Below are 56865 nucleotides of genomic sequence, written 5' to 3'. Positions count from 1 at the left end.
ACAGCCCGCCACAGGCCCCGGCCCTTGCCCTTCACCGCGAGGCCGACCAGCATGAACGCGGCGTTGATCAAGGAGGTGGGTGCCGATGTCCGACACCGTCGTGGTCGGTCTCGACGTCGGAGGTACGTCCACCCGGGCGGCCGCCCTGAGCCTGGACGGGTGCCGGCTCGGCACCGGCCGGGCCGGCGGCGGCAACCCCACCAGCCACGGCGCCGAGCGGGCCGCCGGCGAACTCCTGGCCGCCCTGCGGGAGGCGCTCGCCGACGTCGACCCCACCCGGGTCCGGGCCGGCACCATCGGCCTGGCGGGGGCCGGCCGGCTGCTCGCCGATCCCGCCGGCCGGGACGCCTTCGACCGGGCCTGGCGCGACGCCGGCCTGCGCTGCCCGTACGACGTGCACGGCGACGCCCTGGTCGCGTACGCCTCGGGCACCGCGAGCCCCGAGGGCACCGTGGTCATCGCCGGCACCGGCGCGATCGCCGCACAGGTCCGCGAACTGCGGCTGGACCGGATCGCCGACGGTCACGGCTGGCTGCTCGGCGACGCCGGCTCCGGCTTCTGGCTGGGCCGGGAGGCGGTCCGCCGGCTGCTGTCCGACCTGGACCGGGGGCAGGCCCCGGGGCGGCTGGGGCGGGCGGTGCTCACCGATCTGCTCGGCCCCGCCGAGGTGGCGCCCCGGCCCCGGGACACCGGCGACGCGCTGGTCCAGGCGGTGACCCGACGCCCCCCGGTGGAGCTGGCCCGGCTCGCGCCCCTGGTGGTCACCGCCGCCGTCGACGGCGAGCCGGTCGCCCGCGGGCTGATCGACGAGGCCGCCGCCCACCTGGCGGAGAGCACCGCCCGGATCCGCCCGGCCGGCGACGCCTCCCCGATCGTGCTCGGCGGCGGGCTGCTGACCGGCGACACCCCGCTGGCGGCCGCGGTCCGGGCCGAGGTCGCCCGACGCTGGCCGGACGCGGTGCTGTGCTCGGCCGGCGACGGCGCGGCCGCGGCGGCGTGGCTCGCCGCCCGCGACCTGCCCGAGGTGACCGATCCGGTCGCCCTGCACGCCCGCCTGGTGCCACCGGCCCCCTGACCGCCCCCTGACCGGCCTCCTGCCCCTTGGCCGGCCTCCTGACCCGGCCCCGCCGCCTCTTCGCGCCGGCGGCTGTGGCGCGAGGCGAGGTGACGTGAGGTGACGTGAGGTGGGCGGCGGCGAGCGGGCGTGCGGTGACGTGAGGTGGGCGGCGGCGAGCGGGCGTGCGGTCGCTGTCGAGCTGCCCCGTCTGTGAGACCACCGCCCGAAGCCCACCGATCGGTGCCACCGGACCGAGCCGTCCGGCCACCCGTCGGAGCCAGCCAGCTTGAGCCGTCCGGCCTCGCGTGGTCCCACCGCTGGGGCAGCTCGACAGCGAGCGCGCCGAGCCGGTCCTTCACCTCGTCCCAGAGGTTGGCGGAGCGGAGCGCCCCGACCGTCGCCCTCCTGCCCGTCGGTCAGGGGCGGGAGGGCGACGGAGCGAGCCGCGCCAGCCGCCCGACCGGGTGATCAGTAACGGACGCGGCTACTTGAGCTGGCCGGCGGTCAGGCCCGACTGGATCTGCCGCTGGAAGAGGATGTACACGACCAGCACCGGCAGCGTGGCGATGGTCAGGCCCGCGAAGAGACCGCTGTAGTCACCCTGGTACCCCTGGCTGACCGCCAGCGCGGCGAGCCCTTGCGCAAGCACCCACTTGGAGTCGTCGCCCTGCATCAGCACCTGGGGCAGGATGAACTGGTTCCAGTGACTGAGAAAGTTGAAGATCGCGATGCTGACCAGACCCGGTCGCGCCATCGGCAGCATCACCCGGAAGAAGAGCCGGAAGTGACCGCACCCGTCCATGAGCGCCGCCTCCGCGACCGCGGTCGGCAGGGTCCGGAAGAAGGCGGTGAGGAAGAAGACGGTGAACGGCAACGAGTAGGCGGCGTACACCAGGATCAGCCCGGTCCAGGTGCCGAAGAGACCGGCGTTGCGCACCACGAAGAACAGCGGCACGAGGGCCAGGAAGACGGGGAACATCATCCCGCCGACGAAGAGGTAGTAGAGGAACTGCCGGCCCCGGAACTCGTAACGGGCGAAGACGTACGCCGCGGTGGCGCCCATCAGCATGGTCAGGGCGAGCGATCCGGTCACCACGATCGCGCTGTTCAGGAAGTACTGGCCGATGTGCGCCTCGGTCCAGGCCCGCGCCCAGTTCTCGAACCGCAGCGCGCCGGGCAGCCCCCACGGGTCGGAGAGGATCTCCCCGTCGCTCTTGAACGAGCTCAGGAACATCCAGAGCAGCGGCAGCGCGGTCAACGCGCCCCAGAGCAGCAGGAACCAGTGCGAGAAGATGTTGGCGACGCCGAAATCGCGGCGGAGCTTCCGGTCCCGCGGCGCCGGCCGGTCCGCCACGGCCGTGCCGTCGGGCGCGGTCCTGTCGAGGGTTGTCACGAGTACTCGATCCGATCACGCCGGGCGGCCCGCAGCGCCAGCACCGCCACCGAGAGGGTCAGGAACAACAGCACCACGCCGATCGCCGAGGCATAACCGAACTTGCTCTCGCTGCCGAACGCGGTTTCGTACATCCGCAGGCCGATGACGTCGGAGGAGAAGTTGGGGCCGCCGTTGGTCATCTGCTGGATCAGGATGAACCCGTCCAGGGCCGCGATCGCGAGGTAGATCCAGGCAACCTGCACGGTGTCCCAGAGCAGCGGGATGGTGATCTTGCGCAGGGTGGTCCACCGCGACGCCCCGTCGAGCATCACCGCCTCGTAGATGTCGCGCGGAATCGCCGACATCGCCGCGCCGAAGAGCACCACGTAGAAGCCGACGTTGCTCCAGATCATCACCGCCATTGCGCACCAGAAGGCGAACCGGGGGTCACCCAGCCAGGCCGGCGTGGGCAGGCCGACGGCACCGAGGGCACCGTTGAGCAGGCCGCTGTTGGGGTGGTAGACCTCTTTCCAGAGCAGGGCGATGATGACCACGGAGAGCACCTGCGGGAAGAAGTAGACCATCCGGTACACGGACGTGCCGCGTACGCCGGTCACCCCCGCCCGGCCCTTGCGGCCGCCCATGCTGAGCATCGTGGCGAAGAAGAGGCCGAGGCCGATGGTCACCACCGGCACCACCGCGAGCAGCCACGCGTTGTTCTTGAGGGCGTTCCACACCCGACCGTCGTCCAGCAGCCTCTTGAAGTTGGCCAGGCCGACGGAGTTGGCCTCGGCCGAGTAGCCGAGCCAGTCGGTGGTCGAGATCTGGAAGGCCTGCAGGTACGGCGAGAGCACGAAGATGCCGTAGAGCAGCAGCGGTGGCACCAGGAACGTGATGATCAGCGGGTACTTGCCATGTTTCACGAGAAAGGACCTACTCCCACAGCGGTGGACCGGTGGGGGCGGATCGGCCCCCACCGGCCGGATGTCACGCGGCCCGCTTGTACTTCTTGACCGAGCTGTCCTGGGCGATCGAGTCGGCGCCCTTCTGGCACAGGTCGAGGAACTCCGCCGGGCCGATCCGACCGCTGAAGAACTCGCCGCACGCGGCGTCGACGAGCTCACGCTCCAGCTTCCGGTAGTAGTTGTTGTAGACCCAGTTGAAGCCGTTGCTGCCGGAGGCCTCCAGCGCCTTGCTCACGGTGCTGAGGCCGAACGGCAGCTCGACGCCCTCGGTCGACCCGGCCACCACGGTCAGGCTGGAGACCTTCCTGGTGAAGTCCTGGGCACCCTTCTTCGACAGCATGACCCGGAAGTACTCCAGGCCGCCGGCGAGGTTCTTCGCCTTGGCCGGGACCATGAACGGCTCGCCGGCGGTGCCGCGGATCGCCTCGAACGGCAGCTTGTCGCCGCTGCCCAGGCTGGGCGTCGGCTGGATCGTCATGTTGAAGCCCTCGGGGGTGACCTTCTTCTGCTCGCTCTCCAGCCAGGAGCCGCAGGAGATGAAGGCGGCCTTGCCCTGGCACCACGCGGTCTGCGACTGCACGTGGTCGAGGCCCGGCGAGCCGGCGAGGATGTAGCCGTCCTTGACGATCTGGTGCCACGCGTCCGCCGCGGCCTTCATCGCGTCGGACTTCCACGCGTTGGGCTCCAGGTTGTCGATCGCCGTGGCGACGGACGCCCCGCCGAACTTGATGGCCGTGGCGATCAGCGGCCAGCTCATGTAACGGGGGTGCTTGCCCGCGTACGTCCACGGCGCGATGCCGGCCGCCTTGATCTTCTTGCACAGCGCGATGTGCTCGTCCCAGGTCTTGGCGTACTCCCAGCCCCGGTCCGCGAAGAGCTTCGTGGAGTGCCAGATGCCGTAGGCGGTGTAGGTGTAGTTCAGCACCATGAACTTGCCGTCGTACGAGCCGACCTCGACGGCGCCCGGCAGCAGGGTGTCCTTGACCGTCTTGCCGGGAACGTCGAGGCTCGGCGCGGCGAGCAGCTCGCCCAGGTCGGCGATGGCGTTCTGGGAGACCAGGCCGTTGAAGTCGATCTGGTCCTTGCCGGAGTTGTTGACCACGTCCGGCGGGGTGCCGTCGACGAAGCGCGGCTGGAGCGTCTTGCCGATCTCCTGAGTCGCCGAGTGCTTGATCTTCGCCTTCGGGTACTTCTCGGTGTACATGGCCTCGTGGGCCTTCGCGTACTCCTCGCCGAAGCCGCCGTTGAAGATCACCACCTCGAGGGGCGCGTCCTCCTTGACCCCGAGGGGGTTCTGCTCGCTCTTGGTGCCCTTGTAGGTGCCGGCGTCGCCCTTGTCGTCGCCACCACCTCCGGTGGCGCAGCCGGCGAGCAGGCCGGCGGCAGGGGTGGCCAGCAGGCCGGCGGCGGCGCTGCGCCGCAGGATGTCACGCCTGTTCATGGTCTCTCCTCGGATCGGGTCCGGGCGGGCGCCGGATGGGGGAAGGCGGGCCGCCGCACGAGGCACAGGGGGAAGTTGTCTTCAGTTTGTTAAGTGTTGCTGAAGAATTTCTACGGCAGTAACCGGCGGACTTCAAGACCGCAGACCGAACCGTTATCACCACCGGTCGGCTCGCGCCTGACATACCCTCGGGGCCATGCGCCGTCTGCGGCAACTCGCCGCACACACGCCGGCTGGTCGGGAACGCTACGTCGACCTGCTCCGGGCGCTCGCGATCGTCATGGTCGTGCTCGGCCACTGGGCGGTGGCCGCCATCGGTGAGGACCCTACCGGCCGACCGACGGCCCGCTCGGCGCTGCCGGACCTGCCCTGGGCGTACCCGCTGACCTGGGTGGCCCAGGTGATGCCGGTGTTCTTCCTGGTCGGCGGCTACGCCAACGCCGCCTCGCTGACGGCCCGCCGGGCGGCCGGCGGCGACGCCGTCTCCTGGCTGCTGGACCGGGGCGCGCGGCTGCTGCGCCCCACGACCGCGCTGCTGCTGGTGATCGCCGCCGGCTCCGCCGTCGCGTCGCTGGCCGGCGCCGAGGCGACGCTGGTGCGTACCGTCGCCTGGTTCGCCACCATCCCGCTGTGGTTCCTCGCGGCCTACCTCGTGGTGGTGCCGCTGACCCCGGCGATGTACGCCCTGCACCGGCGCTTCGGCCTGCTCGTCCCGCTCGCGCTGGCCGCGCTGGTCGCGGCGGGCGACCTGGGGCGCGCGCTGGGGCCGGCCGAGCTGGCGTTGCCGAACTACCTCTTCGGGTGGCTGGCCGTCCACCAGCTCGGCTTCGCCTGGCGCGACGCCCGCGCCGAGCCACCCGCCCGCCCCGACGCGCCCGTTCGCCCCGACGCGCCCGCCCGCCCCGACGCGCCCGTTCGGCGCGGCGTCCGGGCCCACCGGCTGCCGCTGTCGCGGCGGGCCGGCGGGACGGCGCTGCTCGGCGGGCTGGCCGCGACGGTGCTGCTGACCGTCGGGCCGTACCCGGTCGCCATGCTCAACGTGCCGGGCGAGCGGCTGGACAACGCCGCGCCGCCCAGCCTCGCGCTGCTGACCCTGACCACGGCCCAGCTCGGGCTGATCCTGCTGCTGCGCGACCCGGCGGAACGCTGGCTGCGCCGCTCCCGTCCCTGGCAGGCGGTGATCGCGGTGAACGCGGTCGTGCTCACCGTCTTCCTCTGGCACCTGACCGCCGCGATCCTGCTGGTCGGCGCGCTGGACGCGGCCGGGGAGCTGCCGACCCCGCCCGTGGGCTCGGCCGCCTGGCTGGCCTGGCGGGTGCCCTGGGTGCTGATGCTGGCCGTGGTGCTGGCCGTCCTGGTCGCCGTCTTCGGCCCCGTCGAGGCCCGCACCGGCCCGACCGGCCGTGGCCGGGACCGCCGGCGCGCCGACGGCGGCGGGGCGCCCACCCAGGGCCCCGAGCCGACCGGCCGGCCGCACGACGCCGGTCAGCGGCACGACGCCGGTCAGCCCGCCGGTCCGGGGTGGCGGGGCACCGCCCGCGCCGCGGTCACCGGCGCCGGTTTCGCCGCCGTGGTGTACGCCCTGGTCGTCAACGCCGAGACACCGAAGTCGGCCCCCGAGTCGCTGGGGGTGCCGGCCTCGGCGCTGGCGGCGTACCTGGCCGGGTCCGGCGCCCTGCGGCTGCTCAGGTCTGGGTGGGGAAGCCGAGGTTGACCCCGCCGTGGCGCGGGTCCAGCCAGCGGCTGGTCACCACCTTGCCCCGGGTGAAGAAACGCACCCCGTCCTCGCCGTGCGCGTGCAGGTCCCCGAAGAGCGAGGACTTCCAGCCGCCGAAGGAGTAGTACGCCATCGGCACCGGGATCGGCACGTTGATGCCGACCATGCCGACCTCCACCTCGTGCTGGTAGCGCCGCGCCGCGCCACCGTCGTTGGTGAAGATCGCCGTGCCGTTGCCGTACGGGTTGGCGTTGACCAGGTCCACCGCCTCGTCGTACGAGCCGACCCGCACGACGCTGAGCACCGGGCCGAAGATCTCGTCGGTGTAGATCGACATGTCCGGCGTGACCCGGTCGAACAGCGTCGGGCCCAGCCAGAACCCGTCGGCGTCGCCGTCGGGCTCGACGTCGCGGCCGTCCACCACCGGCACCGCGCCGGCGGCCACCCCGGCCGCGACGTACGAGCGGACCTTCTCGGCGTGTGCGGCGGTGACCAGCGGGCCCATGTCGCAGCCGCGCCGGCCGTCGCCGGTGCGCAACCGGGCCATCCGCTGGGCGATCCGGGCGACCAGGGCGTCGCCGACCGGCTCCACCACGACCAGCGCCGAGATCGCCATGCACCGCTCCCCCGCCGAACCGAACCCGGCGTTGACCGCCGCGTCGGCGGCCAGGTCCAGGTCGGCGTCCGGCAGCACCACCATGTGGTTCTTCGCGCCACCGAGGGCCTGCACCCGCTTGCCGGCGGCGCTGCCGCGCTGGTGGACGTACCGGGCGACCGGGGTGGACCCGACGAACGACACCGCCTTCACGCCGGGGTGGTCCAGCAGCGCGTCGACGGCCTCGGCGTCCCCGTTGACCACGTTCAGCACCCCGTCGGGCAGGCCGGCCTCGACGAACCACTCGGCCAGCAGCAGCGCCGCGCTCGGGTCCTTCTCGCTCGGCTTGAGCACCACCGCGTTGCCGCAGGCCACGGCCACCGGCACGAACCACAGCGGCACCATGACGGGGAAGTTGAACGGGGAGATCACGGCGACCACGCCGAGCGGCTGGCGCAGGCTGTACGAGTCGACCTCGGTGGAGACGTTCTCGCTGAACCCGCCGCGCAGCGCCGAGGGGATGCCGCAGGCGTACTCGATCACCTCCAGGCCGCGCTGCACCTCGCCGGCGGCGTCCGCGAGCACCTTGCCGTGCTCGGCGGTGATCACCTCCGCCAGCCGGCCGCGGCGGGCGTTGACCAGCTCGCGGAAGGCGAAGAGCACCGCCGTCCGCCGGGCCAACGACGCGTCCCGCCAGGCCCGGGCCGCGCGCTCGGCGGCCTCCACCGCGACCGCGACGTCCGCCGCCGAGGCCAGCGCCACCTGACCGGTACGCCGGCCGGTGGCCGGGTCGAAGACGTCCCCGTGCCGGGCCGACGTGCCGGCGAACCGCTTGCCGTCGACGAAGTGCGACACCGTGGCCAGCTCCGGGGCGGTCGCCCTGTCCATGCCGGGCCCGCCGTTCGCCGCGCTCATGCCTGGACCGCCGCCGCCGCACAGGAGCGGATGGCGTCGACCATGACGGCCAGGCCCTCCCGGGCCTCGTCCTCCGTCAGCGTCAGCGGCGGGCCCATCCGCAGCACGTTGCCGTACAGGCCGCCCTTGCCGACCAGCAGCCCGCCCGCCCTGCACGCCTCGAGGACGCGGACGGTCAGCGCCGGGTCCGGCTCTACGGTGCCCGGACGGACGAACTCGACGCCGAGCATCAGCCCCTTGCCGCGTACCTCGGCGACGCAGTCGAGACCGCCCACGGCGGCACGCAGGCCGTCGGCGAGGATCGCGCCGGTGCGGGCCGCGTTGGCCTGCAGATCGTGGTCGAGCAGGTAGTCCAGCACCGCGTTGCCGGCGGCGGTGGAGACGGGGTTCCCGCCGAACGTGCAGAAGCTGATCGCCGGCACGGACTCCAGCACCTCGGCCCGGCCCACGACGCCGGCCAGGGCGAACCCGTTGCCGATGCCCTTGGCGAAGGTGAGCAGGTCCGGGGTGACGCCGTGCGCCTGGTAGCCCCAGAAGTGCTCGCCGGTGCGCCCCCATCCGGTCTGCACCTCGTCGGAGACGAACAGGATGCCGCGCTCGTCGAGCACCTTCTTCCAGGCGGCGAAGAGCCCGTCCGGCGGGTGCACGAAACCGCCGACGCCCTGGATCGGCTCGGCGATCAGGCAGGCCACGTCGCCGGCGGTCTGGGTGGCGAGCACCTCGCGCAGGTCCTCCACCGCCGCGTCGACGCGCTGCGTCTCGTCGAGCCGGGCGAGCAGGCCGCGCAGCCGCTCCCCAGAGTGCAGCCAGGCCACCTGGAGCGGGTTGAGCGCGCTGGCCGACCAGCCGCGGTTGCCGGTCACGCCCATCGTCGCGTACGACCGGCCGTGGTAGCTGTTGCGCACCGCGAGGATCTGCGCCGAGCGGCGGTGGTTGGTGGCGAACAGCAGCGCCGCCTCGTTCGCCTCGGTGCCGGAGTTGGCGAAGAACACCCGCGCGTCCGGGATGCCGGAGAGCCGCGCGACCTTCTCGGCCAGCTCGACCTGCTGTCGGATGAGGTAGAGCGTGGAGCTGTGCACGATGCCGGTGCGGAGCTGCCGCTCGACCGCCTCCCGGATCTCCGGGATGTCGTAACCGACCATCGAGGTGAGCACGCCGCCGAAGAAGTCCAGGTAGGTGCGGCCCCGGGCGTCGGTGACCCGGCGGCCCGAACCGGAGACCAGCTCGATCGGCTCGTCGTAGTAGAGCGGCATCCAGGACGGGAGCACGGCCCGGTGCCGGGCCAGCAGATCGTCGGAGGTCATCGTCGCACCCTCTCAGCGGCGTTGGCGGTAACCCGCACGCTCTCATCACCGGGCGGCAGGGACAACTGTCACTGTGTAGCGCAGCGGCGGTCCCCGCCTGACAGCGCGTCAACCCGGATGCTGCGGTTTCCGGGGCCGAGAACCGGTCGCCACCCGGTTTTCGGTGGCCGGCGTGGGCTCACGCGACTCATTCCGCATCCGGCGAGCCGCTCCAGATTGGCAACGCCGTTCCTACCGGCTCCGGCACCCGGCCGCCGGTAGGATCCGGCGGTGCGAATCGGGGAGGTGGCGCTGCCCACCGGTGCGGCGGGCACCGGCGCCGGGGAGATCACGGCCGGCGTACGGGCCTGGGTGGACTCGGCGCCGCTGCGCGCCCTGGTCGGGCACTTCGGCGGGGACTGGCCGGGCGGGGACCTGGCGGCCGTGCTGGCCGGCCTCGACGAGTTCTCCGCCCGGCACTGGGACTTCCGGGGCGGGCGGGAACGCCCCGACGCCCGGGAACCCGCCTTCGACCCGGCCACCGTCGGCCTGGTGCTCGGCGCCGCCGCCGCACTCGGCCTGGTCCACCCGGTGCCGCCGGCCCGGCCCGAGTACGCCCACCTGGTGGTGCTGGGCGGGCTGTCGAACGCCTGCCAGCGCCGGGTCGCGTACGCGGCGCACCTGCTGCGCGCCGGCACCCGGGTCGCCGGCGAGGTGGCCGTGCTGGGCAGCTTCCGCCCGCTGTCCGAGGTGGAGCGCGCGGGGCTGGCGGCGGCCGGCGTCCCGCCCTGCGACACCGAGGTGGAGGCCCTGGACGCGGCGGTGCGGCGCGAGTTCGGGATGGCCGCCCCGGCCGAGGAGGACGGTCACGACGGGGGCCATCCGCACCACTCCTGGTCGTCGCGGACCTACCGGCCCGCGGGCGGCCCGCCGGTCCGGGTGCTCGCCGCCCCGTCCACCGATCCCGCGCGGCGGCGGGCGCACACCGCCGACACCCAGCGGTTCTGGGCGGAGCACGTCAACCTGCGCACCGGCGACCCGGTGCTCATGGTGACCGCACCGATCTACGTGCCGTTCCAGCACTGCGACGCGCTGCGCACCCTCGCCGTGCCGTACGGCTGCGGGATCGAGACCGTCGGCGTCGACCCGACCCTGCCCGACCTGGCCGGGTTGCCCGAGCCCACCCTCACCCCGGGCCGCTACCTCCAGGAGATCCGCTCGGCGATCCGGTCGATGCGCGCCCTGCACGCCGCCCTCGTCGCGGCCTGACCGACCGCCGGGTGCCGCGACGGGAAAACCAGGCGCCGGGTGCCGGGACGTGCGCTCCGCGCCTCGGCGGTCAGCCGGCGGCGGTGTCCCGGACGGCCTGGGCGAAGACCTCGGAGCGGTGCTCGAAGTTGCGGAACCGCCCGTAGCTGGGCGCGGCCGGGGAGAGCAGCACCACCCCGTCGGCCGGGGTCAGCCCGCGGGCCAGCCGGACCGCGTCCACGAGGTCGTCGACCACCTCGGCGCGTACCTTCGGCAGCCCGGCGAGCGCCTCGACGATCCGGGCGCCGCTGTCCGGGATGCCGATCACGGTGATCTCGCGCTCCGCGAGGTGCTCGCGCAGCGGCGTGTAGTCCAGCCCCCGGTCGGCGCCGCCGACGATCACCGTCAACGGCCGCCCCTCGTACGCGTCGATCGCGTGCATCGCCGCGTACGGGCTGGTGGCCAGGGTGTCGTCGACGAAGGTGAGGCCGGACGGGTCGACGATCTCGGTGAGCCGGTGGGCCAGCCCCTGGAACTCCGCCACCGCCACGGCCAGGGTGTCCCTGCGGGCCACCACGTCGACGCCGAGCGCGTCGAGCACCGCGAGGGCGACGCAGAGGTTGCCCTCGTTGTGCCGGCCGACCAGCGGCAGCACCGCACGCGGGAACAGCGGCCGGTCGCCGAGGTGGAACCAGGGCGTGCCGTCGGGGCCGCCGGCCACGTGGGCGGTGTCGGGCAGGCCGGCGCGCACGGCCGCCCGGTCGCCCAGCTCGAGGGCGAGTCGCGGGTCGGCGCCGTTGACCACCACGGTGCGGGGCCCGTGCGCGAGGAGGTTGAGCTTGTCCCGGTAGTACTCGGCCTCGCCGCCGTGCGCGTCGAGGTGCTCGGGGAAGAGGGCGGTGACCACCGCCACCCGCGGCGAGTCGGTCAGGTCGCTGCACTGGTAGCTGGAGAGCTCCAGCACGTACAGCTCCGCCTCCGGCAGGTCCAGCGTCGGCACGCCGATGTTCCCGCCGAAGACGTTCGGCCGGTCCACGGCGGCGAGCAGGTGGCTGATCAGGCTGGAGGTGGTGCTCTTGCCCTTGCTGCCGGTGACGCCGACCGTGCGCTCGGCGTGGTCGGCCATCCACAGGGCCGTGCCCTGGGTGACGGTCACGCCACGCCGACGCAGCTCCACCAGCCACGGGTGGGTCTGCGGCACGCCGGGCGAGCGGACCACCACCTCGGCGGCGGCCAGCCGGGCGAAGCCGTCCTCGCCGGTGACCAGCGGCGCCGCCTCGGCCAGCGCTCCCTCCCAGGGCAGGCTGAGGAAGTTGGCGCTGTCGTCGACGGCGACCAGGTCGGCCGGGCCGTGCGCGGCGATCGCGGTCACGGCGGCCCGGCCCTCCCGACCGGCGCCCCAGACGGCGACGGTACGTCCGCGCAGGTCAGACAGGCGCACAGGCTCTCCTCAGGGGGTGTCGGCGGGCGAGGCAGGGGCGGTCCGGCGCAGCCGGACACGGCCGGACGAACCAGGGCCTAGTATGGCGTGTGCCCAACGAGCAGCTCCGGCGGATGGACGCCTTCACCTTCCCGTCCTACTCGATCGATCTCTCCACCGGGGAGGTCCTGTTCGACTACGCCCTCACCGGCCCCGGCGGCGAGCAGCGGTTCACCGAGGTGATCACCCTTCCGCTGCCCGACGCGCCGCCGTCGGACGAGACCGTGGCGGCCCTCGGCCGGGTCCTGGAGCTGCTGCACGTGGTCGCCGGGGTCAGCTACTACAAGGCCGCCGCACCGCCCCGCGTGGTGCTGCCGGCACCGCTGGGTGCGGCCGCCGCCGAGCTGGTCACCGCCCTCTACACCAAGGGCCTCGCGGAGTACGCGTACCGCAACCAGCTGCCGCACGTGCTGGAGCTGCGCCCGGAGGTGCCGGCCGGCACGGTCGCCCCGGCCCGGGTGTACGACGACTCCGACCGGCGTCCGCTCTCGGCGGTGGGCGGCGGAAAGGACTCGATCGTCAGCCTGGAGGCACTGCGTCGGGCCGGGTTCGACCCGGTGCCGTTCTCGGTCAACCCCAACCACGTGATCGTCTCGGTGAACGAGGCGTCCGGGCTCACCCCGCTCGCCGCCCGGCGGCGCATCGACCCGGTGCTGTTCGAGCTGAACGCCGCCGGGGCGCTCAACGGCCACATCCCGGTCACCGCGATCAACTCGCTGATCGCGGTCGCCACCGCGGTGCTGCACGGGCTGGGCCCGGTGGTGATGTCCAACGAGCGGTCGGCGTCGGACCCGAACCTGGTCTGGAACGGCCACGAGATCAACCACCAGTGGTCCAAGGGCGTGGAGGCGGAAGGGCTGCTGCGGGCGGCGCTGGCCGAGCACGCCGGGCTGACCGAGCCGTACTTCTCGCTGTTGCGCTCGCTGTCCGAGCTGCACATCGCCCGGCTGTTCGCCGAGATCGACCGCTACGACGACGTGGTGACCAGCTGCAACGCCGCGTTCAAGCTGCGCGACGCCAGCGCGCGCTGGTGCCGCGACTGCCCGAAGTGCCGGTTCGTCTTCCTGGCCATGGCGCCGTTCATGTCGCGCGAGCGGATCACCCACATCTTCGGCGGCGACCTGCTCGCCGACCCCGCGCAGGTGCCCGGCTACCGGGAGCTGCTGGGCGTGGACGGGCACAAGCCGTTCGAGTGCGTCGGCGAGGTGGAGGAGTCGGTGGTGGCGTTGAGCCTGCTCGCCGAGCAGGACGAGTGGCGCGACGCCCCGGTCGTCCGCGCCCTCGTCGACGCGGTCCCGGCCACGGCCTGGTCGGCCGCCGCCAACTCCGACGTCTTCACCCCGGGCGGCCCGAACCACGTCCCCCCGCCGTACGCCAAGGCCCTCACCGCCCTCACCTGACTCTCCGGCCCGGGCCACGCCCGTTGATCATGAAGTTGTTGCCACGACACGCCGGGCGGAGCGCAACAACTTCATGATCAACGGCGTGGTCGGCGGTGACCGTCAGGGGGTGCGGATGGCGTCCAGGGCCAGCAGGGCGACGTGGAGGGAGAGGCAGGCCTCGACCGAGTCGAGGTCGACGTCGAGCACGCGGCCGATCCGGGCCAGCCGCTCGTAGAACGCCGGCCGGGACAGGTGCGCCGCGGCGGCCGCCGCCGACTTGTTCCGGCCCTGCTCCAGGTACGCCCGCAGGGTGCCGAGCAGGTGCTCCCGGGGGTGCTGCGCGTCGTACGTCAGCAGGGCGCCCAGTTCCCGCTCGACGAAGGTCTGCACCCGGGGCTCGTCGCGCAGCAGGTGCAGCAGCCCGGCCAACCCGACGTGCGGCAACCGGAAGATCGGCAGGTCCCGCCGGTCCCGCCGGGCGGCGTCGGCGACCTGCCGGGCCTCGATCAGCGACCGGCGCGCCTCCCGCAGGCTGCCCACCCCGGAGCCGGCCGCGATCAGCACCGCGCCGCCCGACGGCGGCCGGACCGCGCCGTTGCCCGGGACGTCCCGGGGCGGGCCGCCGAGGCGTCCGGAGGCGGCGACACCGACCCGGTCGGTCGGCGCGGTGGTGTCGGGGCGGCCCCGGCGCAGCGCGGCGGCGAACGCGGCCAACGCCCGCTCCTCGACGGCCGGGTCGGGCAGGGCGAGCAGCACGCCGACGGCATGGTCGTCGACGGCGCTGGTCAGCCCGGTCAGCTTCGCCTCGTGCAGCGCCTGGCCGACGGCCTCGGCGAGGTCGCGCAGCCGCGCCGGACCCGACTCCGGGTCGCCCGTGCCCGGGTCGCCCGGGTGTCCGGCCTCGCCGGCCGGGCCGCCCTCCCCCGCCGGGTCGTCGGCCCGGTGCCGGACCACCACGCCGACGAGGTGCCGCCGCTCCAGCACCACGCCGAGCGCCCGGGCCCGCAGGGCCACCTCGTCGACCGGGCGGGAGTGGTCGAGCAGGGCGGTGAGCAGCGTCCGGTGGATCTGCCGTTCCAGTCCCTCGGCGTCGCGCCGGATCAGCCGGCCCAACGCCAGCGTCGAGGCGGCGCGTTCGACCAGGATGGTCAGCCGGGTGGGCGGTCCGGCCGGCGGGGCACCTTCGACGCCCACCCCGCCCTCGGCCGCCGGGTAGAGCACCCGCCGGCCGGCGGCCAGGTCGCCCCCGCCCGGCCACCGCAGCAGCAGCCGCCCCCAGTCGTGCCCCCGGGCGCCGACGGTGGTCACCAACCAGCCGCTGTCCGCGTCGTACGCGGTCCGCCCCGCCGGCCGGATCCGGCGGGAGTGCTGCTCCCAGCCGTCCAGCAGCAGCTCGGCGCTCTCCCCCGCCGGGTCGTACGCGAGCACCTGCCGGGAGAGGTTCTCCAGCACCACGGGGCAGCCGGACAGTTCGGCGGCCTGCCGGACCACCTCACCGGGGCCCGCGCCCTCCACCGACAGCTCGGTGAAGCGCTGGTGGATCTCCTCGGTCGCCCGCAGCTCGGTGAGCTGGGCGTCGACGATCAGCGCGTGCACCGCCTCGGTGATCCGCACGAACGGGGTGGCCCGCCGCAGCTCCACCAGCGGCAGCCCGCGCCGCTCCGCGACGGCCGCCATCACCCGGGGCACCCCGCTGACGTACCGGCGACCCAGCTCGACGACCAGGCCAGAGACCCCGACGTCGGCCAGGTCGCCGACGAAGGCGCGCAGCCCGGCGTCGTCGGCGGGCAGCCCGATGCCGGTGGTCAGCACCAGCTCGCCGCCGCCGAGCAGGGTGGCGATGTCGGGCACCTCCGCCACGTGTACCCAGCGCACCGGGCGGTCGAGGCCGGCGTCCCCGGCGACCAGGCGAGGAGCGCCGTGGCGGACGGGGTCCAGCGCGAGGACCGCACGGACGGTAGGGAACACGGGCGACACGCTACCGTCGGTGATGCCGATTCTCGACTGTCCGGCGGGGGCGGGTGACGGGGCGGCTCGCCGCCCTCACCACGGGTCGTCGCGGCCCAGCTCCCAGCAGGCCACGGCGGTGGCGGCGGCGACGTTGAGCGAGTCGACGCCGCGGCGCATCGGGATCACCACCCGCGCGTCGCTGGCGTCCATCGCCGCCCGGGTCAACCCCGCCCCCTCGGCGCCGAGCAGCAGGGCCGAGCGGGCCCGCTGCGCCGCGTCGAGCCGCTGGATCGGCACCGCGTCCGGGGCGGGGGTCATCGCCAGCACCGTGAAGCCGGCCGCGCGGACGTCGGCGAGCGCGTCGGGCCAGGGATCCAGCTTCGCGTACGGGATCGCGAAGACCTCCCCCATGCTGACCCGGACGCTGCGTCGGTAGAGCGGGTCGGCGCAGGTCGGGGAGAGCAGCACGGCGTCCACGCCGAGCGCGGCGACCGCCCTGAAGATGGCCCCCAGGTTCGTGTGGTTGTTGACGTCCTCGAGGATCACCACCCGGCGGGCGGCGGCGAGCACCTCGGCGGCGGCCGGCAGGGGCTTGCGCCGGAACGACGCCAGCACGCCCCGGTGCACGTGGAAGCCGGTGGCCCGTTGCAGCACGTCCGGGGTGGCCGCGTAGACGGGGGTGTCGCCGGTGTCCAGGTCGGCGAGCTGGTCGACCCGCTTGGCGTCCACCAGGTACGACCGCGCCGGGTAGCCGGCCCGCAGCGCCCGGCGCAGCACCAGTTCACCCTCGGCGATGAACAGGCCGTGGGGTGGCTCCCAGCGGGTGCGCAGCTCGACGTCGGTCAGCGCGCGGTAGTCGGCGATCCGCTCGTCGTCGGGGTCGGTGATCTGGTGGATGGGCACCGCACGATTCTGCCGGACGCCCGGACGACGACCGACGGAAGGAGCAGCAGGCCGGCGTCAGCCGGCCCGGTGGTACCGCAGCAGCACGGACCGGCCGTCGAAGGTCCGCGACTCGACGAGACGGAGGTTCAGCCGCCCGGTGACCGAGAAGACCGGCTTGCCGCCGCCGAGCACCACCGGGTGCACGAAGATCTGGTACTCGTCGATCAGGCCGAGTTCGGTCAGCGCAGCGGCGGCGTCGGCACCGCCGTTGAGCAGCAGGTCGCCACCCGGCTGCTCCTTGAGCGCGGTGACCTCCTTGCCGAGGTCGCCGCCGCCGACCACCTGGGCGCCGTGGTCGGCCTCGGCGAGCGTGCGCGAGACCACCACCTTCGGCGTCCGCCGCCAGATGGGCACGAAGGCGAGGTCGTGCGGGTGGTCGGAGATCGACTCCGCCTGCGGCCAGTAGGCGGCCATGAACTCCCAGGCCTTGCGGCCGTAGAGGAAGGCGCCGGCCCGGTCGCACTGCTCCAGCGAGTACGCGGACAGCTCCGGACCCATCTCCGGCCAGTCGAACTCGCCGTTCGGCCCTTCGATGAACCCGTCGAGCGACTGGTGCACCCCGTAGACGATCTTCCGCATGGCTGTTCCTCCTGGCGTCGGACGCCCGCCGTGGGCGTTCTCGCCAGGTGGTCGGAGCGGCGTCGCCGGACCCGACAGCTCCGGCCGAATTTCTCCAGGATTCTTTCGCCGGGTTGCCCGCCACCGCTAACGTGCCGCTCGTGCGCCCGATGATCATCGCCCTGGTCGGCATCGACGGGGCCGGGAAGACCACCCAGGCGAAGGCGCTGGCCGGCCGGCTCCGCGCGGCGGGAGTGCCGGCCACCTACTTCGAGAACGCCGGCGGCCGGCCGCTGTGGAACCGGCTCGCTCGCGCCCTGGGCCGCCGGGACGGCCCGCACCTGTTCGGCCGCACCGGCTACGCGGCGCTGGAGGCGACCGTACGCTGGCTCGCGATCGCCCGGGCGGTGCTGGTGTCCCGGCTGACGGGCCGGACGGCGGTGATGGACCGGTGGTCCTGCTGCCAGTACGTGGTGATGCGGGTCCGCCGCGACCGGGGCGGGCGGCTGGTCCGCCTGGCGTACGGGATCTTCCCGCCGCCGAGCCTGGTCTGCTTCCTGGCGGTCTCGCCCGAGCGGGCGCAGCAGCGGGTGCTGGCCCGGGGCATCGACACCGAGGAGCTGCCCTACCTGCGCGCCCTGGACGCCGGCTACCGGGAGCTGCCGGAGTTCGGCACCTTCACCGTCGTCGACGCGGACGGCGGGCCGGCCGAGGTCCGCGCCACCCTCGACCGGGTGGTGCGCACCGTCCTCGACCGGGCGGTGCGGGCGACCGGCGACCGCTCCGACCGACCGACCGTCGAAGCGGAGTGACCGTCCCCGTCGGGGCCGAATGACCGCCCGTCGATGCGGATTGACCGCGCGTCCCCGGTCGACTGGTGGGCGGCACCAGGCCGGCTCGGTCATCGGCATCATTGCGGCCGACAGTTGCGGTCGTGGCCCCTGTCGAGCTGCCCCACAGATGGGGCAGACGGCAACGGCGAAGCGTCATCGGAGCCGGCCGGCGCGCCGAAGTTATGCGCCCGCCGGGTGGTCTCATGGGTGGGGCAGCTCGACAGGGTGTTCCGGGTGCCTACCGAGGGAGACGGCAGCCGACGCCCCCACCGACGTGCGGGCCGCCGTCGTCCGCGGGCGCACGCGGCGGGTGTAAACCCGCGACGCACGTGGCGGGCGTCAACCCGCGACGCACGTGGCGGGCCTCAACCCGCGACGCACGTGGGTGGCATGGGGGGTCAGCCGCGGCCCTGGAGCCAGCGCCGCAGGTCGGAGAGGCGCTGCTCGTCGGGGGGCCGCCGCTCGCCGGTGGGCTGTCGTTCCTCGGCCGGGCGGCGCTCCACCGGGCGGCGCGGGTCGCCGACCAGCTCGCGGCTGGGGGCCGCGAAGGTCTTCTCCGGCTGCCCGTCGACGGCGGTGGCGATGACCCGGGCGACCGCGTCGATCACCTTGGCCTGCACCGCGGCGCCCACCGAGTCGGTCGGGTCGTCCGGGTTGGCGGCGATGCCGGCGACCGCCACCTGCGGGGTGAAGCCGACGAACGTCTCCGTGGCGTTCCGCTCCGAGCTTCCGGTCTTGCCGGCGACCGGGCGGCCGTCGAGGATCCGGTTCACCGAGGTGGCCGTGCCGCCGTTGCACTGCCCGAACGCGGACTGCTGGCCCACCGGGCAGCGGGCCGCGTCGGTGGCGGCCCGGGCCACGTCGGCGTCGAGCACCCGGCGGCAGGACGGGTCGCCGACCGGCACCCGCTCGCCGTCGGGGCTGGTCACCGAGACCACCGGCAGCGGCGTGCAGTACGTCCCCTCGGCGGCCACGGTGGCGTACGCGTTGGCCAGGTCGAGCGGCGTGGTGGCGGCCACGCCGAGGGTGAAGGAGCCCCAGTTGGCGGCGTCCTCCTCGGCGAAGGCGGCGTCGGCGTCGGCCCGGAAGGTGATGCCGAGGCGTTGCGCCATCTCCACCACCTTCTCCTGCCCGACCTGCTCGGCGAGCCAGACGAAGTACGTGTTCACCGAGCGGCCGAAGCCGTCCCACATCATCCGGTACCCGTCCATCCACTCGGGGTTGGCGTTGGCCGGGCACCACCGGCCCTCGCAGCTCCCCTCGCCCTCGGCCGCGTACCGGGTGGGCAGCCGGCTGGGCGCGTCGAAGCCGGTCGCGAGGGGCTTGCCGGCCTCCAGCGCGGCGAGCATGGTGAACAGCTTGAACGTCGAGCCGGCCTGGTATCCGTCGACGCTGTCGCCGCCGGAGATCAGCGGGTTGACGGTGTTCGGGTGGTTGGGCTGCCCGTCCGGGTTCGCGTCGAGGCTGTAGTGCCGGTTGACCGCCATGGCGAGGACCCGGCCGGTGCCCGGCTCGACGGCGGCGATGGGCAGGGCGCGCTTGTTGCCGTACCCGTAGACACTGGTGGCCTGCTTCTGCGCGGTGGCCTGGACCTGCGGGTCCAGCGAGGTCACCACGGTGTAGCCGCCCCGGCGCAGCGCCTGCTCGCGCTCCTCGACGCTCTCGCCGAACGCCGGCTGGGCGAGCCACCACTGCCGCAGGTAGTCGCAGAAGAAGCCCCAGTCGTCGTGGCCCTCGGCGACGGCGGTGCAGCCGTTGGGCTGCGCGGTGGGCTTAAGGGTCAGCTTCTCGGCCTTGGCCCGCGCCGCCTGGTCGGCGGTGATCGCCCCGGTCTCGACCATCGCGTCCAGCACGTAGCCGCGGCGCTCCAGCGCGGCGTCCGCGTCGCCGTCGATCGGGCTGTACGCCTCCGGCGACTGCACCAGGCCGGCGAGCAGGGCCGCCTCGCCGAGGGTCAGGTCCGCCGGGGCCTTGGCGAAGTAGCGCTGGCTGGCCGCCGCGATGCCGTACGCCCCGGAGCCGAAGTACGCGATGTTCAGGTAGCGGTTGAGGATCTCGTCCTTGCTCAGGCGCTGCTCCAACGCCGTGGCGTACCGGATCTCCTGGATCTTGCGCCCGACGGTCTGCTCGGTGGCCGCGGCGCGCTCCTCGGCCGTGCGGCCCGGATCGGTCTTGAGCACGTTGCGGACGTACTGCATGGTCAGCGTCGAGCCGCCCTGCGCGGTGCCACCGCCGGACACGTTCGCCACCAGCGCCCGGAGCAGGCCGCGCAGGTCGGCGCCGCTGTGGTCGTAGAACCGCCGGTCCTCGGCCGCGACGATCGCCTGCCGCATCACCGGGGCGATCTCGTCCAGCCCGACGTCCGTGCGGTTGACGTCGTAGAACGTGGTGATGAGCGTCTTGCCGTCGTTGGCGTAGAGGTAGGAGCGTTGTGGTGTGGCCGGGGTGCGCAGCGCCTCGGGCAGCGCGGCGTACGAACCCAGGGCCGCCTTGGCGCCCAACCCGAGCAGCAGGTTGCCCGGCAGCGCGGCGACCGCCAGGACGAGGCCGGCGAGCACGCCGGCGAGCAGCACGGTGAACAGCCGCGACAGCGGCGAGCGGGGTGGGGCCATGGTCCCCAGGATTGCCATGAAAGCCGCCAACCGACCACCCTCGCGGCCCTCCTGTCAGCAACTTCACCGCCCGCTGCCAGGGACTTCCCATCCCAGCGGCCCCGGCGTCCCCCGCCGCCCCACGCGTCCCGCCGGCCGGCGCCGCGCCGGGCCGGCCAGGGCGGCGGGCGAGGGGCTCAGCCGGTGGCCAGCGGGCCGTTCGGGCCCGGGCCGGTCGGCGCGGCGGTGGCGAGGCTGGCGCTGGCGGCGTCGCGCGCGATGTCCCGGGGCACCAGGCGCCCGGAGCGGTAGGCGATGCCGATGCCGGCGATCAGCACGAAGATCGCACCGAAGGTCTGCAACGAGCCGATCAACGCGCCGCCGAGGCCCAGCAGCGGGGCGGCGATCATCAGCATCGTGCCGTCGCCGATGCTGAACGCCCCGGACCGAGCCACCGACCACCCGGTCAGCAGCCAGCCCAGGGTGTAGCAGGTGGCGCCGACGAGCACGAGCCCGCGGGCGGTGGTGCCGAAGACCGGGGTCTGCTCCGCCAGGCCCGCGAAGGGCAGCATGAGCACCGTGCCGGCGATGGACACCAGCAGGCCGGCGACGGCGATCCGGCGGCTGCGCGTCGCGGCCAGCAGCCCGGTCAGCGCCAGCAGGGCGAGCAGCCCGAGCCACACCGACGCCACCCAGCCCACCAGGTAGAGCGGCCGGCCGTCGGCCGGGTACGGGTCGTTGCCCACCCCGCCGTCGCTGGCCATCGCCACGACGCCGTAGAGCACGGCGTACGCGGGGAGCAGCCACACCGCGGCCCGGGCGAACCGGCGCAGCGACCAGGCCCAGCTGGCGTTGGTGGCCGGCCCGGCCGGCGTCGGCTCCCCGACGAACGGCAGCACCCCGAACCCCCCGCCGGTACGCCGGCTGCCGAGCGGCCCGGTGGGGTCGTGCGCGCCCGGGACCGGGGCCGAGGACCACACCCGCTTCGCCGGATCCTTCATGCGTCACCTCGCTCGTCCGCGAGCGGTGCGGGACGCGCCGGGGCGCCCCGATGCCTGGTCACCACCCGTCCTAGAACCGATGGTGGCAGGCGCCGGAGCACCCCATGAGCACTTCTCGTATTTCTCCGGGCTCGTCGGCCCGCGCCACTCAGCCCCGTTCGCGCTGGTCGGCCGGGTCGTTCAGCAGGCTCGCCGGCGAGACCGGCTCCGGCGCCGGCAGCCCCTGCGGCTTGCCGCCGGTGGCCTGCGCCTCGGCGACGCGTACCTCGTCGTGGATCTGCTGGGCGGCGGCCGCCGCGGCCTGCGCCGCCGCGGCCGCCTCGCGCTCCACCTCGCTCGCGCCGTCGGCCGCCTCCGGCGCCGGCTCGTCGCCGACCATCCGGCTCAGCCCGCCGAGCGCGCCGCCCATCCCCTCGAGGGCCTTGGTCAGCTCGGCCGGGACGATCCAGACCTTGTTCGCGGTGCCGTTGGCGATCTGCGGCAGCGCCTGGAGGTACTGGTAGGCGAGCACCTTCTGGCTCGGGTTGGCCTGGTGGATCGCGTCGAACACCGTCCGGATCGCCTTGGCCTGGCCCTCGGCCTGGAGGATCCGCGCCTGCCGGTCACCGTCGGCGCGCAGCACCGCGGCCTGCTTCTCGCCCTCGGCGGTGAGGATCTGCGACTGCTTGTGCCCCTCGGCGTTCAGGATCGCCGCCCGGCGGTCCCGCTCGGCGCGCATCTGCTTCTCCATCGAGTCCCGGATGCTCGGCGGCGGCTCGATGGCCTTGATCTCCACCCGGGTGACCTTGATGCCCCACCGGCCGGTGGTCTCGTCCAGCACGCCGGAGAGGTGCCGGTTGATCTCCTCGCGGCTGGTCAGCGCCCGCTCCAGGTCCAGCGAGCCGATGACGTTGCGCAGCGTCGTGACGGTGAGCTGCTCGATGGCCTGGAGGAAGTTCGAGATCTCGTACGTGGCGCGGACCGAGTCGACGACCTTGAAGTAGAGCACCGTGTCGATCGAGACCACCAGGTTGTCGGAGGTGATCACCGGTTGCGGCGGGAAGCTGACCACCTGCTCACGCATGTCGACCTTGGTGCGGACCGCGTCGATGAACGGGACCAGGAGGTTCAGCCCCGGGTTCAGGGTGCGCTTGTACCGACCCAGCCGCTCGACCACGTCCTGGCGCTGCTGGGGCACGATCCGCACCGCCTTGGCCAGGGTGATCACCCCGATCAGCGCCACGGCCATCAACAGGACCGGGATCACGAGTTCCATGTACTCACCTTTTCGCTTCGGGTAGCTCGTCGGAGGGGGAAACGTCGTCCCGCCAGACCAGGGCGGTGGCGCCCCGGACCTGGATCACCTGCACCCGCTCACCGGGGGCGAAGACCTGGCTGGCGTCGTAGGACCGGGCCTGCCACAGCTCGCCGTCGATCTTGACCATGCCCTGCCCGACGTCGATCCGCTCCAGCACCAGCGCCGTGCTGCCCTCGATCGCCTCCACGCCGAACGGCTGCTCGCCGCTCTCCAGGGCGGAGCGTCGGTGCTTGCGCAGCGTCGGGCGTACGCCCAGCACCGTCAGCGCCGACACCCCGGCGAAGACGATCGCCTGCACGCCCACCGGCGCGCCGAGCGCCGCGGCGCCGGCGGCGGCGAAGGCCCCGGCCGCGAACATGATCAGGAACAGCGTCGTCGTGAAGATCTCGGCGACCGCCAGCACCACACCCAGCACGATCCACAGCACGGCGTCCACCCCACGATCGTGACACGACAATGCACGCGCGGCCCACCCGCGAAGATCAGTAAGCTCGGCGGCACGTCAGCGGCCCGCCCCACCGGGCCCGGAGGGAGGAGCCCCGTGTCCCTGCTGCCCGACACCGCCCGCCACGTCGACACTCTCGTCGCCGAGGCGCAGTCCGCCGGTCGGACGCCGTCCCTGGTGATCGGCGTGGTACGCGACGGCGCGCTGGCACACCTCGCCACCGCCGGCGAGCACCCGCGCCCGGACGGCGACCTGCAATACCGGCTCGGGTCGATCAGCAAGACCATGACCGCGACCCTGGTCATGCAGGAGCGCGACGCCGGCCGGCTGGCCCTGGACGACCCGCTGGAGAAGCATCTGCCCGGCACCGCCGTCGGCACGCTCACGCTGCGGCAACTGCTCGGCCACGCCAGCGGCCTGCAGCGCGAGCCGGAGGGGCCGTGGTGGGAACGCGCCGAGGGCGTCGACCTGGAGACCCTGGTGGCCGGGGTGACCGCCGAGAAGATCGCCTACCCCGCGCACCGGTCCTACCACTACTCCAACCTGGCGTACGGGCTGCTCGGCGGGGCGCTGGAGCGGATCACCGGCACGCCGTGGGCCGAACTGCTCCGCCAGCGCGTCCTGGCGCCGCTCGGCATGCGCCGGACGACGTACGCGGCGACCGAGCCGTTCGCCCGCGGCTACGTGGTACACCCGTGGCACGACACGCTGCGGGAGGAGCCGCGTACCGACACCGGGGCGATGGCCCCGGCCGGGCAGCTCTGGTCGACCGCCGAGGACCTGGCCCGGTGGGCGGCCTTCCTGGCCGACCCGGCGCCGGAGGTGCTGGCGGCGGAGACGCTGACCGAGATGTGCGCCCCCGTGGTGATCAGCGACCTGGACTCGTGGACCGGCGGGCACGGCCTGGGGCTGGAGCTCTACCGGCAGGGCGAGCGGGTGTACGTGGGGCACGGCGGCTCGATGCCCGGCTACGTGGCGGCCCTGACCGTGCACCGCCCGTCCCGCACGGCCGTGATCGGCTTCGCCAACTCGTACGGCTTCCGCACCGACGGGATCGGCGGGCTCGCGCAGCGGATCCTCACCGCCGTGCTGGACGCCGAGCCGGCGCTGCCGCGGCCCTGGCGGCCGAGTGCCGCCGCGCCGCCCGCCGGAACCGCCGAGATCGCCGGCCGCTGGTGGTGGATGGGGGTGCCCCTCGACCTGACCTGGGACGCCGCCACGGGTGGCCTGATGGCGCACGTGCGCGGGGAACGGATGAGCTGTTTCGCCCCGGAGGGACCGGACCGCTGGCGGGGCCGCTCCGGCCCGGAGAACGGCGAGATCCTCTCCGTGCTGCGCGACGAGGCGGGGCGGGCGGTGGCGCTGGACATCGCCACCTTCGTCTTCACCCGCACCCCCGACCAGGAGCCCTGACCCCGGCCCCGGCCGCAACCACGCTCAGGCGGGCTCGGTGACGAAGTCGATCAGGCGTTCCATCGCGTTGATCAGCGGGGTCTCCACGTCGGCGAAGCTGTCCACCCGGGACAGGATGTGCCGCCACATGTCGGCCGGCTCGGCGACCCCGAGCGCGGCGCAGACCCCCTCCTTCCACGGCTGCCCCGGCGGCACCACGGGCCACGCCCGGATGCCCAGCGCCGCCGGCTTGACCGCCTGCCACACGTCGACGTACGGGTGGCCGGTGACCAGCACGTGCGGCGAGGTCACCTTCGCCACGATCCGGCTCTCCTTGGAGCCGGGGACCAGGTGGTCGACCAGCACGCCGAGGCGGCGACCCGGGCCGGGGGCGAACGCGCGCACCTCGGCGTCGAGGGCGTCGATGCCGTCCAGCGGCTCCACCACCACGCCCTCGATCCGCAGGTCGTCGCCCCAGATGCGCTCGACCAGGGCCGCGTCGTGGATGCCCTCCACCCAGATCCGGCTGGCCTTGGCGACCTGGGCGCGGACCCCGTCCACGGCGATCGAGCCGGAGGCGGTGCGCCGGCGGGCCGCCGGGACGGGGGCGCGGCTCGGCCGGCGCAGCGTCACCGGCTCCCCGTCGAGCAGGAACGCCGCCGGCAGCAGCGGGAAGTTGCGCCGCCGGCCGTGCCGGTCCTCCAGCACCACCGCGCCGGCCTCGAAGCCGACCACCGCGCCGCAGAAGCCGGAGTCGGCGTCCTCGACCACGAGGTCCGGTTCGGCGTCCACCTCGGGGGTGACCTTCCGTCGCCGCCAGTCCCCCGCCAGCACGTCGTCCGCATACCGCCGCCCCATGAGAGATCACGCTAACCGCCCGCCTCCACGCCCGCACCCGACACGCCGCGACGCCCCCGGCACGCCGACCGTGCCGTCGTGGCGCCCGCACACGCCGCGCGGTTCGGCGTTCCGCCCACACCACCACATGATCGACAGGCGGGGGGCGGGCGGAGCGGCAGTCGAGACAGGGGCGGCGATGACCACGTACCCTTTCGGCATGTCCACCCCCGCAGCGGGCGCGGCCACTCTCGCGCCGCGCCGGTCCAGCCGGTTCGTTGCCTGGGTGCGCGCGTGGCGCGCCGGGCTGGTGCCCTTCGACGAGGTCGCCGACGCCATCACCGGCGACGAGGAGCACCTGGTCGCGGACGCGCCCGGCACCTGGACCGACGTCCCGCTGCCGCAGGCGCTACCCACCCTGGCGAAGCTCTCGCCGGACGAGATCCGCCTGGTGCTGCCCGCACCGGGCGATCCGCGCGGGCTGCCCGGCCCGGGCGACTTCGCCGGCGCGGCGCTGCTGGCCGGCGAGGCGGTCGTCGCGGGCAGCCTCGGTCTGATCCCGCACGTGCGCACGCACACGTCCGGCTCCGGCGACACCTTCGAGACGGTGCTCTGGCGGGTCTACCCGCTGCCGGCCAACGCTCCGGCCGCGTCGCTCGCGCTGCCCGGCGCGGCCGAGGCCGAGGCGGAACTGGCGGCGGCCCTGCACCACACCACCGCCGCGCTGACCCGGCTGGACGTCGCCCAGTGGCGACCCGAGCTGGCCGGGGCACTGGAGGAGCTGCGCCGACCCAACGGCGCCACCGACCTGCCGCCCGGGTTCGACCCGCGGGCCCGGCGGCTCTTCGCCCGGGCCGCCGTGCTCGACCGGGTGCTCGCCCTGGCCGGGCACGCCGCGCCCGGCGGCGCGATCAACAACTACGAGGCCCAGCAGCGCGACGCCGCGCTGCGCCCGCTGACCGCCGCCTGCCGACAGGCCCTGGTGGCCGCCTGCAACGCCCCGCTGCGCCCCTGACGGCGGGCGGGCGTACCGCCGCGGGCGGGGGGCCGGTGTCGGGCGCGCGGCGGCCGGGCCGCGCGGCGCCCGCGCGTCAGACCTCGTCGACCAGGTCGGCCACCGAGTTGACGATCCGCGACGGACGGTACGGGTAGCGCTCCGCCTCGGCGCGGCTGCTGATCCCGGTCAGCACCAGGATCGTCTCCAGGCCGGCTTCCAGCCCGCAGAGGATGTCGGTGTCCATCCGGTCGCCGATCATGGCTGTCGTCTCGGAGTGCGCGTTGATCGTGTTCAGCGCCGAGCGCATCATCATCGGGTTGGGCTTGCCGACGAAGTACGGCTCCACCCCCGTCGCCTTCGAGATCATCGCGGCGACCGAACCGGCGGCCGGCAGCGCGCCCTCCACCGACGGCCCGGTCACGTCGGGGTTCGTGCAGATGAACCGGGCCCCGTCGTTGATCAGCCGGACGGCCTTGGTGATCGCCTCGAAGCTGTAGGTACGGGTCTCCCCCAGCACCACGTAGTCCGGCGCGTAGTCGGTCAGCACGTAGCCCACCGCGTGCAGCGCCGTGGTCAGCCCGGCCTCCCCGATCACGTACGCGGTGCCGCTCGGCCGCTGGTCGGCCAGGAACTGGGCGGTGGCCAGCGCGGACGACCAGATGGCGTGCTCGGGCACGTCGAGGCCCATCCGGCTCAGCCGGGCCTGCAGGTCCCGCGGCGTGTAGATCGAGTTGTTCGTGAGCACCAGGAACGGCTTGCCCGAGGCGCGCAGCCGGGAGACGAACTCCGGCGCGCCGGGCACGGGCTGACCCTCGTGCACCAGCACGCCGTCCATGTCGGTCAGCCAGCTCTCCACCGGCTTGCGGTCCTGCATCGTCACTCGTTCCAGGGGTGTCGGGGGCGCCGGCGGAGCCGGCGCGGCGGTCAGGAGTCGGGATTCGGGGTCGGGTCGGCGGCCGTCACGAGTCGGGCCGCCGGAGTTGGGCTCGGCGGCGGTCAGGAGCCGGGCCGCCCCGGGGCCGGGGCGACGGGGCGGCGGGCGGGGACGCAGCACACCGTCGGGCAGGTGTCCCACATCGGCAGGTCACCGAGGCGGCGGCGCAGGGCCGCCCCGTCCGGCTCGGTCCGCTCCCGGACCAGCTCGCGGACCATCGCCACGAACCGCGGGTCCGTGCCCGGGGTGGCGGCCCGGACGAAGTCCAGGCCGAGCTGCCTGGCCGTCTGGCGCGCCTCGGTGTCCAGGTCCCACACCACCTCGAGGTGGTCGGAGACGAACCCGATCGGGCTGACCACCACGCCGGTGGTGCCGGCCTCGGCCAGCGTGCCCAGGTGGTCGTTCACGTCCGGCTCCAACCACGGCACGTGCGGCGGGCCGGAGCGGCTCTGCCAGACCAGGTCCCAGGGCAGGTCCGGGGCGGCCGCCGCGTGCACCAGCCGGGCCACCTCGGCGAGCTGCGCCTCGTACCGGCCGCCGTGGGGGCCTGCGGTGGCGGCCATCGAGTTCGGGATCGAGTGGGCGGTGAACACCAGCCGGGTGCTGTCCCGCTTCGCCGGGTCGAGCTGCGCCAGCGCCGCCCGTACCGCGTCGACGTGCGGCTCGACGAACCCGGGATGGTCCCAGAACTGGCGGATCTTGTCGATCAGCGGGGCGTCCGGGCCGACCGCCGCCCGGGCGGCGGCGATGTCGTCCTGGTACTGACGGCAGGAGGAGTAGCCGCCGAGGGCGCTGGTGACGAACGCCAGGGCGTGCCGGACGCCGTCGTCGCGCATCCGCGCCACGGTGTCGGCGAGCATCGGATCCCAGTTCCGGTTGCCCCAGTAGACGGGCAGGTCGACGCCGTGGGCGGCGAAGTCCTCCCGGATCGCCGCGAGCAGCTCGCGGCACTGCTGGTTGATCGGGGAAACGCCGCCGAAGTGCTGGTAGTGCTCGGCGACCTCCGCCAGCCGTTCCGGCGGCACGCCCCGCCCCCGGGTCACGTTCTGCAGGAACGGCATCACGTCCTCGGGCCGCTCCGGCCCGCCGAAGGACACCAGGACCACCGCGTCGTACGCCATGGTGCCATTCTTCCCCGTCGGCCGCGCCCGCCGGGCAAGGCCCCCTCGCCCCGGCGGTTAGGAAGGGCCCCCTGCTATGCAGAATGCGATTGCAGGGGGCCCTTCCTTACACCTCAGGCGCCGATGGCGTGGTAGCCGCCGTCGACGTGGACAATCTCGCCGGTGGTGGCCGGGAACCAGTCGGACAGCAGCGCCAGGCAGGCCCGGGCGGCCGGCTCCTGGTCGGTGAGGCTCCAGCCCAGCGGCGCGCGCTCGGTCCAGGCGTTTTCGAACTGCTCGAAGCCCGGGATCGACTTGGCGGCGATGGTGCGCAGCGGCCCGGCGGCGACCAGGTTGCTGCGGATGCCCTGCTTGCCCAGGTGCAGCGCCAGGTAGCGGGAGGCCGACTCCAGCCCGGCCTTGGCCACGCCCATCCAGTCGTAGACGGGCCACGCCTTGGTCGCGTCGAAGGTCAGGCCGACGACCGCGCCGCCGGCGGACATCAGCGGCAGCGCCGCCATGGCCAGCGACTTGTAGGAGTACGTGGAGACCTGCAGCGCGGTCGCCACGTCCTCCCACGGTGCGTCGAGAAAGCCGCCGCCGAGGCAGCTCTGCGGGGCGAAGCCGATCGAGTGCACCACCCCGTCGAGGCCGTCGACGTGCTCGCGCACCCGGTCGGCGAGCCCCGCGAGGTGCTCGGCGTTGGCCACGTCCAACTCGATCACCGGCGCCGGCTCGGGCAGCCGCTTGGCGATCCGCTCGACCAGGGACAGCCGGCCGTAGCCGGTGAGCACGACCTGCGCCCCGTTCTCCTGGGCGAGCTTCGCCACCGAGAAGGCGATCGAGGCGTCGGTGATGACGCCGGTGACGAGCAGCCGCTTACCGGCGAGCAGTCCGGACATGCAGGGATTCCTCCGTAGTTCTTCAGTGACCGCTGTCAGTGGCCCATGCCGAGGCCGCCGTCGACGGGGATGACGGCGCCGGAGATGTAGCCCGCGGCGTCCCCGGCCAGCCAGGTGACCGCGCCCGCGACCTCGTCCGGCTGCGCGAAGCGGCCGGCGGGGATGACCTTGCGGTACTCGGTCTTGCGGTCCTCGGGCAGCGCGGCGGTCATGTCGGTCTCGACGTAGCCGGGCGCGACCACGTTGGCGGTGATGTTGCGGCTGCCCAGCTCGCGGGTGATGGAGCGGGCCACGCCGACCAGTCCGGCCTTGCTCGCCGCGTAGTTGACCTGGCCGGGGCCGCCGTAGAGGCCGACCACCGAGGAGATGAAGATCATTCGGCCCCACTTCGCGCGGAGCATCTTGGTCGAGGCGCGCTTGGCGCACCGGAACGCGCCGGTCAGGTTGGTGTCCAGCACGCGGGTGAACTGCTCCTCCGACATGCGCATCAGCAGCGTGTCGTCGGTGATGCCGGCGTTGGCGACCAGCACCTCGACCGGCCCCAACTCGGCCTCGATGGCGGTGAAGGCCGCGTCGACCGAGTCGGAGTCGGTGACGTCGCAGCGCACCCCGAACAGCCCCTCGGGGGCGTCGCCGCTGCGGTGGGTCACCGCCACCCGGTCGCCCTGCTTGGCGAAGGCCTGCGCGATCGCCAGGCCGATCCCCCGGTTGCCGCCGGTCACCAGGACGGTACGGGCCACGGGTCCCCCCTCTGCTCAGTGATCTCCCGGTCGGTCGGAGCCTAGGCGTTACCGACAGGTAAGCGCTAACGGCGGGCACGTCAGACCGGGTCACGACGCACGGATCGCCCGTTCCCGGGCGCGTCGCGCCGGGGGCTGCCGGGAGCGGGTCCGCCCGGTGGACCCTTGTGGGCGGACGCCCGCGGACACTCGCCGCCCCACGCGCGAGGGCGGCGACGGCGGCGGCCCGAGCCGGGCGGGCGGTCGACCGGAGCCGATGGGCCGAGTGCGGCAACGGACGCCGGCCGGTGTACGATCATCGGCGTTTGCGGGCCGATCGCGGCCCGCGTTCCGGGCCCCGCCGACCACAGGAGGTGATCGCTGTGCGAGATAGCGATCCTCCCAGTCGTGGCCGGGCCGTCCGTCAGCCCCGCTGAGCCACGACTCAGCAGGTGAGCTGACCCAGCTCCGCTCCCCGCACCCGCCCGGTCCCCGGCCCCGCGCCGGGTGACCGCGCCGTGCCGCCCGCCACCCGGGCGGCCCGCCGGGAGCCGCCCCCCGGTCACGACTTCTGTGTGCGCGTCCTGATCCACCCCTGCGGTTCGCTTCCGCTCGCGGACCGTCCAGTCGCCACCCGGAGCCGTCCATGAGCCGCTACGTCGCCCCGCTGGGCTTCACCCTCGCCGCCGTCTGGGTGGCCGTCATCTTCGTCCTCGCCGGCCACTGACATTCGGGACGCCGGCGGTGGGCGTCGACCGCCCGCCGCCGGCGTCCCGGGTGTCAGAGCATGCGGGAGGACCACAGCAGGCTGAGCGCGCCGGCGCACAGCGCCAGCAGCAGGGCCACGCCCGCGTACCACTGGGTGACCTCGCGGGGCTCCGTCCGGAACCCGATCGAGCTGCCCATGTCCTGGTAGACCTGCTTCAACTCGGTCACCGAGGCCGCCTCGTAGAAGTAGCCCTCCGTGGCCTCGGCCAGATCGGCCAGGGCCAGCCGGTCCACCGGCACCCGCTGCAACTGCCCGCCGATGTCCACCTGCCCCGAGTCGGTGCCGAAGGCGATCGTGGAGACCGGCACGTTGGCCGCCTGCGCCGCCGAGGCCGCCTCCTCCACCGACCGCCCCGAGGTGCGGTAGCCGTCGGAGAGCAGCACGATGCGGGCCGGCGGGATCTCCGCCGCGCCGTCGGCCGGCACCGACCGGATCGCCTCCAGGCAGGTGAAGACCGCCTCCCCGGTCGCCGTCGCCTCGGCCAGCACCAGCCCGTCGATCGCGCTGGTCACCGCCTCCCGGTCCTTGGTCGGCGGCACCAGCACGTTCGCCGCCTTGGCGAACGAGACCAGCCCCAGGTTGTAGCTCTCCGGCAGCTCGCCGACGAACTGCTTGGCCGCCTCCTGCGCCGCCTCCAGCCGGTTCGGCGCCACGTCGTCGGCCTGCATGGACAGCGACACGTCGATGGCCAGCATCACGGTGGCCCGCTCCAGCGGCTCCCGGGTGTCGACCGCCGGCCGGGCCAACGCGGTCGCCAGCACCAGCAGGCAGAGCAGGAACGCGGTCGCCGGCACGTGCCGACGCCAGCCCAGCCCCTTTGGCGCCAGGGTGCGCAGCAGGTCCACGTTGGTGAACCGCATCGCGTACGCCCGGCGGTTGCGCTGCCGCCAGACGTAGAGCGCGGCGAGGGCCAGCACCGGCAGCACGGCCAGCAGCCACCACGGTTGCAGAAAACGGATCATCGTGTCGTCCCCCTGGTGCGGGCGTGCCGCTGCGCGGCCACGAAGCGCACCATGTCGAGCAGCCAGTCTCGGTCCGTACGCAGTCGCAGGTGGGCCGCGCCCGCGCCGCGCAGCGCGGCGGAGATCTCCGCCCGCTGGGCGGCAGCCGCCTCGGCGTAGCGGTGCCGCAGCAGCGGGTCGGCGGTCTGCACCTCGTGCAGCCCGCCGGTCTCCGGGTCGACCACCGGCAGCACCCCGACGTCGGGCAGCTCCAGCTCCCGGGGGTCGACCACCTCGATCGCCAGCAGGTCGTGCCGTATGCGCAGTTTGCGCAGCGGCCGGGCCCAGCGGTCGGTCGGGGCGAGGAAGTCGGAGATGACCACCGCCACCCCGCGCCGCCGGGGCGGCCGGTTGAGCATGTCGACCAGCGTGCCCAGGTCGCTGCGCCCCGGGCGGATCTCGGTGCCGGCGACCGCCCGCAGCAACGCCTGGGCCTCCTTGCGGCCGGAGCGGGCGGGCACCCGGGTGAACACGTCCGGACCGGGGACCGGCGGCGCGCTCCGCCACCGGCGCGCCGGGGCGCTCGTGCCGCCGCCGCTGCCGATCACGGCGCCGATCCGGTTGCCGCCGCGCACGGTCAGGTGGGTCAGCGCCGCCGCGGCCGCCACCACGACGTCGCGCTTGAGCCACCGGCCGGTGCCGAAGTCCAGGCTGGCCGAGAGGTCCACCGCCAGCCACGTCTCCAGTTCGCGGTCGGCCACCGTACGCCGGACGTGCGGCATCGTCGTGCGGGCGGTGACCGGCCAGTCCATCCGGCGTACGTCGTCGCCGGGGCGGTACTCGCGGGACTCCCCCGCCTCGCTGCCGGGGCCGGGCAGCAGGCCGGCGTAGTCGCCCTGGAGCAGGCCGTCGAGTTTGCGGGTGACCAGCAGTTGCAGCCGCGACAGGACGGCTTCGGTGCGGTCCGAGGGGATGTCGGCGGGCCGCCGGACGGGTGAGGTCACGGCCGCTGCCCGGGCCAACCGGCGCCCGGCGGCGCGGCGGTCGGCGTCGGTGTGGCCTGCTGACGGGGCGCGACCGAGGGCAGCGGAATGGTGGACATCACCCGGTGCACGACGTGGTCGGCGGGCACGTCGTCGGCGAGCGCGTCGTAGCTGAGCACCAGCCGGTGGCGCAGGATGTCCGGCGCGATGTCCTGCACGTCCTGCGGCAGGGCGTAGTCCCGGCCCCGCAGCAGCGCCAGCGCGCGGGTCGCCCGGACCAGGCCGAGCGAGGCGCGCGGGCTGGCGCCGTACTGGATGAGCTGGGCGACGTCCGGCATCCCGTGCTCCGCCGGGGCACGCGTGGCCAGCACCAGCCGGACCGCGTAGTCGACCAGGGCGTTGTGCACGAAGACCTGGTCCGCCTTGTGCTGGAGGGCGACCAGGTCGGCGGTGGTGAACACCGGCGCCGGCTCCGGCGGGGCGACGCCCATCCGGTAGACGATCTCCCGCTCCTCGGCGTCGGTCGGGTAGCCGACGAGGATCTTCATCAGGAAGCGGTCCCGCTGCGCCTCGGGCAGTGGATAGACCCCCTCCTGCTCGATCGGGTTCTGCGTCGCCATCACCAGGAACGGGTTGGGCACCCGGTGCGTCTCGCCGCCGATCGAGACCTGCCGTTCGCTCATCACCTCCAGCAGCGCCGACTGCACCTTGGCCGGCGCCCGGTTGATCTCGTCGGCGAGCAGGAAGTTGACGAAGACCGGGCCCAGCTCGACGTCGAACTTCTCGCTCGACTGCCGGTAGATGCGGGTGCCCATGATGTCGGCCGGCACCAGGTCCGGGGTGAACTGCACCCGGGCGAAGGAGCCGCCGACGACCCTGGCGAGCGTCTCCACGGCGAGCGTCTTGGCCACCCCCGGGACGCCCTCCAGCAGGCAGTGGCCCCGGGCGAGCAGCGCGACGAACATCCGCTCCACCATCCGGTCCTGCCCGACGATCACCCGCTTGATCTCGAACAGCGCCCGCTCCAGCAGGGTCGCGTCCTCGGCCGGCGTGGTCACCGGCGCGGGTGTCTGCGGGCCCGTCCCGTTGGGCGTCGGGGCGTCGGGCGTGGTCGGCTGGGCCACCGGTCCTCCACAGCATGATCGGTTGTCGTGCGGCGTGGTGCGTGTCAAGACTCGCATGCCCGGCTGAGTGCCGAGGTGGGGAGAACCCGATTATCGCCGCGCCGTCCCGAGTCGCCGGATCGCCGGCCCGCCACGCCGTCCCACGTCGCGGAATCGCCGTTCACGGGTGGACACGGACGGCCCCGGCGTGTGTACGATTCACCCCGTCGCCGGGCGGCTCCCCCCGTGGCCGCCCGGCGCTCACCTCTTCGGCCCGCCCGCCGCCCCTAGACTGGGCGGGATGAGCGACCACCTTCCCGCCGACGAGCCACTGATCTGCTCGTCCCGCGGCTGTCGTGCCCCCGCCCGGTGGGCGCTGCGGTGGAACAACCCCCGGCTGCACGACACCGACCGGCGCAAGACCTGGCTGGCCTGCGCCGAGCACCGCTCCTCCCTCGGCGACTTTCTGGACGCCCGCGGGTTCCTGCGGGAGGTCGCACCGGTGGTCGGATCGCCTACCCTCGAAGGGTGAGCGCGCACAACGGATTCCCTCGGTGAGCGGTGACGGATCCGCCGGCCCGCCGCCGGCACCGCCCCGCCCGCCGGCGGGCCCCCTGGAGCCGTGGCCGGACACCGTCCGCTGGCAGCCGATCTCACCCGACCTGATCTGGGTGGAGCTGCTCCGGCTCGCGATGGTGCTGGTCGTCGTCCTGCTCGGGCTGGGCGTCGGCTGGGCGTTCAGCGGGGCCTGGCCGTTCGGCGCGGCGGGCGGCGCGGTGCTGCTGCTGGGCGCCCTGCGGGTCGTGACCATCGTCCGGGCCGTACGGGCCTGGGGGTACGCCGAGCGGGAGGACGACCTGCTGGTCCGGCACGGCCTGCTGGTGCGGCGGCTCTCCATCGTGCCGTACTCGCGGATGCAGTTCGTGGACGTCAGCGCCGGACCGCTGGAGCGGGCGTTCAACCTGGCCACCGTCCAGTTGCACACGGCCGCGGCGGCCAGCGACGCCCGCGTGCCGGGGCTGCGCCCGGCGGAGGCGTCCCGGCTGCGCGACCGGCTCACCGCGCTCGGCGAGGACCGGGCGGAGGGGCTGTGAGCGACCCGGCCGGCCGCGCGACGGACCGGACCGAGCCGCCCCGGGTGGAGCCCGGCCTCCGGCCGGCGGCGATACCGCCCGTCGCGCAGGGCCCTGCCGCGGCACCCGGACCGGCGCCGTACGATCCGCACCCGCCCGCCGGCCCCGCGCCGGACACCCCGCACGGACCCGCGGACCCGCCGGCCGGGCCGGGCACGGCCCCGGACACCCCGCCCCCACCGCCCGGCCCGCCGGCGCCTCCCCCGGTCGCCGGAGCAGTGCCGGGTGACACGGCGCCGGAGCACGCCGAGCCCCGGCAGCGGCTGCACCCGCTCAGTCCCGCGCTGCACGGGGCCAAGTCGCTGGTCGTGGTGATCGCCGGCCTGTCCTGGTCGACCCTCTCCCGGGTCGGCTTCGGCTGGTTCGCCCTGATGGCGGTCGTGCTGGCCCTGGGCGCCACCGTGCTCGCGGTCGTCAGCTGGTACCACACCGGCTACCACGTGGTCGGCCGCGAACTTCGGGTGCACGAGGGGCTCCTCTGGCGGCGCACCCGGGCGATCCCGCTGGAGCGGCTCCAGGCCGTCGAGGTGGTCCGCCCGCTGCTCGCCCAGCTCACCGGCCTGGCCGAGCTGCGGCTGGAGGTGGTCGGCGGCGGCAAGACCGAGGCGCCGCTGGCCTACCTGAGCGTCGCCGAAGCGACCGCGCTGCGTCGGCGGCTGCTCGCCCTCGCCGGTCGGGCGGCCGGGGCGACGGCGGCGGCCGGGGTGACGGCGGCGACCGGGGCGGTCCCGGCCGAGGCGCCCGCGCCGCCCGGCCGGCCGCTGCACACCGTCGCGAACAAGGACCTGCTGGTCAGCCAGCTGCTGACCCCGCAGGCGTTCATGATCCCGTTCGGTGTGGCGTTCGTGCTGGCGCAGTTCCTCTCCGAGGACTCGTGGTCGTTCATCGCGGTGGCGAGCACCCTCACCGCCATGGCCGGCGTGCTGCTGCAACCGGTGCGCCGGGTGCTCGACGACTGGAACTTCCGGCTCGCCCGGGACGAGGGCACGCTACGGATCCGCAACGGGCTGCTGGAGACCCGCGCCCAGACGGTCCCGCTGGACCGGGTGCAGACCGTCGGGGCGACCTGGCCGCTGCTGTGGCGGGTCAAGGGGTGGCTGCGGCTGCGCCTGGAGGTGGCCGGCTACTCCGCCGGCGAGAGCGACGACCGCAACCGGCCGGACCGCCTGCTCCCCGTGGGCGACCTGCCGACCGGCGCGGCGATCGTGGCCGAGGTGCTGGCCGGGGTGTGCCTGACCACGCTGCCGTTGACCCCGCCGCCGGAGCGGGCCCGCTGGCTCAACCCGCTGAGCCGGGGCGTGCTCGGCGCCGGCCTCGACGCCCGGGTCTTCGCGGTCCGGTCCGGCCTGCTCACGCGGCAGGTGGCGCTCGTGCCGTACGCCCGGATCCAGAGCGTGCGGGTGGTGCAGGGGCCGGCGCAGCGGCGGCTGCGGCTGGCGACGGTGCACGCCGACACGGCCGGCGGCGCCGGCGCGGCCGCGCGGGACCGGGACCTGGCCGAGGCGTGGGCCCTGGCGGCGGAGCTGACGGCTCGGGCGCGCGCCGCCCGGCAGGCCGGCTGACCGCCTCCCGCATCGACGTTCAGCCGCCCGGCCGACCGCTGCACCGGCCGCCGCGCCGGTCCGTGGTCACCCGACCGGCCGACCACGCACGGGTCGCGGGCCGCCCCGCCACCCGCCGCGGGGTCGACGCTCAGCGCGTCGCCGGCACCGCCGGCGGCTCGGCGGAGGCGGGCGGTTCGGTCGGCTCGGGGTCGCCCTCCGCCACGGCCCGGCGGGCCCGGCGCGCCGCCCACCAGCGCTCCGCCAGGCCCACCACCAGGAAGGTCATCCCGACGTACGCCCAGCCGACCAGCACGTCGATGACGTAGTGCTCGCCGCTGTAGACCAGGGTGAAGGTCATCGCCAGCGGGTACGCCAACAGCAGCGGCCACCAGCGGCGGCGGGTCTGCCGGAGGAAGAACAGCACCACGAACAGGGCGAACGCGGTGTGCAGCGACGGCATGGCGGCCACCGGGTTGGAGGCGATCTGCCCGGCGTTGAGCAGGTTGCCTGCGCCGTGCATGCCGAACGCCTTCCAGCCCCGGGTGGAGATCCGGGCGACCTCCTCCAGCAGCCCGTTCTGCGCCGCCCACCAGGGCGGGGCCGCCGGGTAGAGGAAGTAGGTGACCAGGCCGGTGGCGCACAGGAAGCCCCAGCGACGCATGAACGCCGCCCAACGCCCCCGGTCGCGCAGCCAGAGCACCGCCGCGGCGGCCAGCGCCACCACGAAGTGGGAGAAGTAGACCCAGCTGACCAGGACATCCCACCAGTGCACCTCGGGCCGGTAGAGGTGCTGCTGGAGCCAGACCGTCGGCACCTCGCCACCGGTCGCCCAGCCGAACATGACCCGGTCGGCGACGATCAGCTCGTACGCGTGCGGGGTCGCGCCGTTGTCGGCGAAGCCGCGGGAGAGGTTGTAGACGGCGAGCAGCAGCACCACCGGCACCCAGTCCCGGGCGAAACGCAGATGGCTGCGCCACGGCCGGCTGCTGTTCCAGGCGACCGTCGCCGCCCAGATCCAGAGGAACGCGTACGCCGGGTCGGTCGGCAGGCCGATGCCGAGCCAGCCGGCGACGAAGGCGACCCCCCAGACGGTCATCGCGACCACGCGACGACGCCCGCCGTCGGGCGAGGCGGGCGGGCCGGTCCGGGCGGGGGGCTGGGGGTCGGTCGCGACAGACATCGCGGTCAAGGTTAACGGCGCGGACGGCATCGACCGACGCCGACCACCCGCCGCGCCGCCAGGGGCGCGGCGGGCGGTCGACCGGTGGTGGACGGCGCGCGAACCGCGGACCGGCGCTCCCCCCGGAACCCGTGAACCGTCGGCGCGGCACGGACGCCCGCCGGCCCCGGCCCGCCTCGTCTAGGCTTTGGCCATGCAGGAGCAGCCGGAGCCCGCCCTGACGCCGGGCCTGACCGCCCGGGTGGAGCTGACCGTCGCCGACACCGACACCGCCCAGGCGGTGGGCTCCGGGGACGTGCCGGTGCTGGGCACGCCCCGGGTGCTCGCCCTCGCCGAGGCGGCCACGGTGGCGGCCACCGCCCCCCGGATGCCCAGCGGGTCGACGACGGTCGGCACCCGCGTGGAGCTCGACCACCGCGCGGCCACCCCGGTGGGGCGGACGGTGGTGGCGCAGGCCCGGCTGGCCGCGGTCGAGGGGCGACGGCTGCACTTCGAGGTGAGCGTGCGCGACGGCGACGAGACGGTCGCCGAGGGCCGGGTGGAGCGGGTGCTGGTCGACCGGCAGCGCTTCGTGGAACGCGCGGCCCGGTCGTCGTGACCGGCCGCTTCGTACAGGTCGCGGACGGGGTGCACGTGCTGCGCGAGCCGCTGCTGCACGTCAACGTCACGCTGGTCGTCGGCGACGGGGCCGCGCTGCTGGTCGACACGCTCTCCACCGCCGGGCAGGCCGCCGAGCTGGCCGCCGCCGCCCGGGCGGTCACCACCCACCCGTGGACCGTGGTCAACACCCACCACCACTTCGACCACTGTTTCGGCAACGCCACCCTCGCCGCCGACCCACCCCGCCCGGTGTACGCGCACGAGGTGGCCGCCGAGGCGATGCGCGAGGAGGCGGACCGGCTACGCCGGGAGGCGTACGCGGAGATGCGCGACGAGCACCCCGCGCTGGCCGAGGAACTGGCCGGCACCGCGCTGCTGGCGCCGACGCACACCGTCCACGGCGAGACCGTCCTCGACGTGGGCGGCCGGCGGGTGGTGCTGCGCCACCCCGGTCGCGGGCACACCGCCGGTGACCTGGTGGTGCACGTGCCGGACGCCGACGTGCTGGTCGCCGGGGACTTGGTGGAGCAGAGCGGGCCGCCCGCCTTCGAGGAGTCCTACCCGTTGCAGTGGCCGGACACGGTGGCCGAGCTGCTCCGGATGACCACCCCGGCCACCGTCGTCGTGCCGGGGCACGGCGACCCGGTGGACGTCGCGTTCGTCCGCGCGCAGCACAAGCAGCTCGTCAAGCTGGCCTGGCTCATCCGCGCCGGGCACACCGGCGGCGCCCCGCCCGAGCGCGTCGCCGCCGAGGCGCCCTTCGGCGCCCGGCCCGCCCTGCACGCCGCCCGCCGCGGCTACGCCGAACTCGACGGCACCACCTGACCCCCTCCCCCGCACCCCGCCGATCTTGCAGTTGTCGCCCCGGCGAAAGCGGCATATCCCCCAGATCGCGGGCACAAAGTGCAAGATCGCGGGGAGAAGGGGGTGGGGTGGGTCAGCGGGCGAAGCGGTCGAGGACCTCGGCGCGGGTGGGCATGGCGGTCGCGCCGCCGGGCGACTCGCAGACCAGGGCGGCGACCCGCAGCGCGAAGGCCACCCGCTCGTGCCAGCCCGCCGGGGCGGCGGGCTCGCCGTCGACCAGCAGGTCCGCGACGAGCGCGCCCATCACCGCGTCACCTGCGCCGGTGGCGTCCACCGCCTCGACCTTCGGCGCGGGTACGCGTACCGGATCGGCGCCGGCCGCGGCGACCACCGCGCCGGCGGCGCCCAGGGTGACCACGGCGGTCCCGGCACCCAACTCCCGCAGGTACGCCGCCACCCCTTCCTCCGGCTCACCCGGATAGAGCAGCTTGGCGTCGGCGGCGCTCAGCTTGACCAGGTGGGCGCCGGCGGCGAACTCGGCCACCACCTCGCGCAGCCCGGCCAGCGCCGCGGGCCCGTCGAGCAACCGGTGCCGGACGTTGGGGTCGAAGACCCGCAGCCCGGAGGCCAGCGCCCAGGCCCGGCGCGCGGCGGCCAGCACCGGCGGCTGGAGCAGCACGATCGAGCCGCAGTAGAGCACGTCGGCGCCCGCGACCAGGTCGGCGTCCAGGTCGTCGGGGCCGAGCAGGCCGTAGGAGGGCGGCTGCCCGTAGAACCGGAAGTCGGGCTCCGGGCCGGCGAAGGTGGCCACCGCCAGCGCGGTCGGGGCGGGGACCGTGACCGCGCCGGCCAGCCCGACGCCGACGCCGCTCAGGAAGTCGCGGATCCGCCCGGCCAGGACGTCGTCGCCGAGCGACCCGACGAACTGCACCGCGCCGCCGAGCCGGGCGACGGCGACCGCCACGTTCAGCGGCCCACCGCCGACGGCCTGCCGGTAGACCGGCTCTCCGTCGCACTCGGTGTCGAGCAGGTCGACCAGTGCCTCGCCGAGCACCACCGCGTATCCCATCTCCGGCCTCCGTCCGTGCCCGCGCCCACCGCATTTCGTCGCACCAGGCTGGCACAGTCGGTGCCGTGACGAACGCGGAAGCCACCGTATTGGCCTGCTGGGCGGCGTGCGAGGCCAGGGACTGGGACACGTTCGGCGCGCTGCTCGCCGACGACGTGGTCCACCACCTGCCGCAGGCCCGGGAGCGCATCACCGGCCGCGCCGCGTTCGTGCGGGGGCGGGAGCCGGCGGGCGCGGGGCGGGAGCCGGCGCGCCCGCCGGGCGGGGCTGGGAGCCGGGTCAGCGGACCATGGAGCCGACCACGGGCTTGGTGAGCAGGGCGGACTGGTTGCGCTGGATGCCCGGGTCGAGGGTCTTGGCGACGAAGATCGCATGCCAGATGCAGAAGATCAGCACCGTCCACACCTTGCGGGAGTGGTCGGCCTCCTCCCGCTTGTGCTCCTCGAGCAGCCGCATCGCGTACGACAGGTCGATCAGCTCGCCCGCGCCGGAGTTGGACAGCACCCAGCGGGCCCACTCGTACATCTCGCCGCGCAGCCAGACCCGGGTGGGGGTCGGGAAGCCGAGCTTCTTGCGGTTGACGATGGCCGGCGGCACCACGCCCTGGAGGGCCTGGCGCATGGCGTACTTGGTGGCGTCGGAGCGGGGCGGCAGCTTGAGGTCGACCGGGATCCGCGACGCCACGTCGAAGACCTCACGGTCCAGGAACGGCACCCGCACCTCCAGCGAGTGGGCCATCGAGATCCGGTCGGCCTTGACGAGGATGTCGCCGCGCAGCCAGGTGTAGAGGTCGACGTACTGCATCTTGGTCACGTCGTCGAGCTCGGTGCACTCCGCGTAGATCGGCGCGGTGACGTCGGTGTAGCGGACGGAGGGGTCGTAGCGGCGCAGCAGGTGCTGCTTCTCCTCCTCGGTGAACATCCGGGCGTTGCCGTAGTAGCGCTCCTCGATCGGAGTGGTGCCGCGCTCCAGGAAGCTCTTGCCCTTGACGCCCTGCGGGATCGCCTTGGAGACGGCCCGCAGCCCCTTCTGCACCCCGCCGGGCAGCCCGTTGACCGAACTCAGCGACAGCGGCTCGCGGTAGATGGTGTACCCGCCGAAGAACTCGTCGGCGCCCTCGCCGGAGAGCACCACGGTGACGTGCTCGGCGGCCTTCTTGGCCACGAAGTAGAGGGGTACCAGCGCCGGGTCGGCCACCGGGTCGTCCAGGTGCCAGACGATCTTCGGCAGCGCATCGATCATGTCCTGCGGCCCGATCTTCGTCGGGATGGTGGTCACGTCGAGGTGCCGGGCCGAGTCCTGGGCGACGTCGATCTCCGAGTAGCCCGGGACGTCGTAGCCGACGGTGAAGGTGAGGATGTTCGGGTTGAACTCGCGGGCCAGGGCCACCACGGCGGTCGAGTCGATGCCGCTGGAGAGGAACGAGCCGACTGGCACGTCGGAGCGCATGTGCATCCGGACGCTCTCCCGCAGCGTCTCCCGGATCTCGTGGTAGAGCCGCTGCTCGTCGGCGACCGGGGTGGGCCGGAACACCGGCCTGTACCACCGCCGCACGTCGATCCGCCCGCCCGGGGTCCAGGTGAGGTACTCGCCCGAGCCGATCCGGTTGATCCCCTTGTGCAGGGTGCCCGGCTCGGGCACGTACTGCAGCGTCAGGTAGTGGCTGAGGTTCGCGGTGTCGATGCCGGCGTCGCCCTGGTAGCTGGAGTGCGCGAAGGGCAGCAGCGCCTTCTTCTCCGAGGCGAGGTAGAGGCCGTCGGCGGTCTCCAGGTAGTGCATCGGCTTGATGCCGAAGTAGTCCCGGCCGCCGAACGCGCGCCGCTCCTGCCGGTCCCAGATGACGAAGGCGAACATGCCCCGCAGCCGGGTGAGCACCTGCTCGCCCCAGTAGTGGTAGCCGGCGACGATCACCTCGCCGTCACCGGCGGTGGCGAACTGGGCGCCGAAGTTCCGGATCAGCTCCTCGCGCAGCTCGATGTAGTTGTAGATCTCGCCGTTGAACGTGAGCAGGTAGCGCCCGCCCGCGTAGGGCAGCGGCTCGTGGCTGGAGGCCACGTCGATGATCGCCAGCCGCTTGTGCGCGAACACCCCGTCCGCGTACCGGCCGGAGGCGTCGCCGACCACCTCGACACCGGTCTCGTCCGGTCCGCGGTGGTGCAGGCATTCCAACGCCCCGGCGATGTTGTCGCGGTGGGCGGCGGCGTCGCCGCGCGCGCTGAAGAAGGCCAGGAGTCCGCACATGGTGGTCATCTTTCCACGCGTCCCGGGCGGGCGTCGCGGCACCGCAGGCTCTCCCGCGCTCCAGGCGGGCATCCTGCGGCGGGCGGGCGGGCCGACGCGCAGGCCGGGCCGCCCGCGGGCGTGGGGCCCACCGGGACGGCCCGGCCGCCCGCGGGCGTGGGGCCTACCGGGACGGTCGGGCCGACCCGGCGCGGGGTACCGTCAGGACCAGCAACGACGCGGAGGGAGCGGGGCATGACCGAGGAACGCACCGACAACAAGCCGGCGGACGGCACCGAGTCGCACGACCCGGAGTTCCCGGAGGCGTTCCTGACGTTCATGCGGCGGGGCTGGCACGACACCACGCTGCCGGTCGGCCCGCGGCCGGAGGTGCCGAACTACGCCAAGCGCCGGGCCGCGCTCTCCGCGGCCTTCCCGGGCGAGACCCTGGTGATCCCGACCGGTGGCGAGAAGGTGCGCGCCAACGACACCACCTACCCGTTCCGGCCGGGCAGCGACTTCGCCTACCTGACGGGCGACCACGATCCGGACAGCGTGCTCGTGCTGCGGCCGAACGGATCCGGCCACGACGCCACGCTGTACATGCGTCCCCGGTCGTCCCGGCAGAACGACGAGTTCTTCCGCAGCCGGCACGGCGAGCTGTGGGTCGGTCGGCGGCACACGCTGACGGAGAAGTCGACCGAGCTGGGCCTGCCGACCGCCGACCTGACCGAGCTGGACGCGGCGCTGGCCGACCTGGCGCCGGGGCGTACCCGCGTGCTGCGCGGCTTCGACGCGCGGGTGGACGCGGCCGTGCGCCCTTACGACGGCCCCCGCGCGGAGGGTCAGCCGGCGCGCGACTGGGAGCTGGCGGTCACGATCGCGGAGCACAAGCTGGTCAAGGACGAGTGGGAGATCGCCCAGCTCCAGGACGCGATCGACGCCACCGTGCGGGGCTTCGAGGACGTGGCCCGGGTGCTGCCGGCGGACCGGGGCGTCTCCGAGCGCCTGCTGGAGGGGGTCTTCGCCCTGCGCGCCCGGCACGACGGCAACGACGTCGGCTACGGCTCGATCGTCGGGGCGGGCGAGCACGCGACGATCCTGCACTGGGTGCACAACAACGGCGCCACCCGCCCGGGTGAGCTGCTGCTGATGGACATGGGCGTGGAGAACCGCAACCTCTACACCGCCGACGTGACGCGGGTGCTGCCGGTCAACGGCCGGTTCACCCCGTTGCAGCGCCAGGTCTACGACGTCGTGCACACCGCGCAGCAGGCCGGCATCGACGTGATCAAGCCGGGGGTCAGGTTCCGCGACGTGCACCTGACCTGCATGCGGGCGCTCACCGAGGGCCTGGCCGACCTGGGCCTGCTCCCGGTGAGCGTGGACGAGGCGATGGACGAGAAGTCGACGATCTACCGCCGCTGGACGCTGCACGGTTTCGGCCACATGCTCGGCATCGACGTGCACGACTGCTCCGACGCCCGCAAGGAGAAGTACCGGGACGGCGTCCTGGGCGAGGGCTACGTGCTCACCGTCGAGCCGGGGCTCTACTTCCAGCCGGAGGACGAGCTGGTCCCCGAGGAGTTGCGCGGCATCGGCGTGCGGATCGAGGACGACATCCTGGTCACCGCCACCGGCGCGGTCAACCTCTCCGCCGGGCTGCCGCGCCGGGCCGACGAGGTGGAGACCTGGCTGGCCGAGCAGCGCGAGGCGGGGCCGCGCCTGCCGGGCTGATCCGAGGGTACGACCACACGACGGGCCCCGCCCGCCGGCATGCGACGTTTCGACGTCGCCGTTCCGGTGGGCGGGGCCCGTCGGCCTTTGCCCTGGTCAGAGCCCAATTCACCCGGCCACCCGGTTGCCCCCGTTCCCTGCCGGATCCGAGGCGAATGTGGGCTTTTTTCAGATACGTCCTTGTCGCGAGGATCCTTCTCATACGGTGGTCATCAGAGGCTGCAACCCATTTGTAGCTGGTCGCTCCGCTTCGGGCGGTGCGGCCCCCTTGGTAGCAGGAAAGGGCGGAAGGCTCTGATGTCCGATGACGTAACGACACCTGACGGTGGCCCGCCCGCGGGCACACCGACGCGGGGGCGGCGCAAGCTCTGGGTTGCCGCCGGCGTGGCCGGGCTGACCGGCGTCGTCGGCCTGGCGGCGCTGGGTGGCCTGGCCTCCAGGGACGACAAGTCCGGCGACACCGACCGGCTCTCCGACGCGCGGTCGACGGCACCCAGGCAGAACGTCAGCGACGCCGGCAAGGCCGACGAGGCCGGCGGCGCGAAGACCGGCCAGGGCGAGGACGACTGGTCCGGCCAGGGCGACCGGAAACAGGGCAACCGGAAGCACGACGACCGGGAGAAGGAGGTGCCCTGCGACACCGACAAGCTCATCCAGGCGATCACCGAAGCCAACAAGAACCACGGCGCGACGCTGAAGCTCGCCAAGCACTGCACCTACGAGCTGACCCGCAGCGAGCACGGCAACGGCCTGCCGGTGATCAAGCAACCGATCGTCCTCAAGGGCGACGACACCAAGATCGTCCGGGCGGCCGACACCGAGCGCTTCCGGATCCTGAACGTCGGCAGCAGTGGTCACCTGACGCTGAAGAACGTGGCCATCGAGGGCGGACAGACCGTCGCCCGCAAGATGGTCTCCCCGCCGGCAGCACCGCCCGTGGCGACGTTCGGGCTGTCTGGCTCGACCACTGCCGCTGCGGCCCCGGCCCGACCGGCCATGGCGGCACCCACGCCGTCGGCAGCCGCACCGGGGACGCCGGCCACTCTCGCCGAGCCGGCCACGGCGGAGGTGCAGCCCGACGGCACGGCGACGGCCGTGCCCGGGCTGGTCAGCGCCGACGGAGCGGGCCTCCTCGTCCAGCGAGGCGGCCATGCCGACCTCGAGTACAGCACGTTCGCGCAGAACCAGGCGGGCGGGAACGGCGGGGGGATCGCCAACTTCGGCACCACGAACGTCCGCCACACCTCGGTGGAGAACAACAGCGCCGACGGCTTCGGCGGCGGCATCTTCAACGTCGGGGTGCTGCGGGTCGAGGAGTCGAAGGTGACGCACAACAGCGCCGGGCTGGGGGGCGGTGGCATCGCCAATGGCACGGGTGCGAGCGGCAGCACGGCCGGCGGCGGCACCGTCTGGGTGTGGAAGAGCGCGATCGGCCACAACCGGACCGCCGGCCTCGGCGGGGGCGTCTTCGACAACGACGGCGAGACCACGATCACGCAGAGCCACATCACCGACAACGTCGGCCGCACGGACGTCGGTGGCGTGCTCGCCCTCCACGACAGCAGGCTGAGCCTGGAACACGTCGTGGTGGCAAACAACCACACCGAGGGCGAAGGCGGTGGCGTCGGGGTCGGCAGGGACTCCCACGCCGTGATCGAGTACAGCGTGATCAGGGAGAACGTCGCGGAGGGGTTCGGTGGCGGTGGCGTCTACACCGACGACTTCGGCACCACCACGCTGCGGGACACCGAGGTCGTGGCGAACCAGGCGGTCAGCCCGGGCGCGGTGGGCGGCGGCATCGTGAACGACTTCGGCACGACGAGACTGGTCGGGACGAAGGTGGCGCACAACGTCGCCACCGAGCCGCCGGGCGGCATCTGGACCAACAACAACCGCGTCTTCATCGACCGGCAGTCGGCCGTCACCGACAACCGGCCGACGAACTGCCAGGGCAGCCCGGTCATCCCGGACCGCTGCTTCGGCTGAACTCCGGACAGCACCACCACATAGAGAGGGCTCCTCCGCACCGCCCCGGCGGCCCGGAGGAGCCCTCGCCATCCGCCTGGGCTCTCTTGACCGTCCCGCGCCGATCCGAACGGTCTGCGTCGACTACGCACCGTAGCCAAGCCTACGGGCACCAGTGCGACCGATCGGCCCGCCCGGGTCGTCCACACCGCGCACGAGGGGCCCGTACCGAATGTGGGGTTCTTTCGGATATGCCTTCGAGGTGAGGAAGATTCTCATACTGTCGGTTCGGGAGCTACAACCGATTTGTAGCAGGGGACGCTCGCCTGTGGCGTCGCGACCCTGTCTGGTACTAGGAGAGGGCAGAGAGCTCCGATGTCCAACTACCTAACGAACAACGACTCCGAGCGGCCGGCGGCGCAGAAGCGTCGCCGCAAGCTCTGGCTCGCCAGCGGTGTGGCCGGGTTGACCGGCGTGGTCAGCATTGCCGCCGTGGGTGTGGCCACCGGCGCCGGCGCCGTCGGCGCGGACGCCCTGAATTGGTCCACCGCCCAGGTCACCAAGGACGGCGACCAGGGTCGCGAGGGCGACCAGGGCCGCGAAGGCGACCGGGACCGCGAGGGCAAGGAGGATCGGGACCGGCACGACAAGGACCGCGGGAGGGAGGTGCCCTGCGACTCCGACAGGCTGATCCAGGCGATCATTTTCGCCAACAACAACCACGGCGGCGAGTTCAAGCTCGCCAAGGACTGCACCTACAAACTGACCCGCTCGGACAACCACGGCAACGGCCTGCCCGTGATCAAGGAGAAGATCACGCTCAAGGGTCACAACACCAAGATCGAGCGGGACGCCACCGCCGAGCAGTTCCGGATCTTCAACGTCGGCAGCGGCGGCGACCTGACGCTCAAGGGCCTGACCCTCAAGAACGGCCAGACCGTCGAGCGCAAGAAGGAGCCGCGGATGACGCCGGAGGCGGTGTGGTCGCGGTACGCCAACTCCGTCGAGGCCGCCGCCGCGGCCCAGGCCGGCAAGCCGTACCTGGAGCTGCTCCAGGCCGCGCCCAAGGGCGCGGCGGCGGCGAACGCCGAGGCCGCCCCCGGCGCCGAGGCCGCCGCCGAGGAGAAGCAGAAGAAGAAGCAGACGCACGACGGGGCCGGCATCCTGGTGCAGCCAGGCGGTAAGGCCGACCTCGAGAAGACCCACGTCGTGGGCAACCAGTCGGGCGGCAACGGTGGCGGCATCGCCAACTACGGCAAGACCAACCTGCGCCACACGACCGTCGAGGACAACACCGCCTTCCTCTTCGGCGGTGGCATCTTCAACGCCGGCCTGCTCAGGGTCGAAGAGTCCAAGGTGACGCACAACCAGGCCATCATCGGCGGCGGCGGCATCGCCAACGGCGCCCCGGAGCTGCACAAGCACGACGACATCGACGGCGGCACCGTCTGGATCGACAAGAGCGAGATCAGCCGCAACGAGACGCTCGGCTTCGGCGGCGGCCTGCTCGACATCGAGGGCGACACCACCGTCAAGGACTCCAAGATCACCGACAACTTCGCGGGGGTCGCGGGTGGCGGTATCGCGACGGCTGAGAGCCAGCTCGACCTGAAGCACGTCCTGGTCGCCAAGAACACCACCGTCGGCGTGGGCGGCGGCCTCGCGCTCGGCTTCGGCACCAACGCCACGGTCGAGAAGAGCGAGATCGCGGAGAACGTCGCCGGGTTCTTCGGGGGCGGCGTGTTCAACCTGTTCAGCCAGGTCACGTTCCGCGACAGTGCGATCGTCCGGAACCGGGCCGTCGGCCCGATCGGCATCGCCGGCGGCATCTTCAACGTCCGCGGCCAGGTCACCCTGCACGACACGAAGGTGGCGGACAACTTCTCCACCCTGAAGCCGGGCGGCGTCTTCAACTACCAGGGCGACGTCGACGTGGACGACAAGTCGGCGATCAGGGGCAACAAGCCGACCAACTGCGAGGGCAGCCCCACTCCGGTGGAGAACTGCTTCGGCTGATCACCCTCGGATGACGTGCGGCCGGCGCCACCGGCACCGGCCGCACGGACCGGACGAACACCGAACCGGCCCCCTCCCGCTCGTGCGGGAGGGGGCCGGTCCGCGTCGCGCGTCAGCTCTGTACAAAAACCGCCACGCTGCGGGCCGGCACCGTGAACGTGCCGCTCGCCCGGTCGAACGAGGCCGTACGCAGCGCCTCGTCCGCCGAGGTCCGCAGCACCGGGTGCAGCGCCACGTCCGCCCCGCGCAGCCCGGTCAGCTGCTGCGTCGCCGCCTCCGGGGTGGCGTTGAAGACCACCGTCACCGACTTCCAGCGCCCGTCGAGGCCACGGCCGTCGAGCGTCATGGTGAGCACGCCGGGCGTCTCGGCCGTGCCGGAGAGCGGGAAGGCGACCCGCTGCTGCACCTGTTCCGCCGTGGCCAGCCCGAAGACCGGCGAGGAGGCCCGGATCCTCAGCAGCTCGGCGTACCGGGCGTCGGTCATGGTGATCGCCGCGCAGTCCGGCACCAGGGCCGGATCGGCCAGCAGCGGCTTGGCGTACGGCCACTTGTCCCGGTTGTCCTGCGCGGGCGGCAGCCCGGCGCCGAACCCGTTGCCCTGGGCGCAGTCCCAGCGGATCTGGTTGAACCAGTCACCCGAGTTGTACGAGTTGCGGTCCAACGACTTCGAGCGCAGCCGCTCGGTGCCGGTGGTGACGAACCCGGGCCCCTGCCCCATCACCACGGTGCTCAGCGCCAGCACCTGCATCCGAGCCCGGTCCGCCGCCGGGGTGTCCTGCGGCAGCTTGTACGCCAGCGCGTCGTACAGGATCTCGTTGTCGTGCGCGTCGACGTAGGTGACCGCCTCCCCCGGCGCGGCGGTGTAGCCGGCGGGCGAGCCGTTGTAGTCGACCTGGCCGCCGGTGACCTGCCGGCCGGCGGAGTCGGTGAACCGGTAGCCGCGCAGGTTGCCGGTGAGCCCCACCTTGATCAGGTCGTGCTGGTGCAGCAGGCGGGCCCGCTGCTCGGCCGCGGACCCGTTCACCGGATCACCGTTGGGGTCGGTGAACAGGCCGGAGGCGAAGCCCTGCACCCGCGGGTTGGCGTCGAACGGGCCGCCGCCGCGAACCGCGTCGCGGAGCCGGTCGTTGAAGGTGCCGATCCCGGTGCCGGCCATGTTGGCCTGGGTGGCCTGCACGAACCGGGCGTCGCCGGCGACCTCGCCGAAGTTCCAGCCCTCGCCGTAGAGCAGGATCTTCTTCCCGTCCACGCCGTCGCGGGCCACGGTCAGCTCGTCGAGCGCCTTGCGCACGGCCAGGATGTTCGCCTTCGGGTGGTGGCCCATCAGGTCGAACCGGAAGCCGTCCACCTTGTACGCCCTGGCCCAGGTGACCAGCGAGTCCACCACGAGCTTGCCCATCATGGCGTGCTCGGGAGCGGTGTTGGCGCAGCAGGTCGAGTTGGCGACGCTGCCGTCCTCCAGCAGCCGGTGGTAGTAGCCGGGCACGACCTGGTCGAGCACCGACTTCGGGTCGGCGCCCGCCGCCGACGTGTGGTTGTAGACGACGTCCATCACCACGCGCAGCCCCGCGCCGTTGACCCCGGCCACCATCTGCCGGAACTCCGTGGTGCGCTTCGCCCCGGCCGGATCGACGGCGTAGCCGCCCTCCGGCACGGTGTAGTGCAGCGGGTCGTACCCCCAGTTGTAGCCGTCGGTGTCGGCCACCGCCGCGACGCACTGCTGCTGCTCCTCGGAGTCCGGCGGCAGCGCGGCCAGGTCGCAGGCGGGCTGCCGCTGGTCGGCGCGGCGCTCGGGGATGGTCGCGAAGTCGAACGCGGGCAGCAGGTGCAGGTGCGTCACCCCGGCGTCGCCGAGCGCCTTGAGGTGCGCCATGCCGGCGGTCCGGGGGTCGGTGAAGGCGAGGTAGGTACCCCGCCGCTCGGCCGGCACGGTGGTGTCGGCGACGGAGAAGTCCCGGACGGACAGCTCGGAGATCTGCACCTTCGTCGACGGCACGGCCGCCGGCTTGCGCAGCGTCGCCCAGCCGGCCGGCGCGAGCGCCGGGTCGGCCAGGTCCACGATCTGGCTGTGCGTGGAGTTCGGCGCCAGCGCCAGCGAGTACGGGTCGGTCACCGCCGCGGTGACCATCTGCTGCGTCGCCGGCTGCCACGCCTGGACCTGGTAGCGGTAGTACTTGCCGTGCCAGTCGCGGGCGCCGCGCACCGACCAGACGCCGGTGCGGTCGTCGCGGCGCATCGCCACCGCCTTCGGCTCCCCGGTCGGCGAGTCGAAGAGCTGGAGCGACACCTGCCGCGCCGTCGGCGCCCAGACCGCGAGCGTCGGCACCCTGCCGGCGAAGGTCGGCCCGAGCTTCGCGTCGGTGGCCCGGGCGTAGACGTCGTCGAGCACCCCGGGGATCTGCACGCCGGTCGCGGCGAGCAGGGTGCCCTCGGCGTCCCGCTCGGTCACCAGGAGCTGCCCGCGCAGGGCCGCGGGGACCTTGGCCAGGTCCCGCCGGTCGAGGGCGAAGCTCCGGTACGCCCACAGATGCGGGAAGGCCGCGCGCTGGGCCTCGGTGAGCCCGTTGCGCTGCGCCGTCAACGGCAGCGTGGTGTACGTGCCGGTCAGCTCGCCGTCGACGACGGTGACCCCGCCGGCCGGGGCGGCGACCAGGGCGTACGTCCTGCCGTCGGTGGGCCCGGTCTGCCAGGCGACGGTCGCGCGGTCGATCCAGTGCGCCTTCTGCCTGGTGATGTCGACGTCCCGGGCGGCGCCGGACGCGGTGGACGGCAGCAGCCGCCCGGGCGTGCCGGCGAGCAGCCACACCTCGCGGCCGGCGGTGGCGAAGTCGAGCCGCTGGTCCTCCGGCAGGTCCTTCTCGTCCCCGGAGTGGATGATGTAGCTCAGTCCGGTGGCTCCGGCGGCGAGGGGCACGCGGAACACCGCGCCGAACGCGTCGACGCCGGCCGGGGCGAGCGGCTTCGCCCAGTCCGTCGGGTTGGCGGCGCCGTCCCAGAGGTGCAGGCCCCAGCCGTCGTAGTTGCCGTCGGCGCGGCGGTAGTGGATGAGCGCGGTGCCGTCCTCGACGGGCGGGTCGGGCTCGCCGGTGGCGGCCTGCCGGGTCGGGTAGATCGCCGGGTCGCCCTGCTTGAGCCAGATCTCCCCGGTCTGCGTCACGTCGATGGTGCGGTCCTGGCCGACGTCCTTGTTCCCGTTCCTGTCGACCACCAGGAAGCCGACCGACTTGGCGCCCGGCTTGAGCTTCACCCAGGCGAACCGGCCGTAGGAGTCCTCGCCGGCGAACGGCTGTCCCTTGGGCCACTCGGTGGCGTACGCGGGGTCGATGTCGCCCCAGGCGTAGAGCCCCCAGTCGTCGTAGCCGCCGGCCGGGCGCTGGTAGTGCACCACCGCCCAGTCCCGGGAGGCGGACTGGGCCGGGGTGCCGACGGTGGCCGTGGAGCGGGCCGTGGCGGTCCGGCCCCTGCCGTCGCGCACGACGGCCTTGTACTCGACGGTGGTGCCGCCGGCCAGCCCGGTCAGGTCGTGGTGGACGGTGTACGGGGCCCGGTCGGCGCTGCCGAGCAGGGTCCACTGCCCGCCGGCGACCCGGGCGGCGACGGTGACGGTGGCCAGCGGGTCGCCGGTGACCTGGGCGGTGACGGCGGCCTTCGTGGCGACGGGCTCGCCGGGCGCCGGAGCCGTGATGGTGATCTTCGGCGCGGCGTCGGGCAGCGCGATCGGGGTGCCGGCCCGGTGCACCACCGCCGACAGCGGCGGCACGGTCAGGGTGAGCTTCCCGTCGGCGGCGGCGGCCGGGGCGGCCGAGCCGCCGTAGACGCCGGCGAAGGTGGCGCCGGCCGACCAGGTGTCCACGGTGACAGTCTGCGCGGTCGCGGCGTTGTTCACCGCGACGACGTACTCGGTGCGCTGCTTCGGGTCGATCCGGGAGAACGCGAAGACGCCGGGGCCGTCGGCGGCGTACCGGGTGATCTGGACACCGTCGCGCAGGGCCGGGTGCGCCTGGCGCAGCGCGCCCAGCTCGGCGATGGCCCGGTAGAGCGGGTGCGTCGGGTCGAACTGGTCGACCGCGTGCGTCCGGTCGGTGCCGAGCAGGTCGTCGTCGAGGTAGTCGGGGGTCTTCGAGGCGAACATGTCCTGCCGGGCGTCCTTGTCGCCGCCCGGACCGGTGAAGCCCTGCTCGTCGCCGGAGTAGACCACCGGCTGGCCCCGGGTGAGGAACATCAGCTCGTGGGCGAGCCGGTCGCGGCGCAGGTGGCTGGCCGGGTCGGTGCCGCCACCGGCGATGAACGAGCCGATCCGGCCCATGTCGTGGTTGCCGAGGAAGGTGGTCAGCCGCCGCGCGTCGGTGTCCCGGGAGCGGTAGAGGTCGTCGCGGGCGTACACGTCGGCGAGGGCCTTGGCGGAGCCGTCGCCGGCGGTGTAGCCGCGCGCGGCCTCCTGGAAGGCGAAGTCGAGGGTGGCCGGCAGGCCCCCGCGCCGCACGTACGTCGAGGTGATCTCCGGGTCGGCGCTGTAGACCTCGCCGAACATGAAGAAGTCCTTCTTGCCCGCGCGCTCCGCGGCGCGCTCGATGCCCTGGCTGAACTGCGGCCAGAAGTCGAGGTTGGCGTGCTTCACGGTGTCCAGCCGGAAGCCGTCGACACCGGTGGACTCCACCCACTCGGAGTAGACCTTCGTGAGCCCGCGCACCACCTCGGGGCGCTCGGTCCACAGGTCGTCGAGCCCGAAGAAGTCGCCGTACTCGCTGTTCTCCCCGGCGAAGGTGGAGTCACCCCGGTTGTGGTACATCGTCGGGTCGTTCAGCCACGCCGGGACCTTGACCTTCGCGTCGGCCGGGGTGTCGAACGTCGGGGTGTACGGGAACGAGGTGGTGTCGACCTTCGGGAAGTCCCGGCTGCCGTCGGCGTAGTGGCGGTCCTCGAAGGCCCGCCCCCGCGCGTCGGTGTAGGGGGAGGTCGCCTTGTCCACGTAGGTGTACTTGTCCTCGGCGTACTTGATGACGTCGGCGGTGTGGTTGACGATGACGTCGAGGTAGACCTTGATCCCGCGCTGGTGGGCGAGCCGCACCAGCCGCTTCAGGTCGTCCCTCGTGCCGAAGTGCGGGTCGACCTGGGTGAAGTCGGTGATCCAGTAGCCGTGGTAGCCGGCCGAGACGTCGGACCCGGTGCCCTGCACGGGTCGGTTCTTGAAGATCGGGGCGAGCCAGATGGCCGTCGTGCCCAGCCCCTGGATGTAGTCGAGCCGGTCCGTGACGCCCTTGAGGTCGCCGCCGTGGTAGAAGCCCTTGTCCTTCGGGTCCAGCCCGGTGGAGAGCCGGTCCCCGGTGAGGCCACCGGCGTCGTTGCGCGGGTCGCCGTTGGCGAACCGGTCCGGCAGGACGAAGTAGAACTGCTCGGCACGGGCCTGGTTGCTGCCGGCCTCCAGCAGCGCCTCCGCCGGGGGCTCGGCGCGCCACTGGGTGGCCCCGGCCGCGGCGAGCGGGCCGGTGCCGTCCGTGCCGTCGGTGGCGTCGGCGCCGAGCTGGTGTACGGCGACCGGGGTGCCCACGAGGGTGAGGGTGAGCAGGGAGACGAGGGCGAGCAGGGCCTTGCGCGGTATCGGCGGGGGTTTCATCGACGGCCTTCCTCTGGTCGCTGATTGGCCCGCACGCTAGCCCTTGCCGAAACATTCTGCAATACCTTGCAAACAGAGTCGCAACAAAGCAGTGCTCTTGCAAAAGCAGGGCCCGGCGCGAACGCGCCGGGCCCTGCGAAACCGGTGAGCTACAGCCCGTGGCAGGCGACGCCGTCGACGGTGCAGCTCGCCGGGCGGCTGTCCGCGTGCTGGACGTAGAACCGCAGCACCACCGACGCTCCCCCGGCCAGATCCTGGCCGCTGCGGTAGGTGAAGCCGTCGTCGATCCGGGTGGCCGTCCCCTGTGGCGCGCCCTCGATCCACGCGCTGCCCAGCCGACCGCCGGGGAAGGCGAGCCGGGCCGTCCACGCCCGGCCGGCCGGGGAGGCGTTGCTGACCAGCACCTCGCCGACGAACCCGCCGTGGGACTCGTCCACCACCCGGTACCGCCCGCTCACCGGCGACGCGGTCGGCGGCAGCAGCAGCACCGCGTCCTCGTCACCGCCGGGATCCGGCGACGGCGTACGGCTCGAACGCGCCGGGGTGGGCCGGTCCGGAGTGGACCGGATGGTGACGCGGCCGGACGGCGTGGGCGACGCCCGCCGCGACGGCGACGCCGCCGTGGCCGGCACGCTCGGCGAGGCCCACGGGTCGGACAGGGCGAGGGTCGGCTCGGGCGGGCCGGGCTGCGCGTCGAACGACGGGCTGCGCCCCCGGTAGGCGCCGAGCGCGATGACCAACAGCACCACCATCACCCCGGCGCCGACGGACACCACGATCCAGGGTGAGGACGCGATGACGGCCGTGCCGTAGGACTTGCTCGATGCTCGGCGCATGCCGGACATGCCCTCCTCCAGCGGTCGTCCGAAAAAGCGTAGCGGTCGCTGGCAAGGAGGTGGGAGCCGGAACGGGCCCGCCGGACGGGACGGTCAGGCGACGCGCAGGACCGTACAGATGACCGGGCCGTCGTCGGTGGCGCGCAACAGGTAGCGGTAACGCTCGCCGGGCACCGCTCGACCCTGGCTGTCCAGGAACTCCCACTCGACGGCCACCATCGTCAGCAGTGCCGACATCGGCTGCACGTCCTCGATGGCCGCGTGCGCGGCGACCAGCTCGCGCTCCTGGTAGTCGGGGGCGGCGCCCACGAAGGACAGTGCCACCGCCGCCGGGGAGGTGAACGAGAAGCTGTACGTGTCGGCGACCACCAGCCCCGGCAGCGCGTAACAGCCGGCGATGGCGGGCAGGTCGCCGGTGGTCAGCGCCACGCCGTACCGGTCGAAGAAGTCGGTCAGCGTGTCGAGATCGGTGGAGGCTCTCACGGGGAGAGCATTTGCCTGCCGGCCACCGGGCCAAACCTCAGCGCGGCGGGACGCGCACCTCGATCTCGGCGCCGAGCCGGGCGTCGCCGGCCAGGCCGAGGTCGTCGCCGCTCCAGAACCGGCCCGGGTCGTACCAGTTCGGACGCCGCCCGGCGGGGAGCAGCCCCATCGCCTCGTAGGTCACCGCGACGACCTCCGCGCAGTACGCCGTCTCCAGCGCGCGGTCGCGCACCGACGCCCCGGAGCGGGCCCGGCCCCGCCCGGGCAGCGCCGGCACCCGCATCGCCGGCACCCGACCGCGCACCCAGCGCCAGGCGAGCTGGGCGGTGGAGGGGAACGGCGTGCCGTCGAGCCGGGCGACGGTGCGCAGCACCGCGTTCTCCATCTCCGCGTCGGCCGGCGGGTCGAGCTGGCGCAGCCAGGCGCGCTGGCCGTACCGGTTGGCCCAGACGCAGACCGCGTCCCGCAGGTCGTGCAACTGCACGCCGCGCTGGTGGGTGCCGGACCACATGTCGGGCAGCGACCGGCCCAGCTCCGCGTGCCACATCAGAGGCGGCATGTCGTCCAGCACCACCGCCATGCCGACGTGGTTGACCGGGCTGTTGGTGGTCAACTGGATGGCCCGGTCCGGCACGCTGCGGCCCCGGAACACCCACACGTCGCCGGTGCGGGTCAGCTCCACTGCCTCGTCCAGGCTGATGCTCATGGGGGTCTACCCTAGGCCGATGCGGCAACGGATGCGGTGGTGGAAGGTGCTCGGGCTCGCGGGTCTCGCCGGCGTCGCGGCGTCCGGCGTGGTGATCGCGCGGGCGGAACGGCGGCGTCGGGCGTACACCCCGGAGGAGATCCGGGCCCGGCTGCGCGACCGGCACGCGGCGGCTGCGGCACCCGCCGACGACCCGCGCTGACCACCGGCGGCGTCATCCCTCGGCGTGGTCGTTGCGCTCCCCAGGCCCGCCGGGCGCCGCGTGGCGGCGCACCGCCTCCGCCACCGCCTCGGGGGTACGTCCCACGAGCGCGCTCCCGTCGTCGAGCAGCAGCAGGGGCCGCTGGATCAGCTCCGGGGCGGCGACCATCGCGTCGATCCAGCGCGGCTCGGCTGCCTCGTCCCGCGGCCAGTCGGCCATGCCCAGGGCGACCGCGGCGGGCTCCTGCGTCCGGCAGACGTCCCAGGGGCGCGCGCCGAGCCGGCGCAGCACCTCGGTCAACTCCGCGGCGCTCGGCGGCCGGTCCAGGTACGGGCGCACCCCGTACCCCACACCGGCCTCGTCCAGGGCGGACCGGGCGGCGGCGCACTTCGAGCAGGACGGGTTGTTCCAGATCTCCATACCGTCATGGTCGCAGCAGTCCCGTTTCCGGCCGGCGCCGGCCGCGGCGAACGCGGGCCCCGCCGGCGGGCGGGCACGGCGGGTGCTCGTCACGGGCTGCTCCGATGTCGGGATTGGCCGGCGATGTCGCGGACGAGTCTTCGGGGTACCGCTTCTCAGCTCGGGGTACCGCTTCTCGGCCCCTGTCGAGCTGCCCCCACAGATGGGGCACGACAGGCGGCCGATCTCACCAACCCGTCGATCAGGCCGGGGCCGCGGCGCCGATGTGACGAGCGGTCCTACAGACGGGGCAGCTCGACAGGGCCACACGGCACCCGACCCACCGGACCTGTCGAGGCGGGTGTGGCCCGCTGTGCCGGCACAGGGACCAAACCTGACACCGGACCCACAGATGCCCTGAACCAGGAATGCCCGACTGATCGACAGATGGCCCGCCTGGGGTGTGTGTCCGGTTCAGTGCAGGGCCGCAGGTCCGGCGCGGGGTGCCGTGTCCGGTTGGTGGTGGACTGCGGTGGCGGGGGCCACCACCCCGCCGGGCATGGGCCGGGGGGCCGGGGCGTTGTACCCACCGTGAGCGCGTG

46 protein-coding genes are annotated in these 56865 nt (G+C 73.7%); 17 read left to right on the top strand and 29 right to left on the bottom strand.

Annotated elements, in window-relative coordinates; translation table 11 throughout:
- Positions 1–85: 85 nt before the first annotated feature.
- The gene (locus ACGFZ2_RS27120) at positions 86–1075 is read left to right on the top strand and encodes an N-acetylglucosamine kinase (protein ID WP_393458170.1); all 990 of its coding nucleotides are present in this window, start codon (positions 86–88) and stop codon (positions 1073–1075) included.
- Positions 1076–1541: 466 nt separating this feature from the next.
- Here ACGFZ2_RS27120 and ACGFZ2_RS27115 read toward each other — a convergent pair whose 3' ends face one another.
- From ACGFZ2_RS27115 to ngcE, 3 genes are all read right to left on the bottom strand, one after another.
- A complete protein-coding gene (locus ACGFZ2_RS27115; protein ID WP_393458167.1) occupies positions 1542–2450 on the bottom strand; it encodes a carbohydrate ABC transporter permease in 909 nt (302 codons plus the stop codon).
- Positions 2447–3355, bottom strand: coding sequence for a carbohydrate ABC transporter permease (locus ACGFZ2_RS27110; protein WP_393458164.1), 909 nt, complete (start codon positions 3353–3355; stop codon positions 2447–2449). Before ACGFZ2_RS27110 ends, ACGFZ2_RS27115 begins: the two co-directional genes overlap by 4 nt.
- Positions 3356–3419: 64 nt before the next feature.
- The gene (ngcE, locus tag ACGFZ2_RS27105) at positions 3420–4838 is read right to left on the bottom strand and encodes an N-acetylglucosamine/diacetylchitobiose ABC transporter substrate-binding protein (protein ID WP_393268078.1); all 1419 of its coding nucleotides are present in this window, start codon (positions 4836–4838) and stop codon (positions 3420–3422) included.
- Positions 4839–5034: 196 nt separating this feature from the next.
- Here ngcE and ACGFZ2_RS27100 point away from each other — a divergent pair, with 196 nt between their 5' ends.
- Positions 5035–6552 (top strand): acyltransferase, encoded by a 1518-nt coding sequence (locus ACGFZ2_RS27100; RefSeq protein ID WP_393268076.1) that lies wholly within the window; start codon positions 5035–5037, stop codon positions 6550–6552.
- Here the strand turns inward: ACGFZ2_RS27100 and ACGFZ2_RS27095 are convergent.
- Both ACGFZ2_RS27095 and ACGFZ2_RS27090 read right to left on the bottom strand, forming a co-directional pair.
- A complete protein-coding gene (locus tag ACGFZ2_RS27095; RefSeq protein ID WP_393458354.1) occupies positions 6524–8038 on the bottom strand; it encodes a CoA-acylating methylmalonate-semialdehyde dehydrogenase in 1515 nt (504 codons plus the stop codon). The genes ACGFZ2_RS27100 and ACGFZ2_RS27095 overlap by 29 nt on opposite strands.
- Positions 8039–8061: 23 nt before the next feature.
- Positions 8062–9369 carry an aspartate aminotransferase family protein gene (locus ACGFZ2_RS27090; protein WP_393458161.1) on the bottom strand — a complete coding sequence of 436 codons (1308 nt, stop codon included), beginning with the start codon at positions 9367–9369 and terminating at the stop codon, positions 8062–8064.
- A gap of 270 nt (positions 9370–9639) precedes the next feature.
- Here ACGFZ2_RS27090 and ACGFZ2_RS27085 point away from each other — a divergent pair, with 270 nt between their 5' ends.
- Entirely contained in the window at positions 9640–10617 is a 978-nt protein-coding gene (locus tag ACGFZ2_RS27085) for a hypothetical protein (protein WP_393458158.1), read from the top strand.
- Positions 10618–10687: 70 nt separating this feature from the next.
- Here ACGFZ2_RS27085 and murD read toward each other — a convergent pair whose 3' ends face one another.
- Positions 10688–12037, bottom strand: a complete 1350-nt coding sequence (gene murD / locus ACGFZ2_RS27080) for a UDP-N-acetylmuramoyl-L-alanine--D-glutamate ligase (RefSeq protein WP_393458155.1) — start codon at positions 12035–12037, stop codon at positions 10688–10690.
- 89 nt (positions 12038–12126) lie between these two features.
- On the opposite strand from murD, the gene ACGFZ2_RS27075 reads away from it, so the two are divergent.
- Positions 12127–13476 carry a hypothetical protein gene (locus ACGFZ2_RS27075; protein ID WP_393458152.1) on the top strand — a complete coding sequence of 450 codons (1350 nt, stop codon included), beginning with the start codon at positions 12127–12129 and terminating at the stop codon, positions 13474–13476.
- Positions 13477–13578: 102 nt separating this feature from the next.
- On the opposite strand, the gene ACGFZ2_RS27070 is transcribed toward ACGFZ2_RS27075, so the two are convergent.
- From ACGFZ2_RS27070 to ACGFZ2_RS27060, 3 genes are read right to left on the bottom strand one after another with little or no spacing between them, the layout of a single operon-like run.
- A complete protein-coding gene (locus ACGFZ2_RS27070) occupies positions 13579–15456 on the bottom strand; it encodes a PucR family transcriptional regulator (RefSeq protein ID WP_393458351.1) in 1878 nt (625 codons plus the stop codon).
- Between the two features lie 45 nt (positions 15457–15501).
- The gene (locus ACGFZ2_RS27065; protein WP_393268062.1) at positions 15502–16311 is read right to left on the bottom strand and encodes a TrmH family RNA methyltransferase; all 810 of its coding nucleotides are present in this window, start codon (positions 16309–16311) and stop codon (positions 15502–15504) included.
- A 57-nt stretch (positions 16312–16368) separates the two neighbouring features.
- Positions 16369–16932 (bottom strand): dihydrofolate reductase family protein, encoded by a 564-nt coding sequence (locus tag ACGFZ2_RS27060; protein WP_393458149.1) that lies wholly within the window; start codon positions 16930–16932, stop codon positions 16369–16371.
- Between the two features lie 149 nt (positions 16933–17081).
- Here ACGFZ2_RS27060 and ACGFZ2_RS27055 point away from each other — a divergent pair, with 149 nt between their 5' ends.
- Positions 17082–17723 (top strand): dTMP kinase, encoded by a 642-nt coding sequence (locus ACGFZ2_RS27055; RefSeq protein WP_393268274.1) that lies wholly within the window; start codon positions 17082–17084, stop codon positions 17721–17723.
- A 419-nt stretch (positions 17724–18142) separates the two neighbouring features.
- On the opposite strand, the gene ACGFZ2_RS27050 is transcribed toward ACGFZ2_RS27055, so the two are convergent.
- From ACGFZ2_RS27050 to ACGFZ2_RS27035, 4 genes are all read right to left on the bottom strand, one after another.
- Positions 18143–20356, bottom strand: a complete 2214-nt coding sequence (locus ACGFZ2_RS27050; protein ID WP_393268058.1) for a transglycosylase domain-containing protein — start codon at positions 20354–20356, stop codon at positions 18143–18145.
- A 176-nt stretch (positions 20357–20532) separates the two neighbouring features.
- Positions 20533–21336: a hypothetical protein gene (locus ACGFZ2_RS27045; RefSeq protein WP_393458146.1), complete on the bottom strand. Its 804-nt coding sequence runs from the start codon at positions 21334–21336 to the stop codon at positions 20533–20535.
- A gap of 148 nt (positions 21337–21484) precedes the next feature.
- Positions 21485–22591: an SPFH domain-containing protein gene (locus ACGFZ2_RS27040; protein WP_357458993.1), complete on the bottom strand. Its 1107-nt coding sequence runs from the start codon at positions 22589–22591 to the stop codon at positions 21485–21487.
- A 4-nt stretch (positions 22592–22595) separates the two neighbouring features.
- Entirely contained in the window at positions 22596–23069 is a 474-nt protein-coding gene (locus tag ACGFZ2_RS27035) for an NfeD family protein (RefSeq protein WP_393458143.1), read from the bottom strand.
- A 105-nt stretch (positions 23070–23174) separates the two neighbouring features.
- On the opposite strand from ACGFZ2_RS27035, the gene ACGFZ2_RS27030 reads away from it, so the two are divergent.
- Entirely contained in the window at positions 23175–24491 is a 1317-nt protein-coding gene (locus ACGFZ2_RS27030; RefSeq protein ID WP_393268052.1) for a serine hydrolase domain-containing protein, read from the top strand.
- Between the two features lie 24 nt (positions 24492–24515).
- Here ACGFZ2_RS27030 and ACGFZ2_RS27025 read toward each other — a convergent pair whose 3' ends face one another.
- On the bottom strand, positions 24516–25328 hold the full coding sequence (locus tag ACGFZ2_RS27025; RefSeq protein ID WP_393268050.1) for a DUF3097 domain-containing protein: 813 nt from the start codon (positions 25326–25328) through the stop codon (positions 24516–24518).
- 199 nt (positions 25329–25527) lie between these two features.
- On the opposite strand from ACGFZ2_RS27025, the gene ACGFZ2_RS27020 reads away from it, so the two are divergent.
- Positions 25528–26322, top strand: coding sequence for a hypothetical protein (locus ACGFZ2_RS27020; protein WP_393458140.1), 795 nt, complete (start codon positions 25528–25530; stop codon positions 26320–26322).
- A gap of 76 nt (positions 26323–26398) precedes the next feature.
- On the opposite strand, the gene ACGFZ2_RS27015 is transcribed toward ACGFZ2_RS27020, so the two are convergent.
- From ACGFZ2_RS27015 to ACGFZ2_RS26985, 7 genes are all read right to left on the bottom strand, one after another.
- Positions 26399–27178, bottom strand: coding sequence for an HAD-IIA family hydrolase (locus ACGFZ2_RS27015; RefSeq protein ID WP_393268047.1), 780 nt, complete (start codon positions 27176–27178; stop codon positions 26399–26401).
- A gap of 122 nt (positions 27179–27300) precedes the next feature.
- Positions 27301–28359 (bottom strand): ferrochelatase, encoded by a 1059-nt coding sequence (locus ACGFZ2_RS27010; protein WP_393268044.1) that lies wholly within the window; start codon positions 28357–28359, stop codon positions 27301–27303.
- 113 nt (positions 28360–28472) lie between these two features.
- Positions 28473–29240 carry an enoyl-ACP reductase FabI gene (fabI, locus tag ACGFZ2_RS27005; RefSeq protein ID WP_393268043.1) on the bottom strand — a complete coding sequence of 256 codons (768 nt, stop codon included), beginning with the start codon at positions 29238–29240 and terminating at the stop codon, positions 28473–28475.
- Positions 29241–29275: 35 nt separating this feature from the next.
- Positions 29276–29980: a beta-ketoacyl-ACP reductase gene (locus ACGFZ2_RS27000; protein ID WP_350711402.1), complete on the bottom strand. Its 705-nt coding sequence runs from the start codon at positions 29978–29980 to the stop codon at positions 29276–29278.
- Positions 29981–30739: 759 nt separating this feature from the next.
- Positions 30740–31690 carry a VWA domain-containing protein gene (locus ACGFZ2_RS26995; RefSeq protein ID WP_357699294.1) on the bottom strand — a complete coding sequence of 317 codons (951 nt, stop codon included), beginning with the start codon at positions 31688–31690 and terminating at the stop codon, positions 30740–30742.
- On the bottom strand, positions 31687–32691 hold the full coding sequence (locus ACGFZ2_RS26990) for a DUF58 domain-containing protein (RefSeq protein WP_393458137.1): 1005 nt from the start codon (positions 32689–32691) through the stop codon (positions 31687–31689). Before ACGFZ2_RS26990 ends, ACGFZ2_RS26995 begins: the two co-directional genes overlap by 4 nt.
- Positions 32670–33776: a MoxR family ATPase gene (locus tag ACGFZ2_RS26985; RefSeq protein WP_350684013.1), complete on the bottom strand. Its 1107-nt coding sequence runs from the start codon at positions 33774–33776 to the stop codon at positions 32670–32672. Before ACGFZ2_RS26985 ends, ACGFZ2_RS26990 begins: the two co-directional genes overlap by 22 nt.
- Positions 33777–34056: 280 nt before the next feature.
- Between ACGFZ2_RS26985 and ACGFZ2_RS26980 the strand changes: the two genes are divergently transcribed.
- The 3 genes from ACGFZ2_RS26980 (at position 34057) to ACGFZ2_RS26970 (ending at position 36450) form a co-directional block, all read left to right on the top strand.
- Positions 34057–34287: a hypothetical protein gene (locus ACGFZ2_RS26980; protein ID WP_393458134.1), complete on the top strand. Its 231-nt coding sequence runs from the start codon at positions 34057–34059 to the stop codon at positions 34285–34287.
- A 22-nt stretch (positions 34288–34309) separates the two neighbouring features.
- Complete coding sequence (locus ACGFZ2_RS26975) at positions 34310–34849, top strand: PH domain-containing protein (RefSeq protein ID WP_393458131.1); 540 nt, start codon at positions 34310–34312, stop codon at positions 34847–34849.
- Positions 34850–34920: 71 nt separating this feature from the next.
- Positions 34921–36450 (top strand): PH domain-containing protein, encoded by a 1530-nt coding sequence (locus ACGFZ2_RS26970; protein WP_393458348.1) that lies wholly within the window; start codon positions 34921–34923, stop codon positions 36448–36450.
- A 130-nt stretch (positions 36451–36580) separates the two neighbouring features.
- On the opposite strand, the gene ACGFZ2_RS26965 is transcribed toward ACGFZ2_RS26970, so the two are convergent.
- On the bottom strand, positions 36581–37612 hold the full coding sequence (locus ACGFZ2_RS26965; protein ID WP_393458128.1) for a phosphatase PAP2 family protein: 1032 nt from the start codon (positions 37610–37612) through the stop codon (positions 36581–36583).
- Between the two features lie 193 nt (positions 37613–37805).
- Here ACGFZ2_RS26965 and ACGFZ2_RS26960 point away from each other — a divergent pair, with 193 nt between their 5' ends.
- Both ACGFZ2_RS26960 and ACGFZ2_RS26955 read left to right on the top strand, forming a co-directional pair.
- The gene (locus tag ACGFZ2_RS26960; RefSeq protein WP_393268030.1) at positions 37806–38210 is read left to right on the top strand and encodes a thioesterase family protein; all 405 of its coding nucleotides are present in this window, start codon (positions 37806–37808) and stop codon (positions 38208–38210) included.
- The gene (locus ACGFZ2_RS26955) at positions 38207–39037 is read left to right on the top strand and encodes an MBL fold metallo-hydrolase (RefSeq protein WP_393458125.1); all 831 of its coding nucleotides are present in this window, start codon (positions 38207–38209) and stop codon (positions 39035–39037) included. The genes ACGFZ2_RS26960 and ACGFZ2_RS26955 overlap by 4 nt, the downstream gene beginning before the upstream one ends.
- Positions 39038–39149: 112 nt before the next feature.
- Here the strand turns inward: ACGFZ2_RS26955 and ACGFZ2_RS26950 are convergent, their stop codons facing one another.
- Complete coding sequence (locus tag ACGFZ2_RS26950) at positions 39150–40085, bottom strand: PfkB family carbohydrate kinase (protein WP_393458122.1); 936 nt, start codon at positions 40083–40085, stop codon at positions 39150–39152.
- Positions 40086–40150: 65 nt separating this feature from the next.
- On the opposite strand from ACGFZ2_RS26950, the gene ACGFZ2_RS26945 reads away from it, so the two are divergent.
- Positions 40151–40399 (top strand): nuclear transport factor 2 family protein, encoded by a 249-nt coding sequence (locus ACGFZ2_RS26945; RefSeq protein ID WP_393458119.1) that lies wholly within the window; start codon positions 40151–40153, stop codon positions 40397–40399.
- On the opposite strand, the gene asnB is transcribed toward ACGFZ2_RS26945, so the two are convergent.
- The gene (gene asnB, locus ACGFZ2_RS26940) at positions 40365–42326 is read right to left on the bottom strand and encodes an asparagine synthase (glutamine-hydrolyzing) (RefSeq protein WP_350711425.1); all 1962 of its coding nucleotides are present in this window, start codon (positions 42324–42326) and stop codon (positions 40365–40367) included. The two genes, ACGFZ2_RS26945 and asnB, sit on opposite strands and share 35 nt — an antisense overlap.
- A gap of 234 nt (positions 42327–42560) precedes the next feature.
- Between asnB and ACGFZ2_RS26935 the strand changes: the two genes are divergently transcribed.
- The 3 genes from ACGFZ2_RS26935 (at position 42561) to ACGFZ2_RS26925 (ending at position 48023) form a co-directional block, all read left to right on the top strand.
- Positions 42561–44042: an aminopeptidase P family protein gene (locus ACGFZ2_RS26935; protein ID WP_393268020.1), complete on the top strand. Its 1482-nt coding sequence runs from the start codon at positions 42561–42563 to the stop codon at positions 44040–44042.
- Between the two features lie 297 nt (positions 44043–44339).
- A complete protein-coding gene (locus ACGFZ2_RS26930) occupies positions 44340–46028 on the top strand; it encodes a right-handed parallel beta-helix repeat-containing protein (protein ID WP_393268018.1) in 1689 nt (562 codons plus the stop codon).
- Positions 46029–46382: 354 nt separating this feature from the next.
- On the top strand, positions 46383–48023 hold the full coding sequence (locus tag ACGFZ2_RS26925) for a hypothetical protein (RefSeq protein WP_393268016.1): 1641 nt from the start codon (positions 46383–46385) through the stop codon (positions 48021–48023).
- A 112-nt stretch (positions 48024–48135) separates the two neighbouring features.
- Here the strand turns inward: ACGFZ2_RS26925 and pulA are convergent, their stop codons facing one another.
- From pulA to ACGFZ2_RS26905, 4 genes are all read right to left on the bottom strand, one after another.
- Entirely contained in the window at positions 48136–53637 is a 5502-nt protein-coding gene (gene pulA, locus ACGFZ2_RS26920) for a pullulanase-type alpha-1,6-glucosidase (protein WP_393458116.1), read from the bottom strand.
- Between the two features lie 149 nt (positions 53638–53786).
- A complete protein-coding gene (locus tag ACGFZ2_RS26915; RefSeq protein WP_393458113.1) occupies positions 53787–54482 on the bottom strand; it encodes a cellulose-binding protein in 696 nt (231 codons plus the stop codon).
- An 84-nt stretch (positions 54483–54566) separates the two neighbouring features.
- The gene (locus tag ACGFZ2_RS26910; protein ID WP_393268008.1) at positions 54567–54956 is read right to left on the bottom strand and encodes a hypothetical protein; all 390 of its coding nucleotides are present in this window, start codon (positions 54954–54956) and stop codon (positions 54567–54569) included.
- 37 nt (positions 54957–54993) lie between these two features.
- On the bottom strand, positions 54994–55662 hold the full coding sequence (locus tag ACGFZ2_RS26905) for a hypothetical protein (protein ID WP_393458110.1): 669 nt from the start codon (positions 55660–55662) through the stop codon (positions 54994–54996).
- 19 nt (positions 55663–55681) lie between these two features.
- On the opposite strand from ACGFZ2_RS26905, the gene ACGFZ2_RS26900 reads away from it, so the two are divergent.
- Entirely contained in the window at positions 55682–55864 is a 183-nt protein-coding gene (locus tag ACGFZ2_RS26900; protein WP_393268315.1) for a hypothetical protein, read from the top strand.
- Positions 55865–55876: 12 nt separating this feature from the next.
- Here the strand turns inward: ACGFZ2_RS26900 and ACGFZ2_RS26895 are convergent, their stop codons facing one another.
- The gene (locus ACGFZ2_RS26895) at positions 55877–56284 is read right to left on the bottom strand and encodes an ArsC/Spx/MgsR family protein (protein ID WP_393458107.1); all 408 of its coding nucleotides are present in this window, start codon (positions 56282–56284) and stop codon (positions 55877–55879) included.
- Positions 56285–56865 lie beyond the last annotated feature (581 nt).

The organism is Micromonospora sp. NPDC048063 (assembly GCF_043202855.1).
Taxonomy (GTDB): domain Bacteria; phylum Actinomycetota; class Actinomycetes; order Mycobacteriales; family Micromonosporaceae; genus Micromonospora.
The sequence above is the reverse complement of the archived record's forward strand: the minus strand, read 5'-3'. Positions and strand labels throughout refer to the sequence as shown.

What these genes read in the sequence shown, in the direction of transcription:
- ACGFZ2_RS26965 (WP_393458128.1), bottom strand. Translation starts at nt 37,612, where the DNA reads ATGTCTGTCGCGACCGACCCCCAGCCCCCCGCCCGGACCGGCCCGCCC.
- ACGFZ2_RS27120 (WP_393458170.1), top strand. Translation starts at nt 86, where the DNA reads ATGTCCGACACCGTCGTGGTCGGTCTCGACGTCGGAGGTACGTCCACC.
- asnB (WP_350711425.1), bottom strand. Translation starts at nt 42,326, where the DNA reads ATGTGCGGACTCCTGGCCTTCTTCAGCGCGCGCGGCGACGCCGCCGCC.
- ACGFZ2_RS26950 (WP_393458122.1), bottom strand. Translation starts at nt 40,085, where the DNA reads ATGGGATACGCGGTGGTGCTCGGCGAGGCACTGGTCGACCTGCTCGAC.
- fabI (WP_393268043.1), bottom strand. Translation starts at nt 29,240, where the DNA reads ATGTCCGGACTGCTCGCCGGTAAGCGGCTGCTCGTCACCGGCGTCATC.
- ACGFZ2_RS26995 (WP_357699294.1), bottom strand. Translation starts at nt 31,690, where the DNA reads ATGATCCGTTTTCTGCAACCGTGGTGGCTGCTGGCCGTGCTGCCGGTG.
- ACGFZ2_RS27020 (WP_393458140.1), top strand. Translation starts at nt 25,528, where the DNA reads ATGTCCACCCCCGCAGCGGGCGCGGCCACTCTCGCGCCGCGCCGGTCC.
- ACGFZ2_RS27090 (WP_393458161.1), bottom strand. Translation starts at nt 9,369, where the DNA reads ATGACCTCCGACGATCTGCTGGCCCGGCACCGGGCCGTGCTCCCGTCC.
- ACGFZ2_RS27010 (WP_393268044.1), bottom strand. Translation starts at nt 28,359, where the DNA reads ATGGCGTACGACGCGGTGGTCCTGGTGTCCTTCGGCGGGCCGGAGCGG.
- ACGFZ2_RS27015 (WP_393268047.1), bottom strand. Translation starts at nt 27,178, where the DNA reads ATGCAGGACCGCAAGCCGGTGGAGAGCTGGCTGACCGACATGGACGGC.
- pulA (WP_393458116.1), bottom strand. Translation starts at nt 53,637, where the DNA reads ATGAAACCCCCGCCGATACCGCGCAAGGCCCTGCTCGCCCTCGTCTCC.
- ACGFZ2_RS26935 (WP_393268020.1), top strand. Translation starts at nt 42,561, where the DNA reads ATGACCGAGGAACGCACCGACAACAAGCCGGCGGACGGCACCGAGTCG.
- ACGFZ2_RS27100 (WP_393268076.1), top strand. Translation starts at nt 5,035, where the DNA reads ATGCGCCGTCTGCGGCAACTCGCCGCACACACGCCGGCTGGTCGGGAA.
- ACGFZ2_RS26980 (WP_393458134.1), top strand. Translation starts at nt 34,057, where the DNA reads ATGAGCGACCACCTTCCCGCCGACGAGCCACTGATCTGCTCGTCCCGC.
- ACGFZ2_RS26925 (WP_393268016.1), top strand. Translation starts at nt 46,383, where the DNA reads ATGTCCAACTACCTAACGAACAACGACTCCGAGCGGCCGGCGGCGCAG.
- ACGFZ2_RS27050 (WP_393268058.1), bottom strand. Translation starts at nt 20,356, where the DNA reads ATGGCCCCACCCCGCTCGCCGCTGTCGCGGCTGTTCACCGTGCTGCTC.
- ACGFZ2_RS27095 (WP_393458354.1), bottom strand. Translation starts at nt 8,038, where the DNA reads ATGGACAGGGCGACCGCCCCGGAGCTGGCCACGGTGTCGCACTTCGTC.
- ACGFZ2_RS27060 (WP_393458149.1), bottom strand. Translation starts at nt 16,932, where the DNA reads ATGCGGAAGATCGTCTACGGGGTGCACCAGTCGCTCGACGGGTTCATC.
- ACGFZ2_RS26895 (WP_393458107.1), bottom strand. Translation starts at nt 56,284, where the DNA reads ATGGAGATCTGGAACAACCCGTCCTGCTCGAAGTGCGCCGCCGCCCGG.
- ACGFZ2_RS26960 (WP_393268030.1), top strand. Translation starts at nt 37,806, where the DNA reads ATGCAGGAGCAGCCGGAGCCCGCCCTGACGCCGGGCCTGACCGCCCGG.
- ACGFZ2_RS27045 (WP_393458146.1), bottom strand. Translation starts at nt 21,336, where the DNA reads ATGAAGGATCCGGCGAAGCGGGTGTGGTCCTCGGCCCCGGTCCCGGGC.
- ACGFZ2_RS27025 (WP_393268050.1), bottom strand. Translation starts at nt 25,328, where the DNA reads ATGGGGCGGCGGTATGCGGACGACGTGCTGGCGGGGGACTGGCGGCGA.
- ACGFZ2_RS27055 (WP_393268274.1), top strand. Translation starts at nt 17,082, where the DNA reads ATGATCATCGCCCTGGTCGGCATCGACGGGGCCGGGAAGACCACCCAG.
- ACGFZ2_RS26905 (WP_393458110.1), bottom strand. Translation starts at nt 55,662, where the DNA reads ATGAGCATCAGCCTGGACGAGGCAGTGGAGCTGACCCGCACCGGCGAC.
- ngcE (WP_393268078.1), bottom strand. Translation starts at nt 4,838, where the DNA reads ATGAACAGGCGTGACATCCTGCGGCGCAGCGCCGCCGCCGGCCTGCTG.
- ACGFZ2_RS26930 (WP_393268018.1), top strand. Translation starts at nt 44,340, where the DNA reads ATGTCCGATGACGTAACGACACCTGACGGTGGCCCGCCCGCGGGCACA.
- ACGFZ2_RS27040 (WP_357458993.1), bottom strand. Translation starts at nt 22,591, where the DNA reads ATGGAACTCGTGATCCCGGTCCTGTTGATGGCCGTGGCGCTGATCGGG.
- ACGFZ2_RS26900 (WP_393268315.1), top strand. Translation starts at nt 55,682, where the DNA reads ATGCGGCAACGGATGCGGTGGTGGAAGGTGCTCGGGCTCGCGGGTCTC.
- ACGFZ2_RS26915 (WP_393458113.1), bottom strand. Translation starts at nt 54,482, where the DNA reads ATGTCCGGCATGCGCCGAGCATCGAGCAAGTCCTACGGCACGGCCGTC.